Origin of the sequence: Arthrobacter gallicola (genome assembly GCF_014836775.1) — a bacterium.
In the GTDB taxonomy this organism is placed as follows: Bacteria; Actinomycetota; Actinomycetes; order Actinomycetales; family Micrococcaceae; genus Arthrobacter_B; species Arthrobacter_B gallicola.
In genome coordinates this window covers 225,598-280,263 of the sequence record NZ_JACSQD010000001.1, presented here as the reverse complement: position 1 = coordinate 280,263, position 54,666 = coordinate 225,598, and the positions used below count along the sequence as shown (strand labels likewise).

The following is a 54,666-nucleotide window of genomic DNA, read 5'->3' as shown; positions in this document are numbered from 1 at the left end:
GTGTTTCCGCCCATGGTGGTCACCTCTTTGATATGGCCCTGCAGCGAGACGGTGGAAACGTCGTCGTACTCGACGACGGCCCCAAACTTCTCAGCCTGTGCCCTCATTTTTTCCATCAGGTCCGGACCCTGGATTCCGTCGGGGAAACCGGGGAAATTCTCCACCTCGGTGGTGTTCATCAGGGCCCCGCCGGCGGTGACGGCGCCGGCAATGACCCGGGGCCGCAGACCGGCACGTGCCGCGTACACGGCGGCGGTGTAACCGGCCGGACCGGATCCGATGATGATCAGTTGTTCAGGCATGTGAGTCCTTTGGAAGGGTTGGTGCGCTTTCTATGCAGCTGGCAGGAGGTCGGCGATCAGGGCCTGTATCCGGCCTTTGATGTCGTCGCGGATGGGGCGGACGGCGTCCACGCCCTGGCCGGCAGGGTCCTCCAGTTTCCAGTCCTCGTAGCGCTTGCCGGGGAAGATCGGGCAGGCGTCGCCGCAGCCCATGGTGATCACGACGTCGGACTCCTTCACGGCCTCGGTGGTCAGCACCTTGGGCAGCTCGGCCGACATATCGATGCCCTCTTCGGCTATGGCTTCGACGGCGGCAGGGTTGACCGAGTTGGCGGGCGCGGATCCGGCGGACCGGACTTCGATCCGTCCCTCGCCGAGGGTGCGCAGGTACGCGGCGGCCATCTGCGACCGCCCGGCGTTGTGCACACAGACAAACAGGACGGAAGGCTTGGCTGTGGTTTCGGTGGTGCTCATCGGTTCGTCTTTTCTGGAGAAGCGGGAAGGGCAGGTTCGGCTGCGGGCCAGAATTTCTTCTGCGCCCAGAGGGCAACGTAGACCAGGGCGACCAGGACCGGGACTTCGATCAGGGGTCCGACGACGCCGGCCAGCGCCTGCCCGGAGGTCACTCCGTAGGTGCCGATCGCCACGGCGATGGCCAGTTCGAAGTTGTTGCCGGCAGCGGTGAAGGCCAGCGTGGTAGTGCGGGGATAGCCCAGGTTCAGGAGTTTGCCCAGGATCATGCCGGCGCCGAAGACCACGATGAAGTAGACCAGCAGCGGCAGGGCGATCCGGGCAACGTCCAGCGGGTTCGAGGTGATTTCATCGCCCTGCAGGGCGAAGAGCAGCACGATGGTGAACAGCAGGCCGTAGAGCGCCCAGGGGCCAAGTTTGGGCAGGAAGGTGCCCTCGTACCAGTCGCGGCCCTTTGCCTTTTCCCCGAGGACACGGGTGAGGAAGCCGGCCAGCAGAGGGATGCCGAGGAAGATGAGGACGCTGACGGTGATCGCCCAGAAGGAGAATTCCACGCTGGTTGTTTCCAGACCCAGCCACCCGGGCAGGACCTGCAGGTAGAACCAGCCCAGGGCGCCGAAGGCGAGAACCTGGAAGACGGAGTTGATGGCCACCAGCACGGCGGCGGCTTCGCGGTCCCCGCAGGCCAGGTCATTCCAGATCATCACCATGGCAATGCATCGGGCCAATCCGACGATGATCAGCCCGGTGCGGTACTCGGGCAGGTCCGGAAGGAAGATCCACGCCAGCGCAAACATGAACGCCGGCGCGGCCACCCAGTTCAGCACCAGCGAGGTGATCATCAGTTTCCGGTCAGCGACAACCTTACGGGTTTCGTCATAGCGGACCTTGGCCAGCACCGGGTACATCATGACCAGCAGGCCGACGGCGATGGGCAGCGACACATTGGCGATCTTCAGCGAGTCCATCGCCGGTCCGATGCCGGGCACAAGCCGGCCCAGGATGAGGCCGGCGGCCATGGCTGCGATGATCCACACGGGCAGGAACCTGTCGAGGGTGGAAAGCCGTGCAGTGACCTGGGTTTGGGGTGGTGCGGTGGACGTGCTCACGTAGCTCCTTGGCAGGGGAAAATTCTCGACATCAGGGATCGAAATAGATCGATGTCTCCGGGTCGAGTATCTCCATAGATATCGATGCATGTCAATCTGTGTGCATAATGGAACAGTGAACTCCGCACAGACAGCCCCCGATCCGACCGCCGAGGCCTGCTGCACGCCACTGACTTCCGAGGCACTGAGCGCCGAGGATGCCCAGCGGTTCGCACGGCTGCTCAAGGCTGTGGCCGATCCGACCAGACTGCGTCTGGTGTCGCTGATCGCCGCCCAGGAAAACAAGGAAGCCTGCGTCTGTGACCTCACCGAGCCGATCGGCCTGGGCCAGCCCACAGTCTCCCATCATCTGAAGATTCTGGTTGATGCCGGGATCCTCGACCGGGAAAAACGCGGCGTCTGGGCCTACTACTCCATCGTCCCGGGCGCACTGGAACGGGCCGCGGCAGTCCTGATTCCCCGGTGAATGCCGTTTTGTCAGCCCCTTACGGCCACTGAAGACCGACAACCGCGTGGTCTTTGATGTCCGGGGCCGCTCCTGAACCGACTCCCGCGCCGGAAAGTTCCGAGCGGACGGCTGCCGAGTTCATCTCCGCCTGCCCGACCGAACCCGTTGCCGGCTTCGGTCGGGCGGGGCAGCCAGATGCGGGCAAGCGAAGACGTTGGCCCGGACATCGCCCGCTTGGGTTTATTTTCTTCGCTCAGCGCAGTGAGGGTGCCGACTGGCCCCGGGTGAGGCCCGCGAGGGTGTCAATCCCTACCGGGTCTCCGGGTTGCATCGGCACGATCGCATACCGCCTGTGTGCCTCTGAAATCATGTTGATCTCGTTGATTTCGGCTCCTGCCCGTTGCTGCAGCAGCGGTGACCGGGGCCGGGCAGCGGCAAGGGAGTTGTTGATGACCCACGCCCAGGGCCGGATGCCGGCGCGCTCAAGATCCTCCTGCAGCTCTTCCGCCTCCAGACGGGGTGTGGTTTCCGCGAGAGTCACAAGCAGGACCTTGGTCTCCTCGGGGTTCCGCAGCCTCATCAGGGGCGTGGTGAAGTGTGTCCCCTCCCCCAGTTGGCGGCTGATTTCGCGATGATATGAGCCGGTGGCATCGAGCAGCAGCAGGGTATGTCCGGTGGGGGCCGTATCAACGACGACAAAATGCCGGCTCGCTTCATGAATGACGCGGGAGAAGGCCTGGAAGACCGCCACCTCCTCGTTGCACGGGGATTTCAGGTCCTCCACGAGACCGGCCCTCCCCTGTTCGTCGAGGGCAGCACCCTTGGTTGCCAGGACCCGCTCCTGGTACCGGCGGGTAGCCTCGACCGGGTCAATACGCGACACCCGCAGGTTTACAAGGCTTCCATCCAGGGTCTCCGTGAGATGAGCTGCGGGGTCCGTGGTGGTCAAATGAACCGGGTGGCCGCGCTGGGCCAGCGCCACCGCAATAGCGCTGGCGATCGTTGTCTTGCCAACCCCGCCTTTTCCCATGCACATGATCAGCCCGTGGCCGTCTTTGGCCAGCTCGTCCACCAGTGCAGCCAGAGGTGCCCGCGGGACTGCCTCCTGTGTTGTTGTTGCAGGCGGCGTCGGTGCCGGCTGGGAACTGAACAGGGTCTGCAGTGCCTTGATTCCGACCATGTTAACCGGCTTAAGTTCGATTTCTTCGATCGGCAGGTTCCGCAGTTGGGCCGGCAGCTGCGCCAGTTCGGCCTGTTCCCGGGCATAGATGGCTTTTGCGAGCGGGTCCGCGTCACCGGGGTAGGGAAGCACGCCGTTGATAACAACATACTGGTTGCCCAGTCCGATCTCGGCCAGATCGGTGTGGGTGCGGGCAATTTCGGTGAGTGCGGAGTGCTGGGCGCGGGTGACCAGCACCATTCGGGTCCGCTCAGGGTCTGCCAGAGCTTCCACGGCCCCGGCATAAACGCCCCGCTGCTTCTCGAGCCCTGACAACGGACCGAGGCAGGAGGCATCGCCCTTTCCGGCGTTGAGAAACTCCGTCCAGGATCCGGGCAGCTGCAGCAGCCGGATGGTGTGACCGGTTGGTGCGGTGTCGAACAGGACGTGATCGAAACCGGAAATTATGGTCTCATCCGTGAGCAGTGCGGTGAATTCGTTGAACGAGGCGATCTCAGTGGTGCAGGAACCAGAAAGCTGTTCCGTCATCGAGGCGATCTCATCCTCGGGGATCAGCCCCCTGACCGGGCCGATAACCCGTTCACGGTAGGCCTCCGCCGCCTGCTCGGGGTCGATTTCCAGGGCTGTGAGTCCGGGTACATCTGCCAAGGGGGTAGGGGTGTTGCCGATACTCACGCCGAAAACCTGTCCCACGTTGGATGCCGGGTCGGTACTCACGAGCAACACCCTCTCGCCTGCCCGGGTCATGGCCAGAGCCGCGGCACAGGCGATAGAGGTCTTTCCCACTCCGCCCTTACCGGTGAAGAACAGGAATCGGGGTGCGTTCTTGAGAAACTTCATCAGGGTCACCTTTCCGCTGCACCTCCATGTGTCTGTGCGTAATCCCGCAGAATGCTCCAACAGAACGGGAGCAATCAGCGTGTCCCTCTTCGCGATGTGGCCAAGGCTGCGGGTCCGGGCGGTCGCACTTCATGCTGCGAGGCCATAGAACGCGTTGTCCGCCAACGGCCATCATGTCGGGCCGGTATGCCCCAACCATGCGGTTCACCGTCCACCGGGCTCCTCGACCTGCGACACCATTTTGACGGATTCCATCGAGGTTCGTCAATATAGATACATGTCGATTGATCAGGTTATCCAGTTCTTCGATGTGCCCGTGCCTCCATTAACACAGGAACCCCTGTCGGGGGATCTAGCGTCCGGAACAGCCAAGAAGTTCAAGGCGCTCGGTGATCCGGCACGGCTTCGGCTGTTCAATTTAATCGCCTGTCACCCTCGGGGAGAGAGTTGCGTGTGTGACTTGGCTGCAGCCGTGGAGCTTTCTCAGCCGACGGTTTCGCATCACCTGAAGGTTTTGCGTGAGGCTGGCCTGCTCGAATGCGAACGTCGGGGCAACTGGGTGTTTTACCGAGTGATTCCGTCAGCACTGGCCCTGTTGTCTGCCCTGTTGCTATCGGAATAAGCAAGGAGGTCCTCGAATCATTGAATCAACGGTTCGCCCAACCATAGTCCTCCGCTGGAGAAGATTTTCGTCCCTGAGTTGAGATTGTCGACAGTCTGGCTGCCAGACTGTCGACAATCTGGCCACGCCGGGACAACACCCTGACGAGCCGGGACAGGCTCGATGTGTTCATAGCGGAGGCCGAACGTAAGCGGGACAAATTCGCCCTCAATTTAGTCCGCGCCGAAGCATTCATAACCGAGTTGGGCAGGCGACGCGCAACAGCCTGACCATGTGCTTGCGGGCCTCAGCAAATGAGTTGAAGCGGGTCAAACTTGCCATGTTACAAGTGCCGGTCCGAACCTGGCTGACTCCGGTATCGCACTGGCGGATCCGGCAGTGACAACAGCGGTGAACACCGCCCCTGCCATGAACGCTGCTGCCCCCTGAACCTCCAACTGCCAGGGAGCGCGTACAGATCACCGTTCCCGCTGGGGAAGTAGTGGAGTCCCGGACAGCGAACGCCGCCCTGCAAATAGCCGGCGGCGCGCTGGTGTTCGCGGGAGCCGGGGCACTTGCCTTAGGAGGGCGTCGGCGCAGGGCTGCCGCATAGACCAGTTGGAAATGAATCAGCGGTTGAGCTGTGCAGATTAGTCTGCACAGCTCAACCGCTGTGGTTTGTCTATGAGTTGAAGGGAGCGGAGGTTAGAGGGTCCTAGTCGTCGTCTTCGACCAGTTCACCCTCCCAAGCTTCCTTGCCTTCGTGGATGGCGAACGCCGCGATTATGAAGCCTGCGACCGGATCCAGCCAGGCAGCTCCGGTGAGCATGTAGAGGACCAACGCGACGAGCGTGGAGATGCTGAGTAGTACGCAGACGCGTGTCTCGGCAGCATCGGCAAGAATCAGGTTGTCGCCAAGTTCCATTCCCACGCGCTTTTTCATGGCTGCCAGGAAGGGCATCACGATGACCGAAAGTACGAGGATTCCGATGCTCAGGGGCGAGCTGTCGGGGGCTTCTCCTTCGATCAGGCTGGCGATACCCTCGTAGATGACGTAGGCGGCGAGGATGAAGAAAGTCACCGCGACGAGCTTGAGGGTGATTCTTTCCTTTTTTTCATCGGCCTCGCCGTGCCGCAGGCGTGCAGCCAAGCGTAGACCCACTAGTATGGCTGCGATCGACTCAATGCCTGAGTCGATGCCGAAGCCGATAACGGAAACCAGCCCGGCCAAGAGTCCCGCAGTTATGGCGACGATGCCTTCAACGACGTTGTATGCGACGGTGAACTGGGCCAGTCGGAGGCCTTTGCGGGTGAGCTGTTCAGTTCTCTCCGGGGTGAGTGTGCCGGTGGCTTCCATCTACTTCCCTCCCTTCGAGGTTCCGTAGTTCTCGCACAGCGCGACCTTGTATCCGGTGGCGGAGAGTAGCTTCTCGGCCGATTTCAGCACGTCAATGAGTTCAGGGCGGCTGAGCGAGTAGTACGTCTGTCGCCCTTCAGGGCGTCCTTCTACCAAGCCGCAGTCGCGCAGGCAGGCAACATGGGCTGAGACTGTGGATTGTGCCAGTCCCAGGTGTTCAACCAGGTCGGTGACCCGGTGCTCTCCTTGGAGCAGGTGCTGGATGATAGCCAGCCGTGTTGGGTCTGCCAGTGAATTGAACAGGGCCACGGCGGGCCCGGCATCCGTCAAACAAGTATCAATCGTCATGCGCCGATCTTATCGTTAACAAGCGATGATTGATAAAGCCCGCCAGCCCGGTGACTACACGAGACCTGGAGCAGCACAGCACCCATCCACTGTCCGCTGCGATCACCGCCTCCGCCCCGGACGCAAGCACCAAGGACGTCAGCGAGGCTGCGGGGGCACGGCGTCACCGGATCAGCTCTTCGAGCCGATTGTGGGCCTTAGCCAAGCGTCCTATGGCCACCTTCGGGCTCTGCATCCAACGCCGGGCTTCCTTCAACTCCAGATCGACGGCTGCGAGCAGCCGAAGCCCTTCTCTTGTTCCCAAAATATCCAGCCTCCCGCTGGAAGGCAGGACCCTGCGTCCGTTGCCCCTCCTGCTAGCCATCCTGCCAGCTTTGATCACGAAGAATTAAGTGCAGGGGGCTGGTCTCGAATGCCCCGTTCTGCATTGGCAACTCCCACAAGTGCAATGAAGGGACGGAGTACCACCGGACAGCAAGGACGGCCTAGCGTCCGCAAGCCAGTCCCCCATCGCTACAGCTTCGGGCCGTCCCCCGTGGCCTTGCTGCTGATTTAGGAGACCCGTGTCATGACGGCTCCGAATGATTCCCGTATGACCCGCCTGAGAAACTGCCCGGTGCGGGTGCGACAAACGGACGCACTACCGTGAGAGGAGCTTTTCACCGTCGGGGCGCAGTTCCCCGGTGGGCGAGACGTGGCGGTAGAGGGTTTGGCGGGTGACGCCGAGTTCGGCGCAGAGGTCGCTGACCCTGGTTCCTGGTTTGCCCATGGACGCCATGGCGAGCCTGAGTTTCGCCGGGGTCATCTTGTAGGGGCGTCCGCCGTTACGGCCGCGGACCCGGGCGGAGGCTAGCCCGGCCAGGGTGCGTTCGGAGATGAGTTCGCGTTCAAATTCGGCCAGGGCGGCGAAGATCCCGAAGACAAGCTTCCCGGAAGCGGTGGTGGTGTCGATGGCCGCACCCTGACCGGTGAGGACTTTGAGTCCGATGCCTCGTTCGGTGAGGTCGTGGACGATGTTGACCAGGTGGCGCAGGTCCCGGCCGAGCCGGTCCAGTTTCCAGACTATGAGGGTGTCGCCGTGGCGCAAGGCCTTGAGGCAGGCAGCCAGCTCGGGCCTGTCGTCCTTCTTCCCGGAGGCACGTTCGTCGTAGAGGGAGTCGGCACCGACGCCGGCGGCCAGGAGTGCGTCGCGCTGCAGGTCCGTAGTCTGTGACCCGTCCGTCTTTGAGACGCGCATATATCCAACGAGCACAGCCGTCACCCCTCATCATTTATACGTTCGTTTAAGTGACAGTCTGATTCCAGATCGGCCCGGAATCGAAATATGTCACTTAACGCGTTATTTATTCTAAGTCATGCAAAGGGCTACTGATTCTCTGTTTGTGACAAGAAGTCCAGGGGTATCTGAAGCTCGGCGAAGGTTTGCCGGAGACTGCGCACGGATTCTTCACTCCGGCATCCATACCGTGCGAAATCGTAGAGCGGCTGCGCGACGACTGGGTTTACTTTGGCTGCTGCGATGCAGACTTCCAGTGCATCCGTTGCCTGCTTCCAGAGCTCATCGAGGGTCCGCTTCTCCTGAGCGGTTGCTGTCAGTGGTCCACGTGGGGTTCCGTCGCTGATCCGGGGGTCCGGTTCCGGTCGCAGGAGGTACGCGGAGGTTCCCAGCGCGGTCAGTGCGCCGGCTTCAATCAGTTCCATCGCGGCGGCGGCCGCTTCGAGCAGCTGCTGCTGGACGGGCCAGTGGAGGGTCTCGAACGGCTGCCACGAATACAGGCCGGCCCTGAACGGGTGACCGCAGTGTTCCCAGACACGACGCACATCGTCCAGTTGCCGCCCATATCGTCCCTGGGCTGTGGTGAGTTCGTCCAGGATGGTCCGCAGCAGCCGGAACCAGATGCTGGCGTGAACCGGATATCGGGGCAGGTCCACGAAGCCAGTGGTTATCGCCTGCCACGTGCGCCTGTCCATGAGGGACAGCGACTCCGGCAGCGGCCGCTGGTCATGGGCGGGAGTTGCCCACAGACTGAAATCAGGAGGGTGCCCTTCGTAGGTTTCGAGCCGGCGCCCGTGTACCAGGCAGCTGGCCATGAGCGGCAATTGCCAGAAGAGCAGTATCGCCGGGCTTGATGCCAGGCAGTCCGGGCATCCCCGCCGCGCCCCGGTGACCGACAGCCATGGCACCCACTTCTGCGGGGCGTAGATATTGCGCCGCTTCGGTGGCAGGAGCACGGAGAGCTGGTGCACATAGGTTTCGTAAGCGCCGGGCGCAGGGCTGAGGCTGTCAACGAGCCATGGCACCCATCCGGCCATGGTCATAGCAATCACGCGGTGTTGATCAAGACCGGTGCGCTTGGCGAGCTCTTCAAGCAGATCCCTCGGCGGGTCCAGATCCAGCTCGGGGTCGCTCAGTTCCCTTTGGCCAAGTCCGTGTTCGAGGAGCTCGTAGGAGTGCATGTCATAGCTAGAGGCAATCCGCCGCAACCAAGAAGACAACGATTCCATTTCCACTGGAGCCGGGTGCAGAGGCCAGCGTTCCGGCGGTCTCACATTAGTTCGCGTTCGAACAAGCGCCGCCGTTCGGCGGGTCCTGCATAGTCGGCCATGGCCAGGGTGCGGCGATTGATGCATTCTTCCCCGCTTTCAACGGCGGCGATCGCCGCGGTCGTCAAGAGGCGGGTGAGTTCGCCAATGGTTCCCTCGCTTCGGGTTAGCAAATACTGCGCCATATCGGAGGTGGCGATGTCCGAGGGGCGCTGCAGCGGCAGGGCTACGGCGAAGCTGGCCAACAACGACAGGGTGTCCTCACCCATATTCCACAGGGGAAGGACGATGGGTTCGAACCTGTTCTCCAACTGATCATCGGATCTGACCGCAAGATACGCTTCCCGTGTTCCGACGCCGATGATCGGCATGCGCAGCTCGTTGCCCAGGAATCGCAGGAGGTTGAGGAACTCCCGGCGGCTGTTGCCCTGCCCGGCGAGGACATTGTGCAGCTCGTCGATGACAAGCATCCGCACTCCCGTTGAACGCAGCAGCTTCAGCGAGATCTGCTCCACGTCAGCCAGACGCCGGCGTGGCTGAAGAGGCGCACCCAGCGCTGCCAGGAGCGCGATGTAGAAGCGCAACACGGACGGCTCGGACGGCATCTGCACGCACAACACCGGAGTGCTTTCCCGGTTTGCCTCGGTCACAGGCAGGTGCCCCCGACGAAACTTTTCCACGATCATCGACTTGCCATTGTTCGTCGGCCCGATCAACAACAGGTTCGGCATTCGCTGTTTGTCCGGCCAGCACAGCAGGGTCTCCAGGCGGGCCACCGCCTCCACCGCGCGTGGGTAGCCGATCCACCGGTCGGCCCGGATCAGTTCAACCCGTTCGTTCGCAGGCAAACGGGCCGCGTCCCGCATGCTCGGGTGCAGGTGGGACAACTCGGGTGCCTCGTACTCGGGCATGGTCACCACTGCTCGATCTGATCGAATCGCGCCACTCTGGCCGCGTCCGAGACCGTGTCCGGCGCCTGATCAGCAGCGGCTTCCAGCGGGAGTGAAGGGGCTGGCACCCCGGCGCGTCGCGTCGTCGCTACATTGCGGCGCTCGGCGTCGCGTCGCATGCGACGCGTGGTCTTCGACGCAGTAGTCGCGATCTCTCGCATCTGCTCGATCGTGCGGAACAACGCCGCCTCATCCACTTGCGCTATGCCTCGCTCGTGTAGCCGCGCCAAGGCATGCCTGTGCTCCCATAGGCTCACAGACGGGTTCGCCATCGTCCGGTAAGGAACCTCCACATAATGAACCCCCTCTGGTTCCAGCACCCAGATTCGGCTGATGTCCCGGGGGTCCCGACGGATCAGAAACGGTCCAAGCGTGTCGCGCCGGCTGATCCAAGGCTTCAGCGCATTCGAGAAATAGTGGACGTGGTCGATGACGAATCCCGTCCGCGTCAGGGTGCGGCGCACGACGGGAAGGAAGTCAACCAGGAACGCTGTCGGGTTCGAGGCAACCGCCGGCAGCCCCTGAGCCGCCACTCCTTCTGCCCACCGACCGCTGGGAGTCTGCGCCAAGGTGCTGTGGATGGTGCCGTGGTAGCTGGTCATGGCGAGGGTCATCCATTTCTCCAGCTCTCGCAGCGTCAGCGCAGCCTTCCGGTCCGAGTCATACCGGCCCCGTTCAATGGGATTGGAAAAGGTGGTTCCGGGGAGTTCATGGATTTGCTGCATCGCGGTGCCAATCACCCGTTCCACGATCCCACCATAGTGAGGCCGGCCCGGCGGGCGGTAGGCCAGCTCGATACCGTGTTGCTCGCATCCTCGCCGGAGCGCCTCGCTCTTGAATTCGCTGGCGTTATCCAGGTGCAGCTGCTTCGGCTTCCCGCTCATGGGCCACTGCGCCTCAATAGCCAAACTTTCAAGCCATGGCCTTTTGTCAGTGCTGGCATGCGCCAGGCACAGCCCGACCGACACTGCCGAGGGAGCCTCCAGAGTCACGACCATGCCAATAATGCATCGGCTGTAGACATCGATCGCGACAGTCAGATAAGGGCGGCCGATCGGCTGGCGCTCCCGTTCGTCCACGACGATGACGTCAATGACCGTGTGATCGACCTGCACCTGTTCCAAAACTGTGCCGATCGCCGGCACCTCGTCCCCAGCTGACTGCAACGGCCGTACCGCATTGGCACCACCCCTGCGCCGGCCTACCTCAACTGGATTCAGCGCCCGGATTCGCCGCTCGACCGTGTTCCGGGCCGGGACAGGGAGCTGTCGTTCGCGGCACGCTGCAGCGATGTCGCGATACACCGCCGCCAAGGTCCGCTTCTGCCGGGTCAGGAACTGCTTCCGCACGATCTCGCGGATGAGGTCTTCGACCTCGTCCAACAGACGCGCGGTTCCTTTGCCTCCCGAGGAGCGGCCCGGGGCCAAATCCGTCAGCAACCCAGACCCGCTGCGATGGCGTTTGATTAGCACGTAGACCTGGCGTGGCGATATGCCCAACGCCAGTGCGGCTGCATCAACTGCCGCCCTGCCGACGACCGCTTGCGCTGCCAATGGCGTGATCACCACCGACGTTGACTTCGTCCGGTCCCACAGAGCATCTGGCATGGTCAACGTGCCCGGCTCACGAACGTGTGCAGATTCTTCACCCACTCCGCTACCTCCCTTGGTGTGCAGAGGAGTAGTAAGCAACAACGACGTTAGTGCAGAGGAGTGCGGAAAAACCAGTGCTCAACACTCGTCTGCACAACTGCGAGAACAGGCGGCCAGCCGTGCAGGCGGGTATGGAAAATGACATCTTGAGAACAATAGGAAGTGTTCGGCGATGCGATGAAGGACCGGCTTGTGGGAACCCTCAAGTGCTTATGTTCGGAGTGAGTCCTGCACCGTCCGTTAGGCTGGGGTCGTTGCATCGATGGGGTGTGGCAGCTGGTCAGGGGGCCACCATTAACAGAAGACCGTCAGTAGGAATGATCGTCGTATTAGCGATCTCGGGTGGCGTTGTCCTCGGAATTGGAACGATGCCCTTATCGGCGCCTGGTGAATCCGCTGCTGAAACTGCCAGAGTTGCGATGGCTCCAAAAGCGTCGACGGGGTCTTCTGAGCTGAAGGATGATCCTTCGACGGCGGTCTACGAACCGTTCATCGATTGTTCTGCTGATTATGCCTCCGGTCCCGGCGCGGCCCTGGACCGCAGCAACCTGATCGGGCCGGGGAACAGCGTGATGGTTTCACCCGAGCAGCTGAGCGTCATGGGGCTGCCGGAATCAGAGGTCACAGCCCAAGAACACGCATGGAATGACTTGAACCCCGAAATGCGAGAAGAGCAGTTGTGCCGTGCTGCTCAGCAGGACGATTTCACGAAGGAATCCCGTTGAGCGGTCATTCTGCTTTTGATGAGCTGGGTTGTCACTGGAGAGATCACGGCCTTTCGAATAACTCTGCAAGCTTGCAGAACCAAGGAACTCGCTGATGACGGATCACGGGGCCCGGTTTAGAACTCGTCAACGACGAAGGCGCGGCGCGAAGCTTGCTATCGGTCTCCTTCTCGCTGCCTGGGTGGGATCTGTTGCCTTCAGCGCTGTAAATGAGGGTGCCGTTCCTCCCGTCTCGGAGTTCGGAAATATTCCCGCCCCCAGCAGGGCAGGAGAAATTTCACAATTTTGTGGCTCCGGAGGTTGCTGGTGGGAAATGGACGTTGAAATCGAATTCCCGCAGACTGCAGGGTCTTTAGTCGCCGATCTGGGGCTGGCATCGGAACGTTGTGAGCCGATGAACTTGTGGACGTTGCGCAAGACATGCACCGGCCGTGTTGAAGGTGGTGGGAGTCTTAGGATCTACCTGCGGTCTGACTTCTTGCTGTCCAAGTATTAGTCGTGTCAAGTTCCAGTTGGCCGAAGAGGCATGTCCCGCTCAGGGATCGGCTACCGCACAAAATTTCAGTCGGTGATGGCTCGTGCCATTCGTTCTGCGGAGCGCCGTTCCGCAAGGACGAACTGATAGCTGCGGCCACTATTCTCCGAGAAGGTAACGACCGCAGAGCCGCCCATGTTCATCCGCACGAGGGAACCCCGTTTGTGTGAGGTTACAGGCCAGTTCACCAAGCCAGTATTCATCCCGCTGTCCGTATCAAACAGAAACATCGTGCAAGTCACCTCGTCGCACTGTGTGCTTCCAAAGTGGTCCAGAGAGCTTGACCTGCTCCTCATCAACTACCGCTGCGATCCGGGCCAGGAAGCACCACCACAAACCAACACCCAGGAAAAAGACCGCTCCGAGGTAGAGCTCCCAAGATGACTCGAGTCCGCCTGTCACCGCGAGAAGTACGGCTATCAAAAGCAGAAAGACACCGCCACCCCATCGAAGCCAATCAGGTGGACGTTCTACAAAGACTGGTCTATCTGTCATTCCTGAGAGGACAATGCGGTGCTCCCTCCGTACCTCATTTGGCAGGACCCCGCCCTCTAGCGAGATCTGCGGCCCGATTATCAAAGTTACTCGCTTCTCACCAGCTGCAACCATTTCCTCGATGCTGGCCTCGCCTCTGTTGTGATCGGTGCATGAAAGCGCATTCGACATGCACCCGTAAGCCGGTCCTTGACCGCGACGCTCTGCAGGGGCGATCCAGGCGAAAAGCCGTCCCGTTTGGGGATCGGCTTACGGGCATGAGTCATGGGGCGCTTCGGCTCGCCGAGTACGCTTTAGTCCATGCAAATTCGTGAAGCCACCCTGGATGACCTGGAACATGTGGCTGCGGTTTGTGATGCCGGCGGTCGACCACGCTGGACCAGCGCAATGATCGTCCCCAGAGACCAACGAGTCGTGTTGGTGGCTGTCATGCAGGGCGCAGTTGTCGGGGTGGCCAAGACCCATCACTACCTGGGTCCAGAGGACAACGCGCCAGCAGGCCACTATCTCGGTGGAGTGGAAGTCGCTCCGGAGTTCCGTCGGCGAGGAATCGGTTCTGAACTCACCCGGGTGAGATTGGAATTGATCTGGGCATGGGCCTCAGCCGCTTACTACTTCACGAACGAACACAACACGGCGTCCATCCGGATGCACGAGACGCACGCGTTCCGGCCCGTCGCCCGACTCCGGGAGATCCGAGGAGTAACCGCGGACGACGGCCGGTCTGAGCTTATTCTGTTCGAGGCGTCCCGATAAACGATCCCCTGTGGGCTATTGATGTTAACCCCGTGGTTTGTAGTTTGCATGTCGCTACGGACCTGCTACGGACGAACTCGGAAACCCAAAACTGATCGATTGCGACCGCTTGCTTCGCTATCCCATGGACCACGGGTGGACAGTGCTACGAGAGCAAGTCCGAGCAGTACAAACCAGATGTACCCCCACGAGGCCGCCGTCGCGATTCGGAGAATTCCAGCCATAGCAACGAAACTGCCGGTGGAGAAGAGGAAGCGTGTCATTTTCCAGCTGAACATTCCGTGTTTGGCTCGCATCCGTCAACAGTACGCGAGCGGATTTTTCAACGCAGTCCACCCTCATGGCCCGCGCCTAATTGCAGACTGCCTCGGGTTAGGGTGACTCACTCTCCCGTTCAGCATTCCGCTTGCGGATCACTGAACGGAAGGCGCCTCGGTGTGCTGCCCCATGCCGAGCGTCGCAGTGAAGGATCCCTTACTGCGGCACCTAGGCGTGGAAACATGCCGGGAGGATCCCTGGGAACTGCCAAGCAGTACAGCTTCAGCACCATTCTGCAATGATCGGTCGACGAGCCTGTGACAGCAGAGGAGATGCGTCAATGGAAGAATATCCCCCAGCCGCCGTCATTCGACAGCGCAGAATGAAATGTGTTGCAAGAGCGCTCTTCTCTCTGTCCGCGCTAGCGGTGCTAACGCCCCTTGTAGTTAGTCTCTTGGGTTACAACGCGGATCTGCCGATTGGCTTGATCGCCACTTCTCTGCTGATAACGGGGATCATCTTCCAGCCTCGGTCAGACCCGCTATATGCCAGGACTCCACAGGAAAGTGAGTAGTCCCCTTGCGGAAACTTCAATGGGACCTCGGCGCTGAGGTCGGATTCGGGACCCTACAAGCTCAGGACGGCACCCACAATGAGAACTGCACCTAGCCCGAGCAGCGCTATCCAAGCCTTTCTTTCACGGCCCAACGGTTTTCCTTTGGTTCGCGGGTGGCGCGCTGCCCAAAGTGCTCCGGCCACGATGAGCGCAAGTCCGCCCAAGATGCAGACAAAGAAGAGGATCGTGCCGTAGGTGTCCATCGCTTATGCATCGTACGTTGTCCGCGTCATTACTACTCCTGACAGCGTGTCGCGCCGAGGGATTCTCAAAGGAAACAGACCGCGTATGGTCCCTCGGCCTGGCGGCGCATTGAAATCGGTCGGCTGACGGGGAATGCTCGCCCCTTAGGGCACTAGCCTGACGCTCATGAGATTATTGCGCCCTTGGCCGGCGCCGTTTGCTCGCCTCGCGGTTGTCGTCAGCACTGTGATGTTGCTACTCGCCGTTTTCAACGTTTTCGCCAACACAGACAGAGTCGGCTCATGGCTGCCGCTATTCGTCATGCCGTGGCTTCTATATTGGGGCGTCTGGAGTTTGAGGAACCAGGGCACGGTCTAGACGGACTGCGCCTAGGGATCCCGGCAGCACGTTGATGCGAAAGAGAACAGAAGCCCATCGCACGGTCCCTGACCGTGAAGCTCAGTCAGCAGCGGCGGCCGCCACGATGAGCGTCCCACGGAGGGTCACCAAACGAAAAAACGGCGCGCAGATAACCCCGCAGGCGGGTGTCGCGGTGTTTTTACTCGCCAGTTTCTCCACGAGGGGCCTTTTTTCTTGCTATTAGCTCCTCTAAGTTTTTCTCGTTCTCGCGTGCCCGACTACTGCCCCACTGGTAAGCGCGATCCGAAATTACAAGGAGGATGGTGACCATAACCGCAGCACCAACGATCCCAAGGTCACGGGACCAGAGCCAGACAGCTATACCTACAAATGGGATGAACGCCAGATTTACCAATAGACGTTTCATTGCGCTCCTCTGATCATGCAGACATCTAACGCGTTGCGGAAAGGGGCGGTTCATGTGGGTAGCTGCGAGCATATAGCTGTTGTGATGCGGGACGTGGTTCCAGATCTAAAAAGCTCCTACTCATAATCCTGTGACGTCCTGGCATAAACCGGGTCCGAGCGAGCCTGGAAGATGGTCCCCGTATCAGGAGACACGGAAGCGAGTTTGCTCGCTTTCACTATAAACCGAGTGTATAGATACCCCCATGAACAACGCACTGACCTTGTTGGGCCTTCTCAGCCGCGAGCCCAGCTATGGCTACGACCTGAAGCATTCCTATGACCGGTACTTCGGAGTCGAGAAGACCCTGGCCTTCGGTCAGGTGTACGCGACTCTGGCCCGCATGGTGCGAGATGAGCTGATCCTTGCAGTCGGAGAAGAGACAGGCGGTGGCCCGGATCGTAAAAAGTATGAGATCACCCCCACCGGGCAGGACAAGGTCCGCTCCTGGTTGTTCACCCCGGACACACCGTCCGAGACACTGCGGAGTGATTTGTTCGCCAAGACCGTCATCGCGCTGCTGCTCGAGGATGACGCTGACCGACTGCTGGACCTGCAGCGTGCAGAGCACATGGCACGAATGCGTGAACTGACCCGGGCTAAGAAAGACGCCCGACTGTTGCAGGTCCTGATGTGTGACCATGGCCTGTTCCACATTGAAGCGGACCTGCGGTGGATCGACCTCACAACTGCCCGGCTAACCCAGCTGAAGAAGGAGTTGCAGCTCGCATGAACACCACCAACGACTCGATCCTTAGTGCCCGGGACCTCCGGCACTCGTTCGGTCCGACCGATGCACTCCGAGGAATTGATCTCGACGTCCAGGCCGGTGAGGTCCTCGCGGTCATGGGTCCCTCGGGATCCGGTAAATCTACCCTGCTGCATTGCCTCGCCGGTGTTCTGACGCCGGGTAGCGGCACAGTCACCTACTCGCCGACCAACCAGCCCATGCGGAATATTTCCGGGCTGAGCGAACAGGATCGGTCCCGGTTGCGGTTGACCGACTTCGGTTTCGTGTTCCAGTTCGGCCAGCTGCTGCCGGAGCTCACCGCCCTGGACAATGTGAGCATCCCTCTCCTACTCGCGGGCACCAAACGGTCCGAGGCGCTGCGACGGTCGGCCGAACTGCTCGAACGTCTCGACCTGGCATCCATGTCGGAAAGGCTGCCCGGTGAGCTCTCGGGCGGCCAGGCCCAACGGGTGGCCGTCGCACGCGCCCTGGTCACCGCACCGTCGGTCTTGTTCGCTGACGAGCCGACCGGCTCACTGGACTCCCTTGCCTCGGAGAACGTCCTGACGTTGATGCTGGAGCTCGTCCGCGAAGCGGGAACCACCGTCGTCATGATCACCCACGACCCCCGATCCGCAGCGTACGCAGACCGGGAAGTCATCGTCCGCGATGGAGCTATCAGCGCCGGCTATCGGTTGCCAGTATGAACACCGTCATACTCAAACTCGCGATCGCCGGAAGCAGGTCAGCCTACGGTCGCCTGGCTGGGATAGCGGGTGGCGTAGCAGTTGGGGTATGTCTGCTCCTGCTGCTTTGGGGTGGAGCGAACGGGCTCAACGCCCGCGATGACCGGGGGGCCTGGTTACGCGAAACGGGTGCGCCTTCCGTCGCGTTCTCAACCGACACTGCATCGTCGTCCCCACCTGCCGACGCGGCAACGCCAGCGGAAGTCCCAGTACCGATTCCGTTGACCACCGACGTGGCGCTCATGCGATCCAACCCCGTGGAAGTCTTCCGTGACAGACTTATTAACCGCCGGGACTTCGCAGCCCTCGACTCAACAACGGTTACCATCCCAGGGATCGGGTCGCCCCCGAAACCGGGCGAGTACTACGCCTCTCCCGCCCTGCAGCGGCTGATTGAGGCAACACCCCGTGATGAGCTCGGCGACCGGTACGGAACCTTCGCCGGAACCATCGATGACTCGGCCTTGCCAGGACCTGACTCCCTGATCATCGTGACCGGGGCAACCGAGACAGTTTTGCGCGAAAGCGGAATCGCCTCGTTGGTAACCGGTTTCACCACCGACCCCTACGGCGGCAACGCATCCTCCTACACCACCGTGCTGGCTCTCGGCGCGATCGCCGTGTTCTTCCCGGTGCTGCTGCTGATCAGCATTGTCACCGGCCTCGGTGCCGCCCAGCGGCGGGAACGCTTCGCCAGCCTACGCCTCATCGGGGCATCCCCCCGTGTGGTTGCACGGATAGCTGCCGCCGAAACCGCCATCCCAAGTCTCACCGGCGCTCTCATAGGTGTGGTCTTGGCTGTACTCCTTAGGCCCGTCGCCGCGCAGCTGCAGGTCAATGGCACTCGAATGTTCGTCTCGGACCTGACCACCGGGTGGGTTGCGGGCTTCAGCGTCGTCGCGGTCGTCGTCGTCGCGTCCGCTTTTATCGCCGCGCACAGGACCCGCCGGGCCGGCATCGGACCGTTGGGCGTCACCCAATCGGCACCCGAAGTCCCTCCACGTGCTAGAAGGCTCCTTCCGCTACTGGCAGGGCTCGCTGCCATGATCCTCACCGCTTTCCTCAGCCGTATAGCCAACGGCCTCTCAGCACAGCTGCAGACACCGCTGCTCCTGGGCGGCTTCGTGTTGATCCTCATCGGCATCGTCACCGCCGGTCCGTGGCTGACGCTGCTTGTCAGCAGGTTAGGTGGGCAACGGGCACGCACCGCGGCCGCAGTCATCGCGCTCAACCGCATCCAAAGGACACCGGCGGCGACCTTCCGCTCGGTGTCAGGACTGGTCATCGCCGTGTTCGTCGTCTCCGTTTTCGCCGGCGCCTCCAGTGTCATCGAAACCCGACCCACGCGAACCGCCATCCCTGGCTTACCCCACCCCGCAAGCCTCAACGCGACCATCAGCACCGGACACACCGCCGCTGACACCACCCGCACCGAGAACCGGCTGGAGCGGCTCCCCGGTATCCGAAATGCGACCATCGGCTACGGAGCGGCAGCCTTCACCGAGGCCGGTGCCGAACGTGAGATCTACCTTCGGGCCAAGGACGCACCGAGCCTCGGCTTCACCAGTATCCCCAAGACGGATGTCGTCGCCCTCGACATGTCCTTCCTCCACAGCTGGACCACGCCCCCGGTCTCGTTGGTCCCAGCCTCCGCCACGCTTGATCAGCTGGTACCGGTCACCATCATGATCGAAACCGACGGGACACCGGAAGCCATTGACCGGGCCAGAACAGCGCTCAACACCTCCGGCATTACCGCCACTCCGGCCAGCACCCCGACCGACCTCGAACTTCAGTCCTCCACCCGCCTCATCCACGGACTCGCAGTCCTCGCTTACCTGGGAATGATCATCGCCGTCGTCATTGCAGGGGTCTCCCTCGCCGTCGGAACAGCATCTGCCGTCCTCGACCGGAAGAAGGTTCTCGGCCTCATGAGGCTCATGGGCATGCCAGCCTCAACGCTTCGCAGGATCATCCTCGCTGAAGCCGCAGTGCCGCTCCTGACCGTTCTAGCGCTCTCCATCGGGCTTGGTTTCCTTGTAGCGTGGCTCATCGTCACCGGCATCGACGACTCCTACAAAGTCACCTGGCCCGGCAACGACTACTTCTTAGCTCTCGGTGCCAGCCTCATGCTTGCCCTAGCAGCCGTCACCGCGACCTTCGGACTCATCCAACGCAACACCACGCCTACTGCCACACGCTTCGCCTAAAGATCGACCATTCGGGATCCTCTGCGCGGCACCCGGTTGACCTTCAGGAACAGGTCTTGACGAAATCTGTGGCACCTGGCCGGGCCTGGAACGTGACGACATGGCCGTCGTCGTCCTCGAAGACGGCTTGTGATCCGGATACGGTCACAGTGCCCGCCTGATACGGGTTCCCCCATCCCGGTGGGGGGGTTGCCCTGTCCATCATCCAATGGAGTCTCTGCAATAGAGGACCCGTTAACCGGCCCTTCCCGAGCCAGGCTTCCGTGTCCCATGGAAAATGACTCGGCCCAACCGCTGGCAAGGCGTCCATCTGTCCGCCCCCAACACCACTTGGATGAGTCTGCCTCAATAGGCGACAGGGACTACCACCATAGTGGAGCGCAAGCCCCGCGTTGAGGATCCCCTTTTAGACGCAGGAATGTGCCCGTTAGTTCCGAGTCGTAAACCGGACCTGAATCCGTTCGAGTTCAGCGCGTGGCAGGACTGCTGTCACGACGGCGCCGTCTGCGAGCCGGGCCCCGATGCCGTACACGAACGGGTCAGTATCGACCTCTGCACCGGGTACCTCGACTCCGTTAATGACGGTTCTGGCCCGGCTGTTGACCATCCGGCCGGTTACTACGGGGGCATGCTGCTCCCAGGGTTTGCCGCCTGGCCAGACCTCCTCCCGGAATTGGTTCATCAAGATGTGGTTGACATGATCAGCCAGGAGGCTTTCCAGCGAAGAGTGCGGCTCGCGGTGCCAAGTGGTCCGCACGGCTTCCCACAGCTGCGGATAGCGCATCCGCTCCACTTGCTCGATCAGCCAAGGGGGCCGGGACCATGGCGGAACTTCCTCGATGGCCCTGAGGGACTCCAGGTCCGCAAGGTTGACCGGGTCTGAGCGGTCATCCGGGTTCCGCCAGAGCGTGTAGGTGATGCTCGCTGTCATTTCGCTGTACCCACGATCATCCAGAACCGAGTTCAGGCTGACAGAGTCTGTGTCCTCCAGCGAGGGCTGGGGCATAAGCCCCAGCACCGGAATAGGCATGCGCTTGAGGCTCTCGACCCCTTCGACACGGGGGTCTGGGGCGTCTTCGGGGAGAATGCCAACCCAATCCATGCCTCGACTATGAATCAAATGAGGATAAATGGGAATGACTTTAAGTCCCTAAATGCCCCGTTGAAGGATTCTCCCGTGCGCCTATGGCTCCTGTGGTGCAGCTCGACATATAAAAGCACGACAGACAGTGGATCGCCGGCATTACGGTTCTGGTGGTGATCAAGGTGATGAGGAAGTCAGCTCGCCCAACAAATGAAGCTGACGAATAACTGACACTGATTACCGGGCGCGCCCGTCCCGCTCAGCGACCGGCTTACAGACGTGACAAGCTGGCAGTCCAACTTCACCCGCAGGGATAGGGAGCGCGTTATGCAGAGCAGCGAACCAAAGGTGAGCCGGGCTGGTGCTTTGATGTGCACTGTCTCAGGATCGTTCTTCCGCGCTGTTGATCCCGCTTACCGTTATGCAGCCCTTGAGGGATCCAGGTCGGCCGGACGGTATTCCCCGCTGGACACGCCCACGTTGTACCTCAGCTCCTCGCGCGATGGTGTTGCGGCTGCAATGATCGCTCACTCGGACACACGAGCAGCCCGGCTAGAAGTGCTGCAGTTCGATGTAGAGGCCGAACGAATTGTGGATCTTCGTGACCACGAGACCTTGAAGTCGATAGGCGTTGATCCGGCGGACGCCGCAGCGGACTGGCAGGAACTCGCTGCCGCAGGCTGTTCGCCGCCTTCGTGGAAGGTCCGGGAGATTCTGGAAAGTGTGGGTGCCAACGGGTTGATCGACCCCTCACGCAAGCAGCCACACCTCTGGCATCTGACGCTCTTCAGCTGGAACATCGACGGCGCTCCGAGCGTCCGGGAAGTTCCAGTCCAGCCGATCGGTTAACGACTGCTGCCCGTAAGGGGGATGAAAGGCTGGCGGGTTACTCACGGACTGGAGCCATCCCAGTCCGTTAATGCGGTGACGACGGCGGCAGCCGCCTCCTCCGGTACGGTCCGGGCAGAGCCGTCAGCGCTTACCAGACGCCCGCAACCGTCGAGCTCAAGTGTCAGCGGCGCTCCGGCGTCCTGCCCTTGAGCCACGGGCCACAGCGCCACAAATCCGGTTGCCGTCCCGCCGCATTCCCCAGCCGACGGCTCAAAGGCCGCTGTCTGCAACGTGGCATCCTTAGCCGCGCCCGCCAGGTTCCCGCCTCCGGCAAACGTTCCCGACATGCTCTCGATGACGTCAAAAAACGAGTCCGGCTGGGAGCCGCCGGGGAGTCCGTCCGCTACGTCAGGTGTTGGCTGCGAGGCCAGCGCCGGTGACACCCGGTAATGGCAGATTCTTAAGGTATCGATGCTCTCAGCGCTGGGCAGGAGCGGTGGCGAAGCAGGCACGGTCTCACCAACGCCGCTCGCAGTCCCCTCCTCGACGTCCGCCATGACGGGCGCGAGGGCCGTTGCTGCCGGCCACACGCTATAACTCCATTCCTCGGAGCAGCCGGCGTTCAGGGCCGCCCGGGACTGGATCAACATGACCTTGTGCAGGCTGGAACCGGCCACGTCCATCTCCGCCAGAACGTCATGCACGCCGGGCTTGGTCTTGCCGCAGGCGTCCGTCGGCCAGGCTGCGCGCATCGCCTGTCCGTCCGCATCCAGCAGCCAGAGATCGGGAACCATTTCCATGTCGGCGGTGCAGGCCTGGTTCGGGCGGGGCCCGTCGCTAGGTTCCGCCAGGGCAGCCACCAGTTTGTCCAGGTCTCCGGTGAGGTGCTCCTGTGAGACGGCCGACCACAACCCGTCCTGGTCCTCTGTGGTTTCCAGCGCGGCACCGCAGCGGACGACTTCCACTGGGACAAAGCCCGTGGGCACGGACCCGGCCGCCGGGGGCGGGACTGCGGGAGGCGTCGGCGGGGTTCTGGACGGGACGGTCTGCTCCATACTGGCGCAGTCAACGGCGTCGGCCAGCTCAGCCACAGGCCGGGGTGCCGCAGACTCCCCGAACTGTTGCCCGCACCCGGCCAACATGCCCATCAGCAGCAGCACCGCAGCTCCACAAATGATGCCCGGCACACGGGCCAGGCATAGCCGTATCTGCTTCACTTCCCCCGCTCCCCCTCAGTTGGTGCCTTCAAGCCCGAATATTCCTGAACGCAAACGCCGGTTAGCTGTCCTGGACGTCTGAGAACAGGCCGGTGAAGGTTGTCCCGGTCGCCGTGAGCTGACCTATAAAGTCCGCGGCCGCAGCTGTAGCGACGGCGGCTGAGGCATCGTCGTAGGAGTCGAAGTACAGGTCCAGTGTCCGGTAAGCCGGAGTGGGTGTGCCATCTTCTTTCGGCCAGACCTTTCCGGCTTCATACCGCTGAAGCTTCGGGAGCTGCTTCACGCTGTCCACCAGGCCCGGATAGGCGGCTTCAAAGGCGGACGGATCGGAAGGGTTGTCGATAATGAACGTGATCTTTGTGGACATGTCGTTCTCCCTGAACCTAGGCTGCGGCGCGGTGCCGGGACGGCAGAGCCGGATCCGCTTATTCTCGGGCAGACACCGGGCACACACCACCGTGGGGCCGCATCCCTTTCGCAGCAGGCAGCCCTTTGATGGGAGAATGCAGCGCACGCTCCGACTTTTCCGCGACAGGACTGAACCAGTGACCGTTATTCTCCGCAACGTCCGCCCCTGGGGCGAAGCAGCATCCGATGTCCAGATAGACGACGGCGTGATCACCGCCCTGACGCCCGCCACATCCGACGCCGTAATCGCCGGTGAAGCCGCGCCAACCGGCGCCGTCGTCGTCGAAGGCAACGGCCGGATCCTGCTCCCCTCCTTCTCCGACGTCCACGTGCACCTGGACTCCAACCGGATCGGTCTGCCCTTCCGTCCGCACACGGGAGCGCCGGGTGTCTGGGGCATGATGCTGAACGACCGGAAGAACTGGCGCGACACCGAAGCCTCCGTCGCGGACCGCGCGACGGCGTGCCTCGGGGCGATGATCGAACGCGGCACCACGCGGGTCCGCACCTACGCGCAGGTGGACGTCGACGCCGGCCTGGAACGGTTCGAGGGCGTCCTCGCAGCCCGCGAAGCGCACCGGAACCGGGCCGACGTCGAGGTCATCGCCTTTCCGCAGGCCGGACTGCTCCGGGAAGCCGGCAGCGCGGACGTCCTGGAGGAAGCCCTCAAACTGGGTGCCGACGTCGTGGGCGGCATTGATCCGTGCTCCCTGGACCGGGATCCGGTGAAGCATCTGGACATCGTGTTTGGGCTCGCCGAAAAGTACGGCGTTCCGTTGGACATCCACCTGCATGAGCCAGACCAGCTGGGCCTGTTCAGCGCCCAGCTGATCCTGGAGCGCACCAAGGCGCTGGGCATGCAGGGACTCGTGACTATTTCCCACGGCTACGGACTTGCCGACCTGCCCGCCGCCCAGCTGCAGGAACTCATCGATGAGTTCGCGGCGCTGGACATCTCGATGGCCACCATCGCCCCCGCCGGGCAGCCGCTCCCGCTGCAGCAGCTCGCCGCGGCCGGAGTCCGGGTGGGGCTGGGACAGGACGGCCAGCGGGATTACTGGTCCCCCTACGGCAACGCGGACATGCTGGACCGCACCTGGCAGCTGGCCTTCACCAGCAGGTTCCGCGCCGACGAACTCATCGAACACTGCGTTGCCGTGGCCACCGTCGGCGGAGCCAGCGTCCTGAACCCCCAGGCCCCGAGGCTGGCATCGGTGGCGGACCGTCCAGGGCTCAATGCAGGCGACCCGGCCGAGCTGGTGCTGGTCGAAGGCGACACGGTGACGGCCGCAGTCATGGACCGGCTGCCGGGCAGAACCGTTCTTCACCGCGGCCAGGTGGTGGCGGACGGTTTGGAACTGGTCTAGCCCGCGCCCCCACAGGCTCCGGTCTCCGTCCTGCCTGTCCAACACCGGGTGGACAGTGCCAGCATGTAGGCAACTCCCGGTTCCGGAAGGACCCCCGCGATGCCCGCCCCAGCCAGTCCATCCGCACAACGCGGCCGCCTGCTCGTCGTCGCCATCCTGGCGTCCTTCGTCGCGTTCCTCGACGGCACCATCGTCACCGTCGCCCTGCCCGCGATCAGCGCCGAACTCGGCGGCGGGCTGGTCACCCAGCAGTGGGTGGTGAACGCATATCTGCTCACGCTCGGTGCGCTGATCCTGCTGGCCGGCTCGCTCTCAGACTCCTACGGCCGGCTGCTGATCCTGCGGCTGGGACTTCTCGGGTTTGGCGCTGCCTCGCTGGCCTGTGCCCTGGCCTGGACCCCGGAAGTCCTCATCCTGGCCCGGGCCATCCAGGGCATGGCGGCGGCACTGCTGGTCCCCAGTTCCCTGGCCATGATTACGACGGCGTTCCAGGACCGGGAGCGCGCCCGCGCCATCGGCCAGTGGACGGCCTGGACCGGCACAGCGGCAATCATCGGCCCGCTGCTTGGCGGCATCCTGGTGGACTGGGCGAGCTGGCGGCTGATTTTTGCGGTCAATGTCCTGCCCGTGGCCCTCACGCTCCTGCTGATGATCGGCCTGCAGGACAGTCCGCGGCGCAGGACGGCGCTGGACGTTCCCGGTGCACTCCTCGCCATCGTTGGCCTGGCCGGACCGGTCTACGCGCTGATCGAACAGGAGCGGCTGGGCTGGGGCCATCCCGCCGTCGTCGTGCCCCTGCTCCTCGGAATCGCAGCCTTGGTGCTGTTCGTCCTTCGCGAAGCCCGAACCCGGGCGCCGATGATGCCGCTCTCCCTCTTCCGGGCGCGGAACTTCCGCTACGGCAACCTGGTGACCGCGGCAGCGTACGCCGCGATCTCGCTGGGGTCCTTCGCCATCACCGTGTTCGTGCAGGAAGCCGGCGGCTTCTCCGCCACGGAGGCGGGATTCACGGCCCTTCCGGTGCCGATCGCCCTGCTCCTGCTGTCCACGTTCTTCGGCAACCTGGCCGGCAAGTACGGGCCGCGGATCTTTATGACTGTGGGTCCGATGATCATGGGGGCCGGGTTCCTGCTGATGCTCACGGTGAGTCCCCCGCTGAATTTCTTCACCCAGCTGCTGCCCGGCCTGCTGCTCTTCAGTTTTGGCCTGGCCGTGATGGTCGCACCACTGACTGCCGCGGTACTGGGTGCGCTGCGGGAGGAAGAGGCGGGCATTGGTTCCGCCGTCAACAACGCCGTGGCCCGGGTGGCCGGGCTTGTGGCCGTGGCCCTGATCGGCACGATCTCCGCCGGCGCCCTGGACTACCCCGGATTCCAGCAGACGGCACTGGCAACGGCCGTGCTGTTTTTCGGGGCCGGGCTCATTGCCCTGATCGGAATCCGGACACCCAAACCGGCCGAGTAAGCCCGTTCACTGGATGCCAAATCCCTCACGGCTGGAACGCTCATAGGAATCCCGGACAATCTCCTCCAGCACGCCCAGATCCACCTTCGACAAATCCTTCAGATACAGGCAGACCACGCCCGTGGTGTGCGCGCCGAGCCGCTCCAACTGCTCGGCATAGGCCTCTGTTCCGTCGGCGAGGTAGACCGTCGTCGCCGCCTTGCGCGGTGAGAACCCCGCCGCCGGGGCATCCTCCTCCCTGCCGCTGGCGTATTTGTAGTGGTAGGCGCCAAAGCCGATAATCGATGGTCCCCACATCACGGGTGACTCCCCGGTAACCCGCGTCATCATCTCGAGCAGCGTGCCCGCATCCCGCCGGCGCACGGCCGGGGCTACGGCTTCAAGGAAGGTGCCGACGTCGGCCGCTGACTTTTCCATGCCCCGAGCCTAGCGCTCCGGGAACCTAGGCGCGCGCCTGGACAAGGTTGGCGAACGGCAGTCTGCCGTGGAGCTGGCGGAACCGCTCGTGATAAGCCGCCTGGGCCGCGTTGAGCTCCTCCGGAGGGAGCTCCTTCCAGGCCATCTGCAGCGTCCGGGCGCCAGCGACCTGCCAGATCAGCCGGCCGTCCCAGTGCCCCGGCGGCTTGCCCCGGCCGAAGTCCAGATACTCCTGAATCTGGCGGCGGAGACCGCGGTTGCCCTTGCTTCCGGGGCCGGCCTTGCCCACAAACAGGATGTCCGCGTCCTCCACCCATTCGGCGGCGAGCACCGCACGGGACACCGAGGGATTCTTCCGCTTGAACGTCCCGGCGGTGCTTTCGGCGAGGAACACCGGCTCGAACCCGGCGGGCCGCAGCACCACGAATATCCCCTGCCGCTGCGGAATCCGGTTGATCTCCAGGTCAGCGATGGGGCGGAACCCGGTAAATCCGTCAGCCAGAAGTGATTTCTTGTTCAACGGAACGCTCAAACCCCGGTCCCGCGCAGCGCAGCCACGGTATTCACGGCGGCAGCGAATGCCTCGTAGCCCTTGTCTTCCGACGAACCCTCAAGCCCGGCACGGTCCAGTGCCTGCTGCTCGGTGTCGCAGGTCAGCACGCCGAAGCCGACCGGAGTCCCAGTCTGCACGCTGACCTCCGTCAGCCCCTGCGTCGCCGAGGAGCAGACGTAGTCAAAGTGCGGCGTCCCGCCGCGGATGACGACGCCGAGGGCCACGACGGCGTCAAAGTGCGGTGCCAGCCGCGCGGCAGCCACGGAAAGCTCGAACGTGCCGGGCACCCGGACAACGCGGGGGCCAAGGCCGGCGTCCGACGCTGCCCGCAGCGCGCCGTCGAGCAGCCCGTCCATTACTTCGGTGTGCCAGCTGGCGGCGACAATAGCCACCTTAAAGTCCAGGCCCTGCGCCTTGATGCTGCTGACATCGTTATCGGGTGCGCCGTGTCCGCTCATGGTTCGTGTCCTTCAGTTCGTTGGTTGGCCAGGGCCAGGTTTTGATGAGAAAGTCAGCCCTGCTGAACGGGATGGGCCCGCAGCAGGTTGAGGTGGTGGTTCATCCGGTCCCGCTTGGTCTGCAGATAGCGTTCGTTTTCGGCGCGGACCGGCACTTCGGACGGCACCATCGCGTCAACGTGCACTCCGTACGCCTCGAGCCTCTCGCGCTTGGCCGGGTTGTTGGTGAGCAGCCGGATCCGGTCCAGCCCCATCTGCAGCAGGATCTCCGCGGCCGCCTGGTAGTCGCGGGCGTCGACCGGCAGGCCAAGCTGTTCGTTGGCCTCCACCGTGTCCGCGCCGGCTTCCTGCAGGGCGTAGGCACGGAGCTTGTTCGCCAGTCCGATCCCCCGGCCTTCGTGTCCGCGCAGATAGAGCACGGTTCCGCCATGCAGGCTGATCAGTCCCAGGGCCTGCTCCAGCTGCTCCCCGCAGTCACACCGGTAGGAGGCAAACACATCACCGGTCAGGCACTCGGAGTGCAGCCGCACCAGCGGCGCGGCCGGATCCGGTGCCGTGCGGTCGGCGCCCGGCGCAGACACACTCAAGTGTTCGGCACCGGTGCGGGCATCGGTCCAGACCCGGGCAGCAAAGTCCCCGAACGCCGTCGGCAGCCGGACCTCCGGCCCCGGAACAACGCCCGCGGCACCCGGGGCAGTCACCGCACACCCCCGGCCGCTGCTGGCGCGGCGGCTTCCAACCACGCCGCCAGGTCCTCGATGGATACCAGCACCAGGCTGTGCGCGTCGGCGAACTCGCGGAGCGCCGGCAGCCGCATCATTGTCCCGTCGTCGTGCACCAGTTCGGCGATTACACCCACGGGCGTGCAGCCGGCCAGCCGGGCCAGCTCGACGGCGGCTTCGGTGTGGCCGCGGCGGGCCCGGACGCCGCCGTCGTGCGCCCGCAGCGGGAAGATGTGCCCGGGCCGGTTCAAATCAGCGGCCACGGACGCAGGATCGGCCAGCACCCGCGAGGTCAGCGCCCGGTCCGCAGCGCTGATCCCGGTGCTGGTACCGGCCGCCGCGTCGCAGGAGACGGTGTACGCGGTGCCTTTGGCGTCCTGGTTGACCGCGGTCATTGGCGGCAGGTTCAGCCGGTCGGCATAACTGCCCGGCAGCGGCACACACACAACCCCGGAGGTGTAGCGGACGGTGAAGCCCATCAGCTCCGGTGTGGCGTGCTGGGCGGCAAAGATGATGTCGCCCTCGTTTTCGCGGTCCTCGTCATCCACGACGACGACGGCGCGGCCCGCGGCGATGGCGTCCACTGCGGCGGCGATCGAATCCAGGCGGATGCTCATGCTGCCCCGCCCGCCGCGACGGCTGATGCGGGAACGGCGGCGAAGGCCAGGAGCCGCTCGGCGTACTTCGCCAGCACGTCCACTTCCAGGTTCACCCGGCCGCCGGATTCCAGTGCACCGAGCCCGGTTTCGGCCAGCGTCGTGGGGATCAGCCCCACCTCGAACCACGGTGACGGATCTGCCGGTTCACTGACCGCCGTGACGGTGAGCGACACGCCGTCGACCGCAATGGACCCCTTCTCGGCGATATACCGCGCCAGTGGCTGCGGCACTCCGAACCGGAGCCGGTCCCAGCTGCCGAGGTTCTCGCGCTCCAGCAGGAAGCCGACGCCGTCGACGTGTCCCTGCACCACATGCCCGTCCAGGCGTCCCCCGGCGGGTACACAGCGTTCCAGATTGACCTTTTGACCCGGGGCCAGCGACCCAGTGGTGGTCCGGTCCAGCGTTTCACCAATGACGTCCAGCGAGATCTGTTCACCATCGACCGCTGTGGCCGTGAGGCAGACGCCGTTGACCGCTATCGACCCGCCCAGCTCCAGCCCGGCAGAGGTGCCGGGTGCTTCGATGACCAGGTTCTTTCCGGCTCCGGAGGAATCGGGTGTCAGGGAAATTACGCTGCCCTGTTCAGCGACAATGCCGGTAAACACGTCAGTGTCCTATCGTTGGTTCGTTGTTCTCAGGGGTCGGTTCCAGCTGGAGCCGCAGGTCAGGGCCGGTGAGGCGGAAGGCGCCGCCGGCAGCATCGAACCGCCAGGCCTGGGCCTCCGTTAGGGTGCTTACGCCCAGTCCGAAGAAGGACGGTGTGCCCGCCCCCAGCAGCTTCGGCGCGGTGTAGACCACCAGCTCATCCGCCAGTCCGGCACGCAGGAACGCGCTGGCCACGGTGGCTCCGCCTTCCACGAGCACATGCCGGACTCCGCGGGCATGCAGCCCGGAGAGTACGACGGCGGGATCATGGGTATGGATCTGCAGGAACCGGCCGTCGGTTCCCCGGACAGCGGCGCCGGCGGGAACTTCCGTGGTTCCCATGACCACCCGCAGGGGCTGGGACTGCGGCTCCGCGGCGTCCGCCGTTCCGGGCCGGCTGCGGACTGTCAGCCGCGGATTATCTGCCTGCACTGTGCCGGTTCCGGCGACGATCGCGTCGCACCGGGCCCGCAGCTCCTGCGCATCTTCCCGTGCCTCCGGTGAGGTAATCCATTGGCTGGTTCCGTCCGCGGCGGCGGTGTGTCCGTCCAGGGACTGTGCGGTCTTGACCGTGACGAAGGGCCGGCTTTCTCGGACGGCGGCGGACCAGCGGTGGTTTAGGTCCCTGGATTCCCCGGCCATCAGCCCGCCCTCTGTTTCCACGCCCGCGGCCGCCAGGGCTGCTGCTCCCCCGGCGGCGTCGCTGGTTGTGTCCGCGGCGGCGTACACCACCCGGCCAAGTCCGGCGGCCATGATTGCCTGCGAACACGGGCCGGTCCGCCCGGTGTGGTTGCACGGTTCCAGCGTGACCACCATGGTTGCCCCGCGTACGTCGATTCCGGCCGCAGCGGCGTTCGCCAGCGCGTCGGCTTCGGCGTGGAGGGTGCCCGCCCCGCGGTGCCAGCCGGTGACCAGCACCGCGCCGTCGTTGTTCAGGATCACCGCTCCCACCAGCGGATTCGCGCCGCGCACTCCCCGGCGGGCCAGTTCGAGGGCCTGGGCCATAGCGGTTTTCTCCGCTGCGTTGAAGGCCATGGCTACCGCACCGTCGGGTCCGGCATATCCACCTGGACCTGTGGTTTTTCATTGGCCTTGGCCCGCCACCAAACGAAGAAGCCCACCAGGGTGAAGCCTCCGTAGAAAAGGTACATAAACGCGGTGGCGTAGTAGCCGGCACTGAACAGCAGCGGCACACCAACGATGTCCACGGCCACCCAGATCAGCCAGAACTCCACCCAGCCCTTGGCCATGCCGTAAGTTGCCAGCAACGACCCGACGAAGGTCCAGGCATCGGCCCACACTGGCTCGTACGAACCCAGCATCGCGAAGAGCGGCGTGAGGGCAGCGGTTCCGAGAATCAGAATCGCCACCAAGAGGATCCGGGTCCGGCCGGACGCCCACTGCGGGGTGACGGCGTCGGCTCCGGAGTTCTTGCTGGTCTGCCAGCGGCGCCAGCCGTAGATGGAAACGGCGATAAACATGATCTGCCGGCCGGCCTGGCCCAGCAGGTTCGCGGTGTCCGCGTCGCCGAAGATCGAGCCGAGGAAAACTGTCAGCAGGAGAGCGTTGCCGATGATGCCCACCGGCCAGGCCCAGACTTTGCGGCGCATACCGCCGAGGGCGCTGAGCAGCCCGAAAATGTTGCCAAGCAGTTCGCGCACCAGCAGGGAAGAACTCCCTACCGGGATCTGCGCGTCAAAGAGCCACCGCAAAAAATCCATGTCGTTCCTTATCCCGTAGCGGCGGCTCCGGGGGTACGACAGTGCGGTGCATCAACAGCTCAGGGCACCCAGATGGGTACGCCGAGCGTCGGTCCAACAAACTGTACGTGCTTCTCCCATCCAGACTTTAACTGTCGGTACCGGAATTTCACCAGTTCAACCGTCCGTCCTGCCGGGGGTTCCGGCTGGACGTGCGGGTCGCGGACTATAACCGCCGGTTCGGAATTACACCGACCCCGGAGCACGTTTGTTAACGACATTCTTGCACAGGTCAGGCCACGCGGAGGTCAATCTCGCCGGGGGCGGAACCGCTGGCCCCGAAGACCAGCTGCCGGTTGGCGATCTTTTCGGTGAAGAACCGGTCATGGCTGACCACCACCACGGCGCCGGGAAAATGCAGCAGGGCGCGTTCCATTACCTGGGTACTGGAGAGGTCCAGGTGGTTGGTCGGTTCGTCCAGAAGCAGTACCGACGCGCCGGAGAGCAGGCACTGCGCCATCGCTACGCGGGCCTTCTGGCCGCCGGAAAGGTTACCAATTTTCTGTTTGAGATCCGCCTCGGAGAACTGGAACATGGTCAGGAACCGGTTCACGGATTTCTTGGTTGCGGTCAGCGCCAGGCTGTCCGGCATGGCGTTCACCGCGTGGGTGACGGTGTCGGCGTCGTCGAGCTCCGCCAGCACCTGGTTGTAGGAAACCATCTTCGCGCCGTTGGCCCAGGCGACCCTGCCGGCGTCGGGCGTCTCCTCGCCGGTGAGGACCCGCAGCAGCGTGGTTTTGCCGCTGCCGTTTGAACCGAGGACCACCAGCCGGTCCCCGCGCCGGATCTCGAAGTTCAGCCCGCTGAAGAGCGTCCTGTCCCCATAGGACTTCTCCAGGGACTCCACCCGGCACAGGTTGTCCTTGACGTGCAGGCCGCCGTAAATTTCCGTAATGATCTGATCCACCGGGCGCGGTGCGCGGGCCTTCTTGATCTTCGCCAGCCGGTTGCCCAGGGCGCCGCCGCCGGCTTTGGCGGCCTCGCGCCGGTCGGAGATGCCCTCGGCTTCGAAGGCCAGCAGCTCGGACTCGTGCACAAACTGGGACTGCAGTGCCTTGAGCCGGAACTGCTTCTGGACCACGTACTCGGCGAAGTTCCCGGCGTACTCATGCAGGTGGTAGTTCTCGACCTCGATAATGCGGGTCACCACGGCATCCAGGAACTTCCGGTCGTGGGAGACGACGACGGCGGCGCCGCGGAAGTCGCGGAACCAGCCTTCCAGCCACTCCACACCCGCGACGTCGAGGTAGTTGGTGGGCTCATCCAGCAGCAGCACGTCCGGGGCCTGAAGCAGGATCTTGGCCAGGGCAGCACGGTTGCGCCAGCCGCCGGAGAGGGAATCGATGGGGCAGGTGCGGTGCGCCTCGCTGAAGCCAAGGGTGGTGAGGGCGGCATCGATGCGCCGGGGGTAGTCCCAGCCGTCCAGCCGGTCCATCGTCTCGAAGAGTTCCGCCTGGCGGCGGATCAGCCGGTCCATAACCTTGGGTTCCGGGTCAGTGCCGAGGGTCTCATCGATGGAGGCGAGCTCCGCCTCGACGGCCTTGATCTCCACGAACAGAGCGTCCAAAACCTCGGTAATGGTGGACTCGCCGTTGAGTTCGGAGAACTGGGAGAAGTAACCGATCTTCACACCCTGCCCCACGGTGACAGTCCCGGAATCCGGTTCCACCTGTTCCAGGATGAGCTTCAGCAGGGTGGACTTTCCCGAACCGTTCTTTCCAATCAGCCCCACCCGGTCCTTGGGCTCCAGGCGGAAGAACGCCTCGCGCAGGATCTGCGTCTTCTCGAAACCAACGTTGACGTCCTGCAGCCTGATCAGGCTCATTCGGGGTCCTCTCGGGGGTGGAAGCCAGCCACTCATCCTACCGGTGCCAGCGGCATCCCCTGTTCCCTGCGGCCTGGTCCGCCGCATACTGTTCTGCACAACACACACCGTTTCCCGCACTAAGGAGTCCCGGCAATGGGTGAAGCGACAACGCTGGTCAGCGGCCTCGGAATGGGGGAATCGGCCCGCTGGCACGGCGGGGAATTCTTCTACGCCGACTGGATCGCCGGAACCATCTCCTCTCTCGACGGCGACGGGAATGTCCGGCGGGTGGCCGGCGTACCCTCCTTCCCCATCACTTTTGACTGGCTTCCGGACGGGCGGATGGCCGTGGTTTCCGGGAGCGATGCCGCGGTGCTGGTGGAGGTACCGCATGCGGGGCTGGTGCCGCTGGCCGATCTCCGCGGCATTTCCGAGCACCCGTGGAACGAGATTGCCGTTCATTCCGTCGGAAACATCTACGTCAACGGCATCGGCTATGACTATGCCGGCGAGCCCCAGGAAACCGGTGTTATTGCACTCGTCCGGCCGGACGGCTCCGTGGAGAAGGTGGCCGAGGGCCTGTCCTTTCCCAACGGGATGCTCGTCTCCGCTGACGGGAACACGCTGGTGGTCGCCGAGTCCAACGCCGGTCAACTCACGGCCTTTGCCATCCGGGCGGACGGCGGCCTGGATCCCGCAGGAAGCTGGGCCGCGCTGGAGGGCAGTGCTCCGGATGGGATCAGCTGGGACGGCAGCGGCGGGATCTGGTTTGCCGACGTGCCTGGTGAACGCTGCGTCCGGGTGGCGCAGGGCGGGACGGTCTTGGACACGGTGCAGCTGGACCAGGGCTGCTTTTCCTGTGCGGCCGGCGGCCTCGACGGAGGCCTGCTGTTTATGATGACCGCACAGTGGCCCCAGGTCCTGGACCCGGCCTCCGAAAAAACCGGCCGGGTCCAGGTCATGCGGGTTAAACCGTGAAGCGGGTGAAGTGAACTAGTTCCCCGCCACCGCGCGGGCCTGGGCCCGCAGCTTCGCGATCGCCTCGTTCGGATCGGGGGTGCCGTAGACGGCGGACCCGGCCACGAAAACGTTGGCGCCGGCCTCCGCCGCGCGCTCAATGGTGTCCGGAGCGATGCCGCCGTCCACCTGAATGGCCAGCTGCAGGTCCGAGCCGCGCACTGCTTCGGCCGCCCGGCGGATCTTGGGCAGTGTCACGTCCAGGAACTTCTGCCCGCCGAAGCCGGGCTCCACCGTCATGATCAGCAGCATGTCCAGCTCGGAGAGCATGTCCAGGTACGGTTCCACCGGGGTTGCCGGCTTCAGCGCCATACCTGCCTTCGCGCCGCGGTCCCGCAGTTCCCGTGCCAGCCGGATCGGTGCGGCAGCTGCCTCCACGTGGAACGTGACGGATGCCAGTCCCAGCTCCGCATAGGCCGGAGCCCAGCGGTCGGCGTCGGAAATCATCAGGTGCGCGTCCAGCGGGAGCTTGCTGACCTCCTGGATCCGCTGCACCACCGGAAGTCCGATCGTCAGGTTCGGGACGAAGTGGTTATCCATCACGTCCACATGGACGGCGTCGGCGCCGCTGATCCGCTCGAGTTCGGCTTCGAGGTTCACAAAGTCGGCTGACAGGATGCTCGGGTTGATGCAGCACTGGGTCAAAGGGAAGCTCCTAAATCAGATCTTGCGGCGAATGAGGGCAAGGAACATGGCGTCGGTCTGGTGGATATGCGGCCACAGCTGGGCGGTGGACTCGTGCCCGGCACCCAGTGAACCGGTCAGGCTCACGGCGTCCAGGGCGGCACCGGCGTCGAGCAGTTCCAGGTCGTTCCGCTTGCGCAGCACATCCGCCACGACGGCGGTGGTCTCCGCCGGGTGAGGTGAGCAGGTCACGTAGGCGACCACGCCTCCGGGCTTGACGGCGTCGACGGCGGTGGTGAGCAGTTCGCGCTGCAGGATCCCGAGTTCGCCGACGTCGGTCGGTTTGCGGCGCCAGCGCGATTCCGGGCGGCGGCGCAGCGCGCCGAGGCCGGTGCAGGGCGCGTCCACGAGGATCCGGTCGAAGGTTTCCGGGTAGTCCTCGGCCACGGTGCGGCCGTCTCCGGTGCGGACGTTCCAGGTCTCCCCCGGTACGGCCTCCAATGCCTGGCGGACCAGCTGCGCGCGGTGCGGTGCGGGTTCGTTGGCCAGCAGCACGGCGCCCTTCTGGTGTGCCAGGGCGGCCAGGAGCGCGGCTTTGCCGCCGGGGCCGGCACACATGTCCAGCCACTTCTCCACACCGTCCTCGTCCACGGGGACACCGTCCAGCGCCAGTTCAGCCAGGGCACGGGCCACCAGCTGGGAACCGGCGTCCTGCACGCGGGTAGTGCCGGCGCGCACGGAATCCAGGCGGCCAACGTCGCCGGCGGAGAACAGGGCTGAGTCTTCAACGAGTTCACCGTCCACGGCGCCGGCGGAACGGGCCTCTTCGAGGTCCCCCAGTCCGGGCAAGGCGACGAGGTTGACCACGGGGGCGTCGTTATCGGCCCGGAGCAGGTCGGTGATTTCCTCTACGTTCCGGCCGTGGGCGACCAGGGACTGGCGCAGGGCGCGGACGATCCACTCAGGGTGGCTGTATTCGATCGCAGAGCGCTTGACCGCGTCCGGCTCTCCCTCAGTCAGGAGCGCGGTCCACTCGGACAGGTCTCGGGCAGCAACCTTGCGCAGCACGGCGTTGATCAGTGCTGACGGGCCGGCGCCGATCACCGCGCGGGCCAGGCCCACCGTCTGGTCCAGGGCCGCGTGCGCGGGAACACGCATGGCGACGAGCTGGTGCACGCCGATCCGCAGCGCGTCCAGGACGGCCGGGTCCAGCTGCTCCAGCGGCCGGTCAACACAGCGGGCCAGGATCGCGTCATAGGTTCCCTGGCCGCGCAGGGCTCCGTAGGCCAGTTCGGTGGCGAACCCCGCGTCGCGCTTGTCCAGCCGGTGCTTGCGGATGCTCTTGGGCAACACCAAATTGGCGTACGCGTCCTCACCGGACACGGCACGGAGAACTTCGAACGCCACCAGGCGGGCCGGATCCGCGGCGCGGGTCCGCTGTGACGGCGCTGCCTCGGTGCGGCTGCGGGTCCGCGGACGGTTCCGCTCACGACCCTTGGCGTTTCGCCCAGCGCTGGAATTACTGCTGTTGCTGCCGCCGGTGTTGCTGCCGGAACTGCGGCGGCGCTCCCCCGGGGAACCGTTATTGGGGGTGCTCATTTAAAAACCACGTCCTCACGCTGGCCTAGTCCCCGGGCCCAATCGGGGCCGGGCATCATCTTTTTTCCGGCAGGCTGGACCAGCTGCAGTTCCAGCGCAGTGCTTCCGGTGCCGACCAGCGCCGACGCTCCGGCGCCCGAGCCGAGCCGCACCTGACCGGGGGCCAGGTCCGTCACATCGGGCCGCGGGGTTGCCGCGCCGATCTTGAACCGGGCGCCGTCCCAGGTGGTCCAGGCTCCGGGTTCCGGGGTCACGCCGTTAATCCGGCGCCGGATCGCCAGGGCTGGCTGCTTCCAGTCCAGCCGGCCGTCCTCAATCGTCAGTTTCGGTGCCAGGGTCACGTCGCCGGACTGCGGCACGGGTACGGCCTTCCCGGCGTCGATCGCGGCCAGGGTCTGGGCCAGCAGGACGGCTCCGCTGTGCGACAGCCGTTCCAGCAGTTCACCGCTGGTCAGTCCCGGATCCACTGTTTCGGTCAGCTGCCCGAAGACGGGACCGGTATCCAGGCCCTTTTCCAGCAGGAATGTGCTGGCGCCGGTGATTTCATCGCCGGCGATGACCGAGTGCTGCACCGGTGCCGCCCCGCGCCAGGCCGGCAGCAGCGAAAAGTGCAGGTTGATCCACCCGTGCTTAGGAATGGTTAGTGCGCGTTCGGGGATCAGGGCGCCGTACGCGACGATGGCAGCGGCGTCCGGTGCCAGGGCCGCAATGGCGGCCACGGCGTCGTCGTCAATCTTGTCCGCCTTGATCACCGGAAGCCCGAGTTCCGCTGCGCGGGCCGCGACGGGCGACGGGGTCAGAACGCGTTTGCGCCCCAGCGGTGCGTCAGGGCGTGTGAGGACGCCGACGACGTCGAACCCGGCGTCGAGGAGGGCATTAAGCGAAGGCACCGCAACGGCTGGTGTGCCCGCGAAGAGTACGCGCATCGCCACGGCGGTCAGGCTCCCGCGCTGGGGGTACCGAAGGTTCCGAAACTGGAGCCGACCGTCTGGGCGCGCTGGGCGGCGGTGCGCTCGGCGATCGAGTCGTAATCGGCCATGCGGATCGCGCGGAGGGCGGCCTTCCGGTTCTCGCCCTTCAGCCGGTCAATGTAAAGGACGCCGTCGAGGTGGTCGGTTTCATGCTGGAAGCACCGCGCGAGCATACCCTCGCCTTCAATGCTGACGGGGTTGCCGTTTTTGTCCTGGCCGGTGACGCGGGTCCAGCGGTAGCGCGGAACGGGGTAGCCGATGCCGGGAATGGAGAGGCAGCCTTCCACCTCGTCCTCCTGCAGGTCTTCGCTCAGCTCCAGGACCGGGTTCACGATGTGTCCGGCCTGGCCGTCGATCCGGTAGGTGAAGACGCGCAGGCTCACGCCGACCTGGGGTGCTGCCAGGCCCGCACCTTCAACGTCCTCCATGGTCTCTTCCATGTCAGCAACTAACTTGGCGAGTTCCGGACCGAACTCCGTCACTTCCTCGGCACAGGTCCGCAGAACGGGGTCGCCGATGATCCGAATCGTCAGGATTGCCATCTGGAATGTGTTCCTTACTGTCGCGATGTGCTGCGTCGCGCGCCGTGTAATGCGCTGTGCAAATGGGCAAAGTGCCCGCCTACCAGTCTAGTTGGACGCGGGCTGCCCTGCTGCGGCTGCGTGGGCCCCGGCTGGCTGGACCGGATGCTGGACCGGCGGCGGGGCGATCGGCAGGAGGGCCTGGCCGGCGGCGAGGGCATCATGGCTGGTCTGCCAGACCCGGCGCAGGGCACAGAACTTGTACCAGTGCTGCGGCAGCACCGCCGGGTTGGCCCGCATGGGACGCACCTCGGTCTGGCCGACGGCGACTCCCAGCAGCAGCGGGTCCTGGCCGTACTGCCACGGTTCCCATTCCCCGCGGCCGGCGTCGACCAGTGATTCCTCCGCCTTCATGCCGGCAACCAGCTGCATAACCACCTTGTCATCAAGCTGCTTGACCTGGCCGTCGCGGTCCGTGTTCTTGGTCTTGTAGTCGATGAGGCAGAGCCTGCCGCCGATCTTTGCCACCAGGTCCAGGGTTCCGGCGTAGCCCAGCTCGTGGTTCCAGACGGTGATCTCCGCTGCGACGGGCTGGACCTGGTACAGCTGCCACCACTCATCGAACCGGTCGGCGAACTGGTGCTCACCGTGTTCTGCCAGGACAGCCCGGGCCTCGGCCAGCTGGTGCGGCTGGTCCAGGGCACGCAGCGCCACCTGCTCGCAGTAGTAATGCACCCGGGTTCCGCGCTCGGCGGCCTGGTCACGGTAAACCTCCGAGGCCCGCGAGGCTTCCTTCACGATGGAACGCAGCTGCCCGGCGTTTCCCACGGCACCCGGGAGGGCAGGATGCTTAACAACGGCGCTGGCGGCCATGTAGCTGTGCCAGCCGGCCAGCGAGGTACTTCCCTGCGCGATGACGGTCGTAATGGAGGGAACCGCCGGAGGTTCGGTCAGGGAGCGCGAATACATACGCCCGAACTCGGTTGCGTGTGCCAGGGCTGGATCAGTCATAAACCCAGTCTGTCACCCGGCGGTGACGTTTAAGCAAAACAGGCACCGGAGGGTATCCGGTGCCTGTTGAGGGTCATTCTGTGGGCGATACTGGGTTCGAACCAGTGACCTCTTCGGTGTGAACGAAGCGCGCTACCACTGCGCCAATCGCCCTTGCGGGAGTTGCGTTCAAACTGCTGCAACGTCTAAAGATGCTAGCCCACAATCCGGCCTGATCAAAACCGGATTAGGCACCCGGCGCGAAATGGCCCCGATTGGACGAACCTCGAAACGTCCTATAGAGTTTTTCTTCGTTGGAAAGCGGGAGTTCGCCGCAGAAACACCAACATGCGGACGTAGCTCAGCTGGCTAGAGCACCACCTTGCCAAGGTGGATGTCGCGGGTTCGAATCCCGTCGTCCGCTCGCAAGTCACTGTAAGCTGGCCTTCACAAGCCGGTCACGGTGGGGTGGCCGAGAGGCGAGGCAGCGGCCTGCAAAGCCGTATACGCGGGTTCGAATCCCGTCCCCACCTCCACGGTTACATGCATGACCCATTTATGGGCGCGATTGGCGCAGCGGTAGCGCGCTTCCCTGACACGGAAGAGGTCACTGGTTCGATCCCAGTATCGCGCACGAAGTTTCATACTTTGTGTACTAACAGAGTGTGGAATGTTCATTTGCGGACGTAGCTCAGCTGGCTAGAGCACCACCTTGCCAAGGTGGATGTCGCGGGTTCGAATCCCGTCGTCCGCTCTCCTGTACTGCATGGCCCGGAGTCTTCCGAAGCCTGGCAGTATCAGGCGCGATTGGCGCAGCGGTAGCGCGCTTCCCTGACACGGAAGAGGTCACTGGTTCGATCCCAGTATCGCGCACGGAAGATCTGTACTGGTGGATAGCACAGTGCCGGTCTTTTATGTGCGGACGTAGCTCAGCTGGCTAGAGCACCACCTTGCCAAGGTGGATGTCGCGGGTTCGAATCCCGTCGTCCGCTCGGAATATCGAATGGAGCAGGCCCTGCGGCCTGCTCCATTCGTGTTTAACCGGCAAAACCCGGAACCCGTACTTCTTGGCCTGCGTACTCAGGGGGCTTATCATTGTTGCTGAACGGGAAGCAGTTGGCTTCCCCAGCGAAAGGAGGTGGTCCGTGTCTGTATTTGACGGGCTCAAAGGCAAGGCTGGAGAGCTGAAGGACAAGGCAACCGAGCTTGTGGGCCAGAACGCCGACAAGATCAAGGGCGGCATCGACCAGGCCGGAAATTTCGTTGATAAGAAGACCGACGGAAAGTACGCCGACAAGGTTGATGGATTCCAGCGCAAGGCCTCCGAAGCGGTAGATAAAGCAGACCGCGGACGGGGACCGGGCGAACCTCCCGCTGCCGGTCCGACACCTCCGGCCAGCTAAACCAAGAGCACGGCAAAAAGCCCCGGTCCCGCCAGTCAGCGGTACCGGGGCTTTCGTGTCTTAAAAATAGCGTGTCTGGAACCAGGATTTCCTGCCCGCGGGCTAGGAGGCTTCCCCTGTCTGGCCTTCACGGGCCAGTGCTGTAAGCCGCGAGACGGCACGGTAATACTTTTTCATGTACCCGCCGGCCATCATTTCCTTGGTGAACAGCTGGTCGAACGGGACGCCGCTGGCGAGGATCGGAACGTCCTTGTCGTACAGCCGATCGGCCAGGACCACAAAGCGCAGCGCAACGGACTGCTCCGAGATGGTGTGCACGTTGTGCCAGGCAACGGCGTCGATCCCCTCGATGAGCTGGCGGTAACGGCTGGGGTGCACGTCCGCGAGGTGGTTCACCAGGTCGGCGAATTCATCCTCTGCGACAGTCTTCCCGTCGTACTCCGAGGCGATCCGCGCGGCCATTCCGGCGTCGTCCAGCGGCGGCGGGGACTCGGGCAGACCGCGGTGGCGGTAATCCTCGCCGTCGATCCGCACGACGTCGAACTGGTCAGCAAGAACCTGAATCTCCCGCTGGAAGTCGACGGCAGCGAACCGTCCCTCACCCAGCGAGCCCGGCAGGGTGTTGGACGTGGCAGCGAGCTTGACGCCGGCGTCGGACAGTTCCCGCATCAGGCGGGACATCAGGACCGTGTCCCCGGGGTCGTCGAGTTCGAATTCGTCGATGCAGACCAGCTTGTAGGCCGAAAGTGCTTCCACGGTTTTGCGGAAGGAAAGGGCGCCGACCAGGTTGGTGTACTCCACGAAAGTGCCGAAGGCTTTGGGGCCTTCCACAGCATGCCAGAGAGATGCGAGGAGGTGGGTCTTGCCGACGCCGAAGCCGCCGTCGAGGTAGAAACCAGCCTTGGTTTCGGGCTTCTTGGCACCGAACAGTTTGCGGAAGCCGCTGGGAGCAGGCGTGTCAACGCTCTCGGCGAAGGCGCGCATAGCGGAAACGGCCTCGGCCTGGGACGGCTGGGACGGGTCCGGGATGTAGCTGTCAAAGGAGACGGTGCCGAAGCGCGGTGAGGGGAAGAAACCCTGCAGGAGTTCGTCCGTGGAAACCTGGGGAGTCCGCTTCGATAGCTGCTCCACTTGTCCTGCTGCGCCCAATCCATCCATCCGATTCTGCTAGGGGTACGGCATTTGCTGCCGTAGCAACGATACGCCACCCTGAACGCGGCACTCTCCTCACGGGAAGTTTTGGGCCGCAAGCATCGTTAGGCTAGTTAGTAAACCGGCCGTAAACCAAAGGAACACACATGCCGCTTCCCGCAGATCCGAATCCGAAGTTTGCCGACTATGCCAACCCGGACCGCCTGGTTTCCACTGACTGGCTCGCGTCGCACCTCGGGTCACCGGACCTGGTGGTCCTGGAATCCAACGAGGACATCCTGCTTTACGACACCGGGCACATCCCGGGCGCCAGGAAGATCGACTGGCACACCGATTTGAACGACGCCGACACTCGGGATTTCGTGGATGGCGCAGCTTTCGCGAAGCTCATGGGCGAAAAGGGCATCAGCCGCGATTCGACTGTGGTGCTCTACGGCGACAAGAGCAACTGGTGGGCTGCCTACGCCCTGTGGGTGTTCACGCTCTTTGGCCACGAAGATGTCCGGCTGCTCGACGGCGGCCGGGATAAGTGGATTGCCGAAGGCCGCGAGATGACCACTGACAAGCCTGACGTTGAGGCCGTGGACTACCCCGTCGTCGAACGCAATGACGCCCCCATCCGCGCGTACCTGCCGGACGTGCTGGCGCATCTGGGCACCGGCCCGCTGATCGACGTCCGCTCCCCCGCCGAATACACCGGCGAACGCACGCACATGCCCGACTACATGGACGAAGGCGCCATGAAGGGCGGCCACATTCCGACGGCCGTGTCCATTCCGTGGGCCAGGGCCGCAGCCGAGGACGGTACGTTCCGCACCCGGGACGAACTTGAGGCGCTCTACGGTGGGGAAGCTGGGCTCAAGGCCGGCGACGACGTCGTTGCCTACTGTCGGATCGGTGAGCGTTCCAGCCATACTTGGTTTGTACTCAGGCACCTGCTTGGCTTCGAGACGGTGCGGAACTATGACGGCTCCTGGACCGAATGGGGCAACGCTGTGCGCGTGCCTATCGTCCGCGGCACCGAGCCCGGCCCGGCTCCGCGCTGATCATCCTCCGCCGGCTACAACTGAAAGCGCATTTTTCATGAGCACCACCTCATCCACCCCGTCCACTGTTCCTGCCCAGCTCCAGGAAATCGTTGAGGACTTCCAGGCTCTCAGCGAGCCCGAGCGGCTGGAGCTGCTGCTGGAGTTTTCCCGGTCACTTCCGCCGCTGCCAGCGCGCCTGGCTGACCATCCGGAACTGCTGGAGCAGGTTGTCGAATGCCAGTCTCCGCTGTTCCTCACCGTTGAGGTGGGCGATGCTCCGGAGCATCTTGTGGAGCTCTTCTTCTCTGCGCCGCCCGAAGCTCCGACCACCCGGGGGTTTGCCGGTGTGCTGCATGAGGGACTGAATGGGCTTCCGGCTGAGGTAATTCTGGCCGTTCCCGCCGACGTTCCTGACCGGTTGGGTTTGACCCGGGCGATCACTCCCCTGCGGATGCGGGGAATGTCGGCCATGCTGGGACGTATCAAGCGGCAGGTTGCTGGACTGGTGGCTCCCACCGGGACCGAGGCGTAACCCGTGGCCGGCGGCGGAAAGCAGGGCGGGCGCAGCGCAACTCCGGCGACGCGGGCTCTCGACGCTGCCGGCGTTTCCTACCGGACCATGAGCTACGAGCATGACCCTTCGGCGCAGTCCTACGGTTTGGAAGCTGCGGAAAAGCTTGGTGTTCCGGCTGAAGCCGTTTTCAAGACACTGATGGTTTCCGTTGAAGGCAGGCTGGCTGTTGCCATGGTTCCGGTGGCGGGCACGCTTGACTTGAAGAAGGTCGCGTCTCTGCTTGGCTCGCGGAAGGCTGTTATTGCAGACCGCGCCGAAGCGGAGAAGCGGACCGGCTATGTGGTGGGTGGGATCTCACCGCTGGGCCAGCGTCTGCCGTCTCCGGCCGTGATCGACTCCAGTGCGGAAGCACTGGAGTCGATCTACGTGTCCGGCGGCAGGCGCGGGTTTGAGATCGTATTATCCCCGTCCGATCTGATCCGGTTGACCTCTGCCGCTGTCGGGCCGATCGCCGTCTACAAGTAGGTTCGACGAGCAGATCCCGAGCTTAGCTGCGCACCTTCTGCACGAACTGCAGCGTGCGTTCCTGCAGGCCGCGGATACGTTCGGCAACAACGAGTTCCGGGTCCGGATGGATTACGGTCGGCTTCACTTCGGCACGTACGTTCCGGGAGCAGGAGAACGTGCTGTGGATCAGGGTGCCCACAGAGTTGCCGTTCTTTCCTGAGGCTCCTGCCTTGGGCGCGACGAAGAGGTACACGTCGTCCTCGCTGACCAGATCCTCACAGAGGGCGCAGAGGGCTTTCCTGCTTGCGGAAACCAGTTCCGGCGCGCGGAGAAGGATAGCGACGGGTTTGTTGTCCACCGGGACCACAAGGTAGGAGCGCTGCGGCATTTTGTGGTCCTGCCAACCAATCTGGTCGACGTTCTCCCAGTCGGTTTCGGCAAAGTCCGGCGGGAAGTTCATCGCTGCCACCTGGGAACGGCTGGCGTTGATGAACGACTTACGGATGAGAGCTTCGGTTACGGGTTGCATGATGAGGGGCTTTCGTTCGATTTCGGTATCCGGGAGGGCCGGCCCCGGCTCTGCGGTTTAGGGCTGCGTTTTGGGCTGCACTAAAGGGCGGGCGTTTAGGGGCGGCGTTTGTACCGGCGTTTCGGGGCTGTCGTTTGTACCGGCGTTTCGCGGCTGGCGCTTGTACCGGCGTTTCGCGGCTGGCGCTTGTACCGGCGTTTCGCGGCTGGCGCTTGGCGGCGGGCGCTCAGCGGCCGGCGTTCGGGGCTGGTGCTTAACGGCGGGCGCTCAGCGCCCAGCGTTTTGCGACCGGGCCCGCGCCTGAACAGCCGGAGCTTATTCGGGCGGACTGCCGGTAAGGCGAGGCCTGTGTCTGGGGAGGCCGGGTTTCCGAGGCGCGAGGCGCCAGAGATGTGGCGCAGCTGCCGAAGAAACGGGCCTGACATACAGGGCTTTGGACCCGACGGGCGGTCCTCACCGGACTGCAGACAAGGCGATCCACCCTGGACAGTCAAAACACCGGAGGGACGGTGGAAACGGACAACTGGTAGGTGTCCTAGGACAGGGGCGCACTGCAGGGCGTGCTGCCCGCCATCCTTTCCGCTGCGCCGGAGCAGCTGGGTACGGAATTCGAATCAATCACGCGGGACATGCTAGCAGCAAAGAAGCCCTGTGGCGCGTTGGCAGGGTAGTAGTCGTCCAGTCCTTGTGAGAGATTGCCAAGTCAGATCTGCCCTTACCGGGAGGGCACTGCTGCCCGGGCGGGGCGGACGCCGTCCCGAGCTAGGCCGGTGCCGCCTCGGGTCAAGAGGGTGCAGCCCCGCCTGGGCATGCACGGTCCCGGGCGGCGGGCACAGCTCCGGGCCGAGAGGGCTCCGCCCCTGGCTGGGCATGGGCTGTTCCTGGCTGGGCGGGGGCCGTGGAATGGTAGGTGTGGCCGGTAGGGGTGACGGTCCGAACAGTATGGCGTTGGCCTGGGATCTGAGTGGTTTCTGCGGTCCAACCGGGTGCTTCTTTGGCCTGGTTACAGGCTTCGCACAGCCCTTGTCCGTTGGTGTAGCTGGTTGGCCCTGCCTCGGCGTACGGGTGGATGTGGTCGATGTGCCGGATCGGTGCATCGCACCAGGGAGTCCGGCAGGTCTGGTCACGGGTGCGGATGAGCCGGGCCAGGCCCGGTGTGAAGTAACGGGCTTTGGAGTCCATCGCCATAAGTTCACCGTTAGTGGGGTCCAGGAAGAGCCGCCGCAGGGTGACGTGGGACGGCTCGTGTGTCGATTGGCGGGACGGTCCGAGCGGGTTGTGCCGAACCGGGTGGATGCCGTCGTCACGCGATTGGTTGTCGGCAATCGGAGCCGACTCCTGCCCCAGAAGAGCATCGGTAATGAGATCCCTTGCCCATTGCCCGGGAACGATGCCGTAACCAGGGAAGTAAGCCGGTTCCCTATTGCCAGCCCACTCGGTGTTCCGGTTCTGGTTCCTATCCCTGTCCCGACTGGGCTCCGTGGGGTATCCGTGCCATTGGACGTTCCCGCCGCTGTCGCGGTTGCCATCCTGGTTGCTGTCCAGGCTCCCGCCACTTTCGTGACACTGGACGTTTTCATCCCGGTGTCCGTCGCCGCCGCTTCCGTGCCATTGGGCGTTCCCGCCGCTGCCGTGGTTGCCGTCCTGGCTCCCGCCGCTTTCGTGACACTGGGTGTTCCCATCCCGGTGCCCGTCGCCGTTGTCATGACATAGGGAGCGCCCCCTATCGCAACCCCCGCCAGAGGGATTCCAAGATGACGAGTTCGGCGGAACATCCCTCGCTGCCCCGGCCTGGAATAAGTCAGTGTCGGCAGCCTCGTGTTGGGAGGCCGTGGTGAAGAGGGTCCGGTCGGTGATCACGAGCTGGACCTCGACCGGTACCTGGGATGCGGTTGCTTGCCCGGTGATCCGTTCGACCAGCGTGTCGGCCATGATCTGGCCCCGGCCGCGTTCGTCTCCTGAGGAACGCAGGGAGTCAGCGGCCCGGGATAAGGCAGTGAACACTGCCACACCCTGGGCGACGGGCAGCAGTCCGGTCAGATAGGACATGGTGTCCGGTGCTGGACGGCAGGACACGTATCTGTCGGCGACGGCTTTGGCATGCCGGCGGACCTGGGAGGCAGGATCAATGGCCTGCGTGAGGGTCCGGATCCTGGCGATGAGTTTGCGGTCCCCGATTCCTTCCAGTGCGGCGGGGTTGCCGCAGACCAGGGCGTCGACCCGGCGTCGGTCCTCCACGTCGAGGCAGGCGGTTTCCCGGACCAGGAGGGTGGCTCGCCATTCGTTGAGTACTCCGGTGGATAGGGCGTGGAGGGTGTGGGGCATTTCGTGGACCAGGGCTTTGCCGAGTCCGAGGTGCCTGCTTCCGCGGTGGGGTGAGTCCCGGCGGGCCAGTGCGATCTGGGCTCCTACTCCACGGCCGAGTTCGGCGGCGGGTAGCCCGGCCTGGGTCTGGGCCTGGCGTTGGGAGGCATCAAATGCTGCCGCTGCCCGGGCCTGCGCTGCAGCAGCGGCGGCTTTGAGTTCTTCCAGTGCACGAATCCGATCGATCATTGCACTGTCAGATTGCGGGAGCCCGGCATCTGCGAGCGCGGCAATCCACTCGTAAAGCATGGTGGTGCCAGCCGATTCCAAGGCGTCCGCTGTATCAGCGGCCCGAGAAGAATGGAGCGGGCCCTGTCCACTTGTCTCCCCTCCCTCTGCACCAAACGGCAAGGAGGTCCGAGAAGAAGCCTCCAGTGGTTGCTCGCCAGACGTCCTCAAAGAGGTCCTCATTGTGGTTTCCACGGAGGCCTCCACCGACGTGTCCACGGAGGCCGCCATCGGACCCCTCACCGAGCCTTTTACCGATGCCGTCCCGGAAGTGTTCACCCAGGGCTCCAAGGGAGTTCTCACCTGGGCCTTCACCGAAGTCGTCCCGGAGGTGTCCGCCGAGGCCGCCAAGGGAGCTCTCCCCCGGGCTTTCACCGGGGACGCCGAGGGAGCTCTCCCCCGGGCTTTCACCGGGGACGCCGAGGGAGGCCCCACCCGGGTCTCCACCGAGGCCGCCAAGGGAGCTCTCCCCCGGGCTTTCACCGGGGACGCCGAGGGAGCCCCCACCCGGGTCTCCGCTGAGGAAGTCATGGAGGCTTTCACAGGAGTTTTCACTGGAGCCGTCCAAAGTAACTTGGCAGGAGCCGCAACAGAGACCATCCAATATCTGTCTTGCGCACGAGCTGGGAAATCCGCACAGCAGGTTTCTGCCCACCTAGGTATTGCCCACGAAGATCCTGCTCTGTCGGATCCTGCTTGCCCAGATCCTGCCCAGTCGGATCCTGCCCGCGAAGATCCTGCCGCTCAGCTGAACTCCACCAGAAATATTCGAACATGTGTTCGAGTCTATGGGTCCTCCCGAAGCCGCAAAAGACCAAACTTACTGGTAGCCCTACTCATTTTCGTCCCGGCCAACCATGCCTATGCTGGCTTGACCACGCTTCATTCACGGGATCGATCCAGGGTTGTTCCGCAGGCTTCGGCACCTTGCCGCTCCCAGCGCCAAGGCCAACTCCTCCGCGTTTGTTCACGTGTCCAGATCAGGTCCTCACTGGGATCGCAACCTTCTCCTGCCCCGCCCGCCCTCCCTACCCCGGCAGCCGTCCCTACCCCGCCGTCCCTACCCCGCCGTCCCTACCCCGCCCGCCATCCCTACCCCGCCCGCTGCCCTAACCCGGCAGCCGCCCCTACCCGCCCGCCGCCCCTACCCCCGCAGTCGCTCCGGCCCCGCCTGCTGTCCCACGGTGTCCTGCTGTCCTCCTGCGGCCGGCCACGGCCCGGGGTTCGTTCTGGAAGCCGCGATAAACAGAGCAGCAGCCATCAGGCCGAGCACACAGGGGCTGGCAAGGTCAGTCAGCAGACGGGAGAAAAAGTCCGCGGTATCGGCCGGAGGAACCGATGCTGACAGGGCCGGAACGGCTACGCTCGCAACCAGTGCCATAGCTCCGGTGACCGCGGTCAAAGTGTCCCGGGTCCGCACGGAAAGGGCCAGAAGGGAAATTCCGTAGGTCACCGCGAAGACACCACCCAGCGGCAAGAGCAGGGAAAGGAAGAACAAAATCGCGAGGGCTCCACGCTGCCGGCGGATATCGAGCTTCGTCTCGACTCGGGCGGTCATCGCGTAAGCAGCAAGAAGCAGTCCAGCCGGTACAAGCACCCGATTGAACGGCCACAGCGGAAACCACGTCAGGTCCAGGGGGTCCCAGGGAGGATTAAAACCGGCGTTGCCGCTGAGTTCCAGAAAAAGTGAGTAGACAGCACCCACTCCAGCTGCCCACATGAGCCACATACCAGCCGATTTATCCGCGTATTCTTCCTTGGCCTGCCCCTGGCCCCGCCCCTGCCTGTGCCCCTGCACATCTTCAGCTGCTCCTGCATCCGGCATGTCTTGACCCCCACGACTGCTCCCGGGCCCTTTCAAAGGCCACCCCCAATCAGGGCAACCTAGCACAGTGCCGGAACAACGACGACGACGGCAGCTCTCTCCTCGCGCGCCCCCACAACAGAGTCAACCCCCACAAGACTCAACCCCCGCAACAGATCCAGAGGCCCCGGCCGGAAAATCAGATCCCGGCAATAACGAAGACCACGGCCAGCAACGGCGGTACCGCCTGGATCAGGGCCGGGCGCAGCATTCGTGAGTCGTTGAGGAGCAGCACCAGGCCGGCAAGCACCATGGAGGCGCCGGCAAAGGCAATCAGGGTTGCCCCCACCACCACGTTTCCCAACCCGAGGAGGATGACCCCGACGACCGTACCGGTAGCCAGATACAGGTTGTAGAAGCCCTGGTTGTACGCGAGCGGCCGGGTATGATCCGCCTGCTCGTCAGAGGAAATTCCGAACAGTTTCCGGGTAGACGGCGCCATCCACCGGATCGATTCGAGCACAAAGATATATATGTGAATGGCGGCTGCGATCAGCGCGAAAACCGAAGCTGCAACAAGCATGGGTCCTCCCTGCGTGCCACGGGGTCCGAAGCCCTGCGGTCAGAAGCCACGAAACCCGAAGCCATGACCGGAAGCCACGAGGTCCGACCCCCTACGGCCCCGAGAACCTCTACGGCCCCGGCCGCCCCGGCAAGTGGCTGCCTTTCTTGATGCTCCCACTTGCACCGGCAGACAGCTACCCCCTGCGCTCAGCGGGGCGCCGCGTCCGTCCCAGAGCGGTCTCCAGCCACCCGGCTACGGTGTCCTCCCAGCGGTCGGGATCCACGTTGTACTCCCTTGTATGCCCGCCTTGCGGGAACCGGACAAACGTCACCAGGTCAGGATGCTTCTCGGCCAGATCCGCGGACGGACCAACCGGAACAAATTCGTCCCGTTCACTGTGCACGATCAGCACCGGAGTCCGGATCTCCTCTGCCCGGGAGACCCAATCCATGCTTTTGAGGTCCAGTGGAGCTGCCAGTCCGGTCAGGGTCCGGCCGGCCGGATTCGAAATCAGCCACTGTCCCAGCCTGCCGACCTGTGCCGGGATCCGGTTCAACCGGGCATGGTGTGCCAGCACTTCCACCCAGTTCACCACCGGGCCGTCCAGCACCAGGGCGCGGATATGCCGGCTCAGTGAGGACTTGTCTACGGTTTGCAGAGCAATTGCGCCGCCCATGGACCAGCCGAAAAGTACGACGTCGCGCGCACCGTTGGCGAGCGCATAGCGGATGGCTGCCTCGACGTCGTGCCATTCCGTCAGACCCAGCCCGTACCTGCCGTCGGAGGCGTACGGGGCTTCGCCGTCGTTGCGGTAGGAGATGAGCAGGCTGGTCATCCCGGCGCGGCGGGCAGCGCCAAGGCCGCGGATGGTTTCGGTGCGCCGGGCGCCCCTGCCGTGCACCATGATCGCCCAGGTGTCCGAGCCGTCGAGGGAACGCACCAGCCAGGCCGGAGCCTTGCCGTTTTCCACGTCGATCTCCACGTCTTCCTGCGGGAACCCGGCGTCCGACGGCGTGGGCTGGATAGTGCCGGACCACCAGCCGCGCACGGCCTTGGCAAGGTCCCCGGAGTAGACGTGTTCGACGTCGCGCTGCACTGTTCCTTCCCGCGGCACGTACGAACGGATCGCACCGATCCGCGCGAACCCGGAGCCGCCGTCGAAGTACAGCCCGTATGTGCCCTCGACAGTGGTGTCCTCGTTGGCCGGGAGGATGATCTGCAGTCCATCCGGCGAGTCGATCACGGCGAGGATTTCCAGGTTTGCGTCCCGCCCCTGGCGGGGGGTCACGATCTGCCGGGCGAAATAAACGGCGAGGCCGGACGTCGCGGCCAGCACGGCCGTGGAGGCCGCAGCGCCCACGCCCGCCCCGAAAGCTGTCCATTTGACCCACGGAGCGGTCAGGGCTGCGGCCGGTTCTGCGGGCACCTCAGAAGGAGAGAGAAGCATGCATACATTGTGACTGACATTGCTGCAAGCAGGGAAAATTCCATGTCACCGGCGGTTCCTTCACCCGCCCCCGGGCTGCCGCTAGGCTTGGCCGCATGAACGCGAAGATCGTGGTGCTGACCGAAGAAGTCCTGAACGAAGCCGACGCACGGAACCTCGGCTACCTGGCGGAGAACAATCCCGTGAGTTTCACCGTCCTGGTTCCTTCCGATCCCGGACGGAACATGCTGGTGGACGTCCTGGACAATCTGAGCCTGCTGGACTTCGCTGCCGCCTACCGGAACATCGCCGGCCCGCATCCTTCCGCCAAACAGGAGGTCAAAGCCGCCGAACAGGAGCTCGCTGAATCCCTGGATCTGCTGCGCGGCCTGGGATTCGACGCCGATGGCCGGGTTACGGGCGAGAACCCGGTCGAGGCGGTGGTTGAGGAAGCCCGCGGCTCCGACGCCCAGCAGGTGGTGGTCATCACGACACCGCACGCCGTTGAGGATACGTTCCGCACGGACTGGGCGAACGAGGCGCAGGACAGGCTCGGAGTGCCGGTGCTGCACCTGTACTCGGGGTCAGGCTTTATCGGCGACTCCTAGACCGGGCATTATTCGCGGCTCCTGAGCGTTGCCGAAGATAAGCACTAGACGCAGATTGAGGATCAACATGGATGGCATGACCACGGGCGGAAACATTCAGGACGGGAACATCAAGGACGGCAGCGCCACGGCCCAGCCCCCGGTCCGGAAATCCGATGAGGAGTGGCGAAGTGAACTGACACCGATGGAGTACCAGGTGCTGCGGCAGGCCGCCACCGAACGGCCGTACACCGGCGAATACTGGGACACCAAGACCGAGGGCGTCTACGAATGCCGGGCTTGTGGAGCGGAACTGTTCACCAGCAACGAGAAATTTGACTCGCATTGCGGCTGGCCGTCCTTTTTCGCCCCGCTGGCGGAGGGCACGGTCCGTTACCTGCACGACCGCAGCATGGGCATGGACCGCATTGAGGTACGGTGCGCCAACTGCGACTCGCACATGGGTCATCTGTTCGAGGGCGAGGGCTTCAATACCCCCACCGACCAGCGGTTCTGCATCAACTCCGTGTCCATCCGGCTGGTCCCGAAGGACAACGCACAGGACGACGACGGCGGCGCCCGGCAGTAAGCGGCGCTTCACCCCGCGGGCCTGACAGATACCCGCCGGCCATTGTCTGCCCCGAAAGCCCGCCGTACGCTCGATTATCCGGTCCATTTACGTTTCCGGTTCAGCGTGCGGCGGGCTTTGCCGTGCCGGCGCGGTCCCGGGCCCACCATGGGAGACCCAATGGGAACAGACCAGTATCACGAGCCGCCGTCAGAGCTCCCGCCGGAGATCCGGACCTTCGCCAGGATGTGCGCCAGTCTCAGTGAAGAAGCCGAAGCGATCGGCTGGTACGTCCAGCGCATTGCGGTGGAACCTGACGAGGAATCCCGGAGCATCATGAAGGATTCCCTGGGCGAGGAGTTCAAGCACTTTTCCATGGAACTGGAGTTCCTCCTCCGGAAAACCCCGCAGTGGCGCGCTATTGCCGGCGGCATCCTCTTCACGGACGGTGACATCGTGGATCATGGAGAGGCATCCGAAGCTGCGGCGGCCGGCGAGGAGTGAGCCCTCTGGAGCGGTGGATGTCCAACAGCGGCATCGATTAACGGCGGCACCCGGGGCAGCGTCTAGGATCCTCGTATGCCTGCCCCTTCCGCTAGAGATGACATCCCTGCCCGGCCCGCTTCCCGCCGTGCCCTGGCCCTGGGAGCCGCTGCGGCCGCCGTCGTAGCCTGCGGACTAGCTGTCCGCGGCCTGCCTGGAATCGTGGGCGACGCCGCCGGGGGCATCCTGTATGCCGCGCTGGTGTACCTGCTGCTTGCCTTGGGTGCGCTCGTGCTGCGGACCACGCGGGTGGGTCCGGCGCAGCTGGCTGCTGCCGCCGTCGTGCTGTGCACCCTGGTGGAGCTGTTCCAGCTCACCGGCTGGCCGGCCAGGCTGGGTGAGACCTCGCCCCTGCTGCATCTGGTGCTGGGCAGCACGTTCAATGCGTGGGATCTGCCTGCTTATGCTGCGGGGGCCGCGGCCGCTTGCCTTGCGGACAGGACCTTGGGCTGGCCGGCCAGGCGGAATGAGACGGTGGACGCCTAAGCTTCCTTTGCATCGGCACTATTCGCCTTTCGAGGAAGCTGCCTGGCCAAGCACCGCTTAGTGGAAAGCAGATCGATGCGACGCGGAACCAATCTCCCGAAGATGGGAGACTTCAACCAGACCGTCATTTTGGACGCCATCCGCCGGTCCGAGCAGGGACTCAGCCGGGTGGAGCTGGTGAGCGCCGTTGGACTTGCGCCGCAGACGGTCTCCAATATTGTCCGCCGCCTCTTGGATTCCGATCTGGTGACGGAGGCCGGGAAAACCAGCGGCGGAGCGGGCAAACCCCGGACAACCCTCCGCGTGCACGCCGCAGGAAGCTACGCCGTCGGCGTACAGCTGGACCCGGCCGTGACCACCTCGGTCCTGCTGGACCTGATGGGAACTGTTGTGGCCCGCCGGCAGGTAGAGACTCCGCAAGGCAACGATCCCGCACAGGTCCTGGCCACTATCACCGCAGAGGCGTCCGCCCTCCTCACCGAGAGCAGAGTGGATCGGGAACGTGTCGCAGGCCTGGGGGTTGCCACGCCCGGCCCGATCGATAAGGCCTCCGGCACCGTGCTGGACCCACCCAACCTCTTGGGCTGGCACCACGTCCCCCTCGGAAGCGCACTGGCCTCATCCACGGGTCTGCCCGTCCTGGTCGAAAAGGACGTCAGCGCTGCGGCGGCTGCCGAAATCTGGGTCAGCGGCCGCCGGAGCACTCCGAGCTTCCTCTTTGTGTACATCGGAACCGGCATCGGCTGCGCTGTGGCACTCGATGGTGAAGTGCTGCACGGCGTCTCCGGGAACGCAGGCGAGATCGGACACCTTGTCACGGACGTCTCCGGCCCGCCCTGTTCCTGCGGGCAGCGCGGATGCGTGGCCGTGACGTGCACTCCGCGGAGCCTGGTCCGGGAAGCAGCCGGACTGGGCCTGACTGCCGTCCTGCCACCGGATGCCGCTGACTCGGAAGTTACGGCGGCATTCCTGGATATCTGCGGGGCCGCGCTCGCCGGCGACGAGGCCGCGGGCCGTCTGGTAGACCAGGCCGCAGCCCGGACCGCCCGCGCGGTTGCCACGCTTCGGGCTATGTTCGACGTCGACCACGTGATCTTCGGCGGCCCCTTTTGGGCCCCCGTCTCTGCCCGCTACCTTGCAGCCATCCCCGCTCTTTTGGCGGGCCACCCCGTGGCCGGGGAGCGGCCGCTCGAAGTCACTGGCACGGTGCTGGGTGAGGATGTGACGGCCGTCGGAGCCGCCTGCCTCGTGTTGGACCGGGCGCTCGGTCCGCGGCGGGAGCGGCTCCTCTTACAGGGATAGCGGCCGGAGCACCCGCGCGACACCATTGAATAAGTCCATTCGATGTACTAGCGTCGGGGCACCATCAGGGGCATTGACCCCTGCCGGGAAAGTCGTGGATCAAAGGAGAACCATGCGCGGCATAGAGAAGACGTTGATGGCAGTCGCGGCCGTAGGCCTGGCGCTGACCGGCTGCTCCAGTGGTGATTCCGGCGGGGAGGATTCCCAGACGCTGCGGATTGCCTATAAAAAAGCAGATCCGGTCCTGGAATCTCTGATGACAGACACCAAAGCTCAGTTTGAAGCCGCCAACGAGGGCGTCACCGTGGAGTTGAGCCCGATTGAGGGAAACGACGAGGACTACGCGACCAAGCTCGCCCTCTCACAGCGCTCCCCGGATACGGCCCCGGATGTCTTTGCGGAGGATTCGTTCAAACTGCGGGCCGACGTCGACGCCGGTTACGTCCTTGCCCTGGACGATTACCTCGCCGACTGGGAGGACTGGGCAACCTTCAACGAGACCGCAAAGCAGGCAGGCCTCGGCGATGACGGCAGCACCTACGCTGTTCCGCTGGAGACCGACACCAGAGTCATTTGGTACAACCAGAATGTTCTGGGTGCGGCAGGCATCGAGCTTCCGTGGCAGCCCAAAACCTGGGACGACCTGCTGGGGATGGCCCGTACTGTCAAGGCTTCCAACCCAGAC

55 protein-coding genes, 7 tRNA genes and 1 riboswitch (2 of these 63 cut by a window edge) are annotated in these 54,666 nt (G+C 64.0%); of the genes, 27 read left to right on the top strand and 35 right to left on the bottom strand.

The window, feature by feature from the left end; genetic code table 11:
- The 3 genes in view from trxB to arsB are tightly spaced (at most 30 nt apart) and all read right to left on the bottom strand, a layout consistent with a single transcriptional unit that may run on beyond the window.
- Positions 1-302 carry the start of a thioredoxin-disulfide reductase gene (trxB, locus tag H9639_RS01270; protein WP_191806336.1) on the bottom strand. Its footprint begins 673 nt before the window's first position, so only the first 302 of its 975 coding nucleotides appear in the window; it begins with the start codon at positions 300-302; its stop codon lies off the left edge, out of view.
- Positions 303-332: 30 nt separating this feature from the next.
- A complete protein-coding gene (locus H9639_RS01265; RefSeq protein ID WP_191806335.1) occupies positions 333-755 on the bottom strand; it encodes an arsenate reductase ArsC in 423 nt (140 codons plus the stop codon).
- Positions 752-1,861, bottom strand: coding sequence for an ACR3 family arsenite efflux transporter (gene arsB, locus H9639_RS01260; RefSeq protein WP_318241937.1), 1,110 nt, complete (start codon positions 1,859-1,861; stop codon positions 752-754). Before arsB ends, H9639_RS01265 begins: the two co-directional genes overlap by 4 nt.
- 88 nt (positions 1,862-1,949) lie before the next feature.
- On the opposite strand from arsB, the gene H9639_RS01255 reads away from it, so the two are divergent.
- Positions 1,950-2,327 carry an ArsR/SmtB family transcription factor gene (locus tag H9639_RS01255; RefSeq protein WP_191806333.1) on the top strand — a complete coding sequence of 126 codons (378 nt, stop codon included), beginning with the start codon at positions 1,950-1,952 and terminating at the stop codon, positions 2,325-2,327.
- Positions 2,328-2,562: 235 nt separating this feature from the next.
- Here H9639_RS01255 and arsA read toward each other — a convergent pair whose 3' ends face one another.
- A complete protein-coding gene (gene arsA / locus H9639_RS01250) occupies positions 2,563-4,329 on the bottom strand; it encodes an arsenical pump-driving ATPase (protein ID WP_191806332.1) in 1,767 nt (588 codons plus the stop codon).
- 277 nt (positions 4,330-4,606) lie between these two features.
- Here arsA and H9639_RS01245 point away from each other — a divergent pair, with 277 nt between their 5' ends.
- Positions 4,607-4,951, top strand: a complete 345-nt coding sequence (locus tag H9639_RS01245; protein ID WP_191806331.1) for an ArsR/SmtB family transcription factor — start codon at positions 4,607-4,609, stop codon at positions 4,949-4,951.
- A 694-nt stretch (positions 4,952-5,645) separates the two neighbouring features.
- Here the strand turns inward: H9639_RS01245 and H9639_RS01240 are convergent.
- The 6 genes from H9639_RS01240 to H9639_RS01215 form a co-directional block, all read right to left on the bottom strand.
- Complete coding sequence (locus H9639_RS01240; RefSeq protein ID WP_191806330.1) at positions 5,646-6,287, bottom strand: cation diffusion facilitator family transporter; 642 nt, start codon at positions 6,285-6,287, stop codon at positions 5,646-5,648.
- Positions 6,288-6,635: an ArsR/SmtB family transcription factor gene (locus H9639_RS01235; RefSeq protein WP_191806329.1), complete on the bottom strand. Its 348-nt coding sequence runs from the start codon at positions 6,633-6,635 to the stop codon at positions 6,288-6,290.
- A gap of 640 nt (positions 6,636-7,275) precedes the next feature.
- Positions 7,276-7,887, bottom strand: a complete 612-nt coding sequence (locus H9639_RS01230) for a recombinase family protein (RefSeq protein WP_191806328.1) — start codon at positions 7,885-7,887, stop codon at positions 7,276-7,278.
- A 113-nt stretch (positions 7,888-8,000) separates the two neighbouring features.
- The gene (locus H9639_RS01225) at positions 8,001-9,266 is read right to left on the bottom strand and encodes a TniQ family protein (RefSeq protein WP_225219046.1); all 1,266 of its coding nucleotides are present in this window, start codon (positions 9,264-9,266) and stop codon (positions 8,001-8,003) included.
- Positions 9,182-10,090, bottom strand: a complete 909-nt coding sequence (locus H9639_RS01220; protein ID WP_191806326.1) for a TniB family NTP-binding protein — start codon at positions 10,088-10,090, stop codon at positions 9,182-9,184. The genes H9639_RS01225 and H9639_RS01220 overlap by 85 nt, the downstream gene beginning before the upstream one ends.
- A 2-nt stretch (positions 10,091-10,092) precedes the next feature.
- Entirely contained in the window at positions 10,093-11,781 is a 1,689-nt protein-coding gene (locus H9639_RS01215; RefSeq protein ID WP_191806325.1) for a DDE-type integrase/transposase/recombinase, read from the bottom strand.
- A 317-nt stretch (positions 11,782-12,098) separates the two neighbouring features.
- Here H9639_RS01215 and H9639_RS01210 point away from each other — a divergent pair, with 317 nt between their 5' ends.
- From H9639_RS01210 to H9639_RS01190, 5 genes are all read left to right on the top strand, one after another.
- Positions 12,099-12,506, top strand: coding sequence for a hypothetical protein (locus tag H9639_RS01210; RefSeq protein ID WP_191806324.1), 408 nt, complete (start codon positions 12,099-12,101; stop codon positions 12,504-12,506).
- Between the two features lie 1,330 nt (positions 12,507-13,836).
- Positions 13,837-14,292: a GNAT family N-acetyltransferase gene (locus tag H9639_RS01205; RefSeq protein WP_191806323.1), complete on the top strand. Its 456-nt coding sequence runs from the start codon at positions 13,837-13,839 to the stop codon at positions 14,290-14,292.
- Positions 14,293-16,380: 2,088 nt separating this feature from the next.
- Positions 16,381-16,908, top strand: coding sequence for a PadR family transcriptional regulator (locus tag H9639_RS01200; RefSeq protein ID WP_191806322.1), 528 nt, complete (start codon positions 16,381-16,383; stop codon positions 16,906-16,908).
- Positions 16,905-17,612 carry an ABC transporter ATP-binding protein gene (locus H9639_RS01195; RefSeq protein WP_191806321.1) on the top strand — a complete coding sequence of 236 codons (708 nt, stop codon included), beginning with the start codon at positions 16,905-16,907 and terminating at the stop codon, positions 17,610-17,612. The genes H9639_RS01200 and H9639_RS01195 overlap by 4 nt, the downstream gene beginning before the upstream one ends.
- Positions 17,613-17,893: 281 nt before the next feature.
- Positions 17,894-19,861, top strand: a complete 1,968-nt coding sequence (locus H9639_RS01190; protein ID WP_225219045.1) for an ABC transporter permease — start codon at positions 17,894-17,896, stop codon at positions 19,859-19,861.
- Positions 19,862-20,288: 427 nt separating this feature from the next.
- Here the strand turns inward: H9639_RS01190 and H9639_RS01185 are convergent, their stop codons facing one another.
- Positions 20,289-20,963, bottom strand: coding sequence for a hypothetical protein (locus H9639_RS01185; RefSeq protein WP_191806319.1), 675 nt, complete (start codon positions 20,961-20,963; stop codon positions 20,289-20,291).
- 309 nt (positions 20,964-21,272) lie between these two features.
- Between H9639_RS01185 and H9639_RS01180 the strand changes: the two genes are divergently transcribed.
- Positions 21,273-21,794 (top strand): RES family NAD+ phosphorylase, encoded by a 522-nt coding sequence (locus H9639_RS01180; protein ID WP_318241936.1) that lies wholly within the window; start codon positions 21,273-21,275, stop codon positions 21,792-21,794.
- A gap of 41 nt (positions 21,795-21,835) precedes the next feature.
- Here H9639_RS01180 and H9639_RS01175 read toward each other — a convergent pair whose 3' ends face one another.
- The gene (locus tag H9639_RS01175) at positions 21,836-22,831 is read right to left on the bottom strand and encodes a hypothetical protein (RefSeq protein WP_191806318.1); all 996 of its coding nucleotides are present in this window, start codon (positions 22,829-22,831) and stop codon (positions 21,836-21,838) included.
- A 223-nt stretch (positions 22,832-23,054) separates the two neighbouring features.
- The gene (locus tag H9639_RS01170; RefSeq protein ID WP_191806317.1) at positions 23,055-23,360 is read right to left on the bottom strand and encodes an EthD domain-containing protein; all 306 of its coding nucleotides are present in this window, start codon (positions 23,358-23,360) and stop codon (positions 23,055-23,057) included.
- A gap of 178 nt (positions 23,361-23,538) precedes the next feature.
- Here H9639_RS01170 and H9639_RS01165 point away from each other — a divergent pair, with 178 nt between their 5' ends.
- Both H9639_RS01165 and H9639_RS01160 read left to right on the top strand, forming a co-directional pair.
- Positions 23,539-24,768 carry an amidohydrolase family protein gene (locus H9639_RS01165; protein WP_318241935.1) on the top strand — a complete coding sequence of 410 codons (1,230 nt, stop codon included), beginning with the start codon at positions 23,539-23,541 and terminating at the stop codon, positions 24,766-24,768.
- Between the two features lie 99 nt (positions 24,769-24,867).
- Positions 24,868-26,232 (top strand): MFS transporter, encoded by a 1,365-nt coding sequence (locus H9639_RS01160; protein WP_191806315.1) that lies wholly within the window; start codon positions 24,868-24,870, stop codon positions 26,230-26,232.
- Positions 26,233-26,238: 6 nt separating this feature from the next.
- Here H9639_RS01160 and H9639_RS01155 read toward each other — a convergent pair whose 3' ends face one another.
- From H9639_RS01155 to H9639_RS01115, 9 genes are all read right to left on the bottom strand, one after another.
- Entirely contained in the window at positions 26,239-26,649 is a 411-nt protein-coding gene (locus H9639_RS01155) for a DUF1801 domain-containing protein (protein ID WP_191806314.1), read from the bottom strand.
- A gap of 25 nt (positions 26,650-26,674) precedes the next feature.
- Positions 26,675-27,181, bottom strand: a complete 507-nt coding sequence (locus H9639_RS01150) for a hypothetical protein (RefSeq protein ID WP_191806313.1) — start codon at positions 27,179-27,181, stop codon at positions 26,675-26,677.
- Positions 27,178-27,660, bottom strand: coding sequence for a 6,7-dimethyl-8-ribityllumazine synthase (ribH, locus tag H9639_RS01145; protein ID WP_191806312.1), 483 nt, complete (start codon positions 27,658-27,660; stop codon positions 27,178-27,180). The genes H9639_RS01150 and ribH overlap by 4 nt, the downstream gene beginning before the upstream one ends.
- Positions 27,661-27,713: 53 nt before the next feature.
- A complete protein-coding gene (gene ribA / locus H9639_RS01140; protein ID WP_191806311.1) occupies positions 27,714-28,361 on the bottom strand; it encodes a GTP cyclohydrolase II in 648 nt (215 codons plus the stop codon).
- Positions 28,358-28,999, bottom strand: a complete 642-nt coding sequence (ribB, locus tag H9639_RS01135; protein ID WP_191806310.1) for a 3,4-dihydroxy-2-butanone-4-phosphate synthase — start codon at positions 28,997-28,999, stop codon at positions 28,358-28,360. Before ribB ends, ribA begins: the two co-directional genes overlap by 4 nt.
- The gene (locus H9639_RS01130) at positions 28,996-29,646 is read right to left on the bottom strand and encodes a riboflavin synthase (RefSeq protein ID WP_191806309.1); all 651 of its coding nucleotides are present in this window, start codon (positions 29,644-29,646) and stop codon (positions 28,996-28,998) included. Before H9639_RS01130 ends, ribB begins: the two co-directional genes overlap by 4 nt.
- Position 29,647: 1 nt before the next feature.
- Positions 29,648-30,721 (bottom strand): bifunctional diaminohydroxyphosphoribosylaminopyrimidine deaminase/5-amino-6-(5-phosphoribosylamino)uracil reductase RibD, encoded by a 1,074-nt coding sequence (gene ribD, locus H9639_RS01125; RefSeq protein WP_191806308.1) that lies wholly within the window; start codon positions 30,719-30,721, stop codon positions 29,648-29,650.
- Between the two features lie 2 nt (positions 30,722-30,723).
- Positions 30,724-31,407, bottom strand: a complete 684-nt coding sequence (gene pnuC / locus H9639_RS01120) for a nicotinamide riboside transporter PnuC (protein WP_191806307.1) — start codon at positions 31,405-31,407, stop codon at positions 30,724-30,726.
- A 103-nt stretch (positions 31,408-31,510) separates the two neighbouring features.
- Positions 31,511-31,656: riboswitch (FMN riboswitch) on the bottom strand.
- 22 nt (positions 31,657-31,678) lie between these two features.
- Positions 31,679-33,271, bottom strand: coding sequence for an ABC-F family ATP-binding cassette domain-containing protein (locus H9639_RS01115; RefSeq protein WP_191806306.1), 1,593 nt, complete (start codon positions 33,269-33,271; stop codon positions 31,679-31,681).
- Between the two features lie 135 nt (positions 33,272-33,406).
- Between H9639_RS01115 and H9639_RS01110 the strand changes: the two genes are divergently transcribed.
- Complete coding sequence (locus tag H9639_RS01110) at positions 33,407-34,231, top strand: SMP-30/gluconolactonase/LRE family protein (RefSeq protein WP_191806305.1); 825 nt, start codon at positions 33,407-33,409, stop codon at positions 34,229-34,231.
- A 15-nt stretch (positions 34,232-34,246) separates the two neighbouring features.
- Here H9639_RS01110 and rpe read toward each other — a convergent pair whose 3' ends face one another.
- The 6 genes from rpe to H9639_RS01080 form a co-directional block, all read right to left on the bottom strand.
- On the bottom strand, positions 34,247-34,915 hold the full coding sequence (gene rpe / locus H9639_RS01105) for a ribulose-phosphate 3-epimerase (protein ID WP_191806304.1): 669 nt from the start codon (positions 34,913-34,915) through the stop codon (positions 34,247-34,249).
- 15 nt (positions 34,916-34,930) lie between these two features.
- Positions 34,931-36,493 (bottom strand): RsmB/NOP family class I SAM-dependent RNA methyltransferase, encoded by a 1,563-nt coding sequence (locus H9639_RS01100; protein ID WP_191806303.1) that lies wholly within the window; start codon positions 36,491-36,493, stop codon positions 34,931-34,933.
- Positions 36,490-37,419 (bottom strand): methionyl-tRNA formyltransferase, encoded by a 930-nt coding sequence (fmt, locus tag H9639_RS01095; protein ID WP_191806847.1) that lies wholly within the window; start codon positions 37,417-37,419, stop codon positions 36,490-36,492. The genes H9639_RS01100 and fmt overlap by 4 nt, the downstream gene beginning before the upstream one ends.
- A gap of 11 nt (positions 37,420-37,430) precedes the next feature.
- Positions 37,431-38,006, bottom strand: a complete 576-nt coding sequence (gene def, locus H9639_RS01090) for a peptide deformylase (RefSeq protein ID WP_191806302.1) — start codon at positions 38,004-38,006, stop codon at positions 37,431-37,433.
- 87 nt (positions 38,007-38,093) lie between these two features.
- Positions 38,094-38,996 carry a P-loop NTPase family protein gene (locus H9639_RS01085; protein ID WP_191806301.1) on the bottom strand — a complete coding sequence of 301 codons (903 nt, stop codon included), beginning with the start codon at positions 38,994-38,996 and terminating at the stop codon, positions 38,094-38,096.
- An 81-nt stretch (positions 38,997-39,077) separates the two neighbouring features.
- Positions 39,078-39,149 (bottom strand) — tRNA-Val (locus H9639_RS01080).
- A 176-nt stretch (positions 39,150-39,325) separates the two neighbouring features.
- On the opposite strand from H9639_RS01080, the gene H9639_RS01075 reads away from it, so the two are divergent.
- From H9639_RS01075 to H9639_RS01045, 7 genes are all read left to right on the top strand, one after another.
- Positions 39,326-39,399, top strand: a tRNA-Gly gene (locus H9639_RS01075).
- Between the two features lie 38 nt (positions 39,400-39,437).
- Positions 39,438-39,511 (top strand) — tRNA-Cys (locus H9639_RS01070).
- Positions 39,512-39,537: 26 nt separating this feature from the next.
- Positions 39,538-39,609 (top strand) — tRNA-Val (locus tag H9639_RS01065).
- Positions 39,610-39,655: 46 nt separating this feature from the next.
- Positions 39,656-39,729, top strand: a tRNA-Gly gene (locus H9639_RS01060).
- Positions 39,730-39,776: 47 nt separating this feature from the next.
- A tRNA-Val gene (locus H9639_RS01055) sits at positions 39,777-39,848 on the top strand.
- A 45-nt stretch (positions 39,849-39,893) separates the two neighbouring features.
- Positions 39,894-39,967, top strand: a tRNA-Gly gene (locus tag H9639_RS01050).
- Positions 39,968-40,120: 153 nt separating this feature from the next.
- The gene (locus tag H9639_RS01045; RefSeq protein WP_191806300.1) at positions 40,121-40,378 is read left to right on the top strand and encodes an antitoxin; all 258 of its coding nucleotides are present in this window, start codon (positions 40,121-40,123) and stop codon (positions 40,376-40,378) included.
- Between the two features lie 102 nt (positions 40,379-40,480).
- Here the strand turns inward: H9639_RS01045 and zapE are convergent, their stop codons facing one another.
- Positions 40,481-41,536, bottom strand: coding sequence for a cell division protein ZapE (gene zapE, locus H9639_RS01040; protein WP_191806299.1), 1,056 nt, complete (start codon positions 41,534-41,536; stop codon positions 40,481-40,483).
- A 140-nt stretch (positions 41,537-41,676) separates the two neighbouring features.
- On the opposite strand from zapE, the gene H9639_RS01035 reads away from it, so the two are divergent.
- From H9639_RS01035 to ybaK, 3 genes are read left to right on the top strand one after another with little or no spacing between them, the layout of a single operon-like run.
- Positions 41,677-42,576: a sulfurtransferase gene (locus tag H9639_RS01035; protein ID WP_191806298.1), complete on the top strand. Its 900-nt coding sequence runs from the start codon at positions 41,677-41,679 to the stop codon at positions 42,574-42,576.
- A gap of 37 nt (positions 42,577-42,613) precedes the next feature.
- Positions 42,614-43,090, top strand: coding sequence for a SufE family protein (locus tag H9639_RS01030; RefSeq protein WP_191806297.1), 477 nt, complete (start codon positions 42,614-42,616; stop codon positions 43,088-43,090).
- 3 nt (positions 43,091-43,093) lie between these two features.
- Complete coding sequence (gene ybaK, locus H9639_RS01025; protein WP_191806296.1) at positions 43,094-43,597, top strand: Cys-tRNA(Pro) deacylase; 504 nt, start codon at positions 43,094-43,096, stop codon at positions 43,595-43,597.
- Between the two features lie 22 nt (positions 43,598-43,619).
- On the opposite strand, the gene H9639_RS01020 is transcribed toward ybaK, so the two are convergent.
- The 6 genes from H9639_RS01020 to H9639_RS00995 form a co-directional block, all read right to left on the bottom strand.
- Positions 43,620-44,108, bottom strand: coding sequence for an FBP domain-containing protein (locus tag H9639_RS01020; protein WP_191806295.1), 489 nt, complete (start codon positions 44,106-44,108; stop codon positions 43,620-43,622).
- A gap of 783 nt (positions 44,109-44,891) precedes the next feature.
- Positions 44,892-46,661, bottom strand: coding sequence for an HNH endonuclease (locus tag H9639_RS16735; RefSeq protein ID WP_225219044.1), 1,770 nt, complete (start codon positions 46,659-46,661; stop codon positions 44,892-44,894).
- Positions 46,662-47,251: 590 nt separating this feature from the next.
- Positions 47,252-47,476 carry a hypothetical protein gene (locus tag H9639_RS01010; protein WP_191806294.1) on the bottom strand — a complete coding sequence of 75 codons (225 nt, stop codon included), beginning with the start codon at positions 47,474-47,476 and terminating at the stop codon, positions 47,252-47,254.
- A gap of 368 nt (positions 47,477-47,844) precedes the next feature.
- Positions 47,845-48,525: a hypothetical protein gene (locus H9639_RS01005; protein ID WP_191806293.1), complete on the bottom strand. Its 681-nt coding sequence runs from the start codon at positions 48,523-48,525 to the stop codon at positions 47,845-47,847.
- A 178-nt stretch (positions 48,526-48,703) separates the two neighbouring features.
- The gene (locus tag H9639_RS01000) at positions 48,704-49,087 is read right to left on the bottom strand and encodes a DUF1304 domain-containing protein (protein WP_191806292.1); all 384 of its coding nucleotides are present in this window, start codon (positions 49,085-49,087) and stop codon (positions 48,704-48,706) included.
- 175 nt (positions 49,088-49,262) lie between these two features.
- Positions 49,263-50,516: an alpha/beta hydrolase gene (locus tag H9639_RS00995; RefSeq protein WP_191806291.1), complete on the bottom strand. Its 1,254-nt coding sequence runs from the start codon at positions 50,514-50,516 to the stop codon at positions 49,263-49,265.
- Positions 50,517-50,611: 95 nt separating this feature from the next.
- Between H9639_RS00995 and H9639_RS00990 the strand changes: the two genes are divergently transcribed.
- The 6 genes from H9639_RS00990 to H9639_RS00965 form a co-directional block, all read left to right on the top strand.
- Complete coding sequence (locus H9639_RS00990) at positions 50,612-51,103, top strand: hypothetical protein (protein ID WP_191806290.1); 492 nt, start codon at positions 50,612-50,614, stop codon at positions 51,101-51,103.
- A gap of 76 nt (positions 51,104-51,179) precedes the next feature.
- Positions 51,180-51,671: a peptide-methionine (R)-S-oxide reductase MsrB gene (msrB, locus tag H9639_RS00985; protein ID WP_191806289.1), complete on the top strand. Its 492-nt coding sequence runs from the start codon at positions 51,180-51,182 to the stop codon at positions 51,669-51,671.
- 159 nt (positions 51,672-51,830) lie between these two features.
- Entirely contained in the window at positions 51,831-52,154 is a 324-nt protein-coding gene (locus H9639_RS00980; RefSeq protein WP_191806288.1) for a ferritin family protein, read from the top strand.
- A 75-nt stretch (positions 52,155-52,229) separates the two neighbouring features.
- Entirely contained in the window at positions 52,230-52,679 is a 450-nt protein-coding gene (locus H9639_RS00975; protein ID WP_191806287.1) for a DUF2809 domain-containing protein, read from the top strand.
- A gap of 75 nt (positions 52,680-52,754) precedes the next feature.
- Positions 52,755-53,981 (top strand): ROK family transcriptional regulator, encoded by a 1,227-nt coding sequence (locus tag H9639_RS00970; protein ID WP_225219043.1) that lies wholly within the window; start codon positions 52,755-52,757, stop codon positions 53,979-53,981.
- A gap of 112 nt (positions 53,982-54,093) precedes the next feature.
- Positions 54,094-54,666 carry the beginning of an extracellular solute-binding protein gene (locus H9639_RS00965; RefSeq protein WP_191806286.1) on the top strand. It continues 756 nt past the right edge of the window, so only the first 573 of its 1,329 coding nucleotides appear in the window; the start codon lies at positions 54,094-54,096; its stop codon lies off the right edge, out of view.

Excerpts from the sequence above, each read along its gene's own strand:
- H9639_RS01110 (WP_191806305.1), top strand. The coding sequence starts at position 33,407 with ATGGGTGAAGCGACAACGCTGGTCAGCGGCCTCGGAATGGGGGAATCG.
- H9639_RS01185 (WP_191806319.1), bottom strand. The coding sequence starts at position 20,963 with ATGGATTGGGTTGGCATTCTCCCCGAAGACGCCCCAGACCCCCGTGTC.
- H9639_RS01000 (WP_191806292.1), bottom strand. The coding sequence starts at position 49,087 with ATGCTTGTTGCAGCTTCGGTTTTCGCGCTGATCGCAGCCGCCATTCAC.
- H9639_RS01005 (WP_191806293.1), bottom strand. The coding sequence starts at position 48,525 with ATGCCGGATGCAGGAGCAGCTGAAGATGTGCAGGGGCACAGGCAGGGG.
- H9639_RS01100 (WP_191806303.1), bottom strand. The coding sequence starts at position 36,493 with ATGAGCACCCCCAATAACGGTTCCCCGGGGGAGCGCCGCCGCAGTTCC.
- H9639_RS01220 (WP_191806326.1), bottom strand. The coding sequence starts at position 10,090 with ATGCCCGAGTACGAGGCACCCGAGTTGTCCCACCTGCACCCGAGCATG.
- H9639_RS01235 (WP_191806329.1), bottom strand. The coding sequence starts at position 6,635 with ATGACGATTGATACTTGTTTGACGGATGCCGGGCCCGCCGTGGCCCTG.
- H9639_RS16735 (WP_225219044.1), bottom strand. The coding sequence starts at position 46,661 with ATGATCGATCGGATTCGTGCACTGGAAGAACTCAAAGCCGCCGCTGCT.
- H9639_RS01225 (WP_225219046.1), bottom strand. The coding sequence starts at position 9,266 with ATGCATCAATCGCCGCACCCTGGCCATGGCCGACTATGCAGGACCCGC.
- H9639_RS01170 (WP_191806317.1), bottom strand. The coding sequence starts at position 23,360 with ATGTCCACAAAGATCACGTTCATTATCGACAACCCTTCCGATCCGTCC.
- H9639_RS00990 (WP_191806290.1), top strand. The coding sequence starts at position 50,612 with ATGAACGCGAAGATCGTGGTGCTGACCGAAGAAGTCCTGAACGAAGCC.
- H9639_RS00980 (WP_191806288.1), top strand. The coding sequence starts at position 51,831 with ATGGGAACAGACCAGTATCACGAGCCGCCGTCAGAGCTCCCGCCGGAG.
- zapE (WP_191806299.1), bottom strand. The coding sequence starts at position 41,536 with ATGGATGGATTGGGCGCAGCAGGACAAGTGGAGCAGCTATCGAAGCGG.
- fmt (WP_191806847.1), bottom strand. The coding sequence starts at position 37,419 with ATGCGCGTACTCTTCGCGGGCACACCAGCCGTTGCGGTGCCTTCGCTT.
- H9639_RS01240 (WP_191806330.1), bottom strand. The coding sequence starts at position 6,287 with ATGGAAGCCACCGGCACACTCACCCCGGAGAGAACTGAACAGCTCACC.
- arsA (WP_191806332.1), bottom strand. The coding sequence starts at position 4,329 with ATGAAGTTTCTCAAGAACGCACCCCGATTCCTGTTCTTCACCGGTAAG.
- H9639_RS01200 (WP_191806322.1), top strand. The coding sequence starts at position 16,381 with ATGAACAACGCACTGACCTTGTTGGGCCTTCTCAGCCGCGAGCCCAGC.
- H9639_RS00975 (WP_191806287.1), top strand. The coding sequence starts at position 52,230 with ATGCCTGCCCCTTCCGCTAGAGATGACATCCCTGCCCGGCCCGCTTCC.
- ribD (WP_191806308.1), bottom strand. The coding sequence starts at position 30,721 with ATGGCCTTCAACGCAGCGGAGAAAACCGCTATGGCCCAGGCCCTCGAA.
- H9639_RS01265 (WP_191806335.1), bottom strand. The coding sequence starts at position 755 with ATGAGCACCACCGAAACCACAGCCAAGCCTTCCGTCCTGTTTGTCTGT.
- H9639_RS01255 (WP_191806333.1), top strand. The coding sequence starts at position 1,950 with ATGTCAATCTGTGTGCATAATGGAACAGTGAACTCCGCACAGACAGCC.
- H9639_RS01010 (WP_191806294.1), bottom strand. The coding sequence starts at position 47,476 with ATGTTCGAATATTTCTGGTGGAGTTCAGCTGAGCGGCAGGATCTTCGC.
- H9639_RS01155 (WP_191806314.1), bottom strand. The coding sequence starts at position 26,649 with ATGGAAAAGTCAGCGGCCGACGTCGGCACCTTCCTTGAAGCCGTAGCC.
- H9639_RS00970 (WP_225219043.1), top strand. The coding sequence starts at position 52,755 with ATGCGACGCGGAACCAATCTCCCGAAGATGGGAGACTTCAACCAGACC.
- ribH (WP_191806312.1), bottom strand. The coding sequence starts at position 27,660 with ATGAGCGGACACGGCGCACCCGATAACGATGTCAGCAGCATCAAGGCG.
- H9639_RS01190 (WP_225219045.1), top strand. The coding sequence starts at position 17,894 with ATGCGATCCAACCCCGTGGAAGTCTTCCGTGACAGACTTATTAACCGC.
- H9639_RS01245 (WP_191806331.1), top strand. The coding sequence starts at position 4,607 with ATGTCGATTGATCAGGTTATCCAGTTCTTCGATGTGCCCGTGCCTCCA.
- H9639_RS01160 (WP_191806315.1), top strand. The coding sequence starts at position 24,868 with ATGCCCGCCCCAGCCAGTCCATCCGCACAACGCGGCCGCCTGCTCGTC.
- H9639_RS00995 (WP_191806291.1), bottom strand. The coding sequence starts at position 50,516 with ATGCTTCTCTCTCCTTCTGAGGTGCCCGCAGAACCGGCCGCAGCCCTG.
- pnuC (WP_191806307.1), bottom strand. The coding sequence starts at position 31,407 with ATGGATTTTTTGCGGTGGCTCTTTGACGCGCAGATCCCGGTAGGGAGT.
- def (WP_191806302.1), bottom strand. The coding sequence starts at position 38,006 with ATGGCAATCCTGACGATTCGGATCATCGGCGACCCCGTTCTGCGGACC.
- H9639_RS01205 (WP_191806323.1), top strand. The coding sequence starts at position 13,837 with ATGCAAATTCGTGAAGCCACCCTGGATGACCTGGAACATGTGGCTGCG.
- H9639_RS01020 (WP_191806295.1), bottom strand. The coding sequence starts at position 44,108 with ATGCAACCCGTAACCGAAGCTCTCATCCGTAAGTCGTTCATCAACGCC.
- msrB (WP_191806289.1), top strand. The coding sequence starts at position 51,180 with ATGACCACGGGCGGAAACATTCAGGACGGGAACATCAAGGACGGCAGC.
- H9639_RS01035 (WP_191806298.1), top strand. The coding sequence starts at position 41,677 with ATGCCGCTTCCCGCAGATCCGAATCCGAAGTTTGCCGACTATGCCAAC.
- H9639_RS01030 (WP_191806297.1), top strand. The coding sequence starts at position 42,614 with ATGAGCACCACCTCATCCACCCCGTCCACTGTTCCTGCCCAGCTCCAG.
- H9639_RS01210 (WP_191806324.1), top strand. The coding sequence starts at position 12,099 with ATGATCGTCGTATTAGCGATCTCGGGTGGCGTTGTCCTCGGAATTGGA.
- H9639_RS01180 (WP_318241936.1), top strand. The coding sequence starts at position 21,273 with ATGCAGAGCAGCGAACCAAAGGTGAGCCGGGCTGGTGCTTTGATGTGC.
- H9639_RS01115 (WP_191806306.1), bottom strand. The coding sequence starts at position 33,271 with ATGAGCCTGATCAGGCTGCAGGACGTCAACGTTGGTTTCGAGAAGACG.
- H9639_RS01085 (WP_191806301.1), bottom strand. The coding sequence starts at position 38,996 with ATGACTGATCCAGCCCTGGCACACGCAACCGAGTTCGGGCGTATGTAT.
- H9639_RS01195 (WP_191806321.1), top strand. The coding sequence starts at position 16,905 with ATGAACACCACCAACGACTCGATCCTTAGTGCCCGGGACCTCCGGCAC.
- H9639_RS01175 (WP_191806318.1), bottom strand. The coding sequence starts at position 22,831 with ATGGAGCAGACCGTCCCGTCCAGAACCCCGCCGACGCCTCCCGCAGTC.
- ribB (WP_191806310.1), bottom strand. The coding sequence starts at position 28,999 with ATGAGCATCCGCCTGGATTCGATCGCCGCCGCAGTGGACGCCATCGCC.